This window comes from Streptomyces sp. NPDC002144 (genome assembly GCF_053593695.1).
On record NZ_JBSFDB010000006.1, the window covers coordinates 240,194 to 296,624 of the forward strand.

At 72.3% G+C, this 56,431-nt stretch carries 47 protein-coding genes and 2 pseudogenes (1 of these 49 only partly in view); 16 read left to right on the forward strand and 33 right to left on the reverse strand.

The features are described 5' to 3' along the window. Window positions 1-87, reverse strand: partial view of a class I SAM-dependent methyltransferase gene (locus tag ACWCQ1_RS11795; protein ID WP_451026364.1) — the beginning only. Its footprint begins 741 nt before the window's first position; only the first 87 of its 828 coding nucleotides appear in the window; it begins with the start codon at window positions 85-87; the stop codon falls past the left edge of the window. A gap of 40 nt (window positions 88-127) precedes the next feature. Continuing rightward, a pseudogene (locus ACWCQ1_RS11800) lies at window positions 128-268 on the reverse strand (LuxR C-terminal-related transcriptional regulator); the annotation flags it as partial. On the opposite strand from ACWCQ1_RS11800, the pseudogene ACWCQ1_RS11805 reads away from it, so the two are divergent. Continuing rightward, a pseudogene (locus ACWCQ1_RS11805) lies at window positions 267-891 on the forward strand (carboxymuconolactone decarboxylase family protein); the annotation flags it as partial. The pseudogenes ACWCQ1_RS11800 and ACWCQ1_RS11805 sit on opposite strands and share 2 nt — an antisense overlap. Window positions 892-1,007: 116 nt before the next feature. After that, complete coding sequence (locus ACWCQ1_RS11810; RefSeq protein ID WP_451026365.1) at window positions 1,008-1,664, forward strand: hypothetical protein; 657 nt, start codon at window positions 1,008-1,010, stop codon at window positions 1,662-1,664. A 28-nt stretch (window positions 1,665-1,692) separates the two neighbouring features. On the opposite strand, the gene ACWCQ1_RS11815 is transcribed toward ACWCQ1_RS11810, so the two are convergent. The 9 genes from ACWCQ1_RS11815 to ACWCQ1_RS11855 form a co-directional block, all read right to left on the reverse strand. Next, a complete protein-coding gene (locus ACWCQ1_RS11815) occupies window positions 1,693-3,219 on the reverse strand; it encodes an NCS1 family nucleobase:cation symporter-1 (RefSeq protein WP_133041795.1) in 1,527 nt (508 codons plus the stop codon). Between the two features lie 120 nt (window positions 3,220-3,339). Beyond that, window positions 3,340-4,359 (reverse strand): TIGR03842 family LLM class F420-dependent oxidoreductase, encoded by a 1,020-nt coding sequence (locus ACWCQ1_RS11820; RefSeq protein ID WP_133041794.1) that lies wholly within the window; start codon window positions 4,357-4,359, stop codon window positions 3,340-3,342. A gap of 11 nt (window positions 4,360-4,370) precedes the next feature. Beyond that, window positions 4,371-5,774 (reverse strand): dihydropyrimidinase, encoded by a 1,404-nt coding sequence (gene hydA, locus ACWCQ1_RS11825; protein WP_451026366.1) that lies wholly within the window; start codon window positions 5,772-5,774, stop codon window positions 4,371-4,373. A gap of 31 nt (window positions 5,775-5,805) precedes the next feature. Further along, a complete protein-coding gene (locus ACWCQ1_RS11830; RefSeq protein WP_133041792.1) occupies window positions 5,806-6,648 on the reverse strand; it encodes a nitrilase-related carbon-nitrogen hydrolase in 843 nt (280 codons plus the stop codon). A gap of 155 nt (window positions 6,649-6,803) precedes the next feature. Beyond that, window positions 6,804-8,363: a PucR family transcriptional regulator gene (locus ACWCQ1_RS11835; RefSeq protein WP_451026367.1), complete on the reverse strand. Its 1,560-nt coding sequence runs from the start codon at window positions 8,361-8,363 to the stop codon at window positions 6,804-6,806. A gap of 27 nt (window positions 8,364-8,390) precedes the next feature. After that, on the reverse strand, window positions 8,391-9,674 hold the full coding sequence (locus ACWCQ1_RS11840) for an aspartate aminotransferase family protein (protein ID WP_358596495.1): 1,284 nt from the start codon (window positions 9,672-9,674) through the stop codon (window positions 8,391-8,393). Next, the gene (locus ACWCQ1_RS11845; protein ID WP_133041789.1) at window positions 9,671-10,513 is read right to left on the reverse strand and encodes a nitrilase-related carbon-nitrogen hydrolase; all 843 of its coding nucleotides are present in this window, start codon (window positions 10,511-10,513) and stop codon (window positions 9,671-9,673) included. The genes ACWCQ1_RS11840 and ACWCQ1_RS11845 overlap by 4 nt, the downstream gene beginning before the upstream one ends. A gap of 201 nt (window positions 10,514-10,714) precedes the next feature. Then, window positions 10,715-12,607 (reverse strand): hypothetical protein, encoded by a 1,893-nt coding sequence (locus ACWCQ1_RS11850; RefSeq protein ID WP_451026368.1) that lies wholly within the window; start codon window positions 12,605-12,607, stop codon window positions 10,715-10,717. Between the two features lie 126 nt (window positions 12,608-12,733). Further along, entirely contained in the window at window positions 12,734-12,985 is a 252-nt protein-coding gene (locus ACWCQ1_RS11855; protein ID WP_133041787.1) for a helix-turn-helix domain-containing protein, read from the reverse strand. 57 nt (window positions 12,986-13,042) lie between these two features. Between ACWCQ1_RS11855 and map the strand changes: the two genes are divergently transcribed. Together map and ACWCQ1_RS11865 are read left to right on the forward strand one after the other, a co-directional pair. Then, on the forward strand, window positions 13,043-13,813 hold the full coding sequence (map, locus tag ACWCQ1_RS11860; RefSeq protein ID WP_133041786.1) for a type I methionyl aminopeptidase: 771 nt from the start codon (window positions 13,043-13,045) through the stop codon (window positions 13,811-13,813). A 275-nt stretch (window positions 13,814-14,088) separates the two neighbouring features. Then, on the forward strand, window positions 14,089-16,611 hold the full coding sequence (locus tag ACWCQ1_RS11865; RefSeq protein WP_358596504.1) for an ATP-dependent Clp protease ATP-binding subunit: 2,523 nt from the start codon (window positions 14,089-14,091) through the stop codon (window positions 16,609-16,611). Between the two features lie 11 nt (window positions 16,612-16,622). Here ACWCQ1_RS11865 and ggt read toward each other — a convergent pair whose 3' ends face one another. Further along, window positions 16,623-18,428: a gamma-glutamyltransferase gene (ggt, locus tag ACWCQ1_RS11870; RefSeq protein WP_358596507.1), complete on the reverse strand. Its 1,806-nt coding sequence runs from the start codon at window positions 18,426-18,428 to the stop codon at window positions 16,623-16,625. A gap of 144 nt (window positions 18,429-18,572) precedes the next feature. Between ggt and ACWCQ1_RS11875 the strand changes: the two genes are divergently transcribed. Together ACWCQ1_RS11875 and ACWCQ1_RS11880 are read left to right on the forward strand one after the other, a co-directional pair. Next, window positions 18,573-19,331 carry a hypothetical protein gene (locus ACWCQ1_RS11875; protein WP_207929657.1) on the forward strand — a complete coding sequence of 253 codons (759 nt, stop codon included), beginning with the start codon at window positions 18,573-18,575 and terminating at the stop codon, window positions 19,329-19,331. A gap of 114 nt (window positions 19,332-19,445) precedes the next feature. Continuing rightward, a complete protein-coding gene (locus tag ACWCQ1_RS11880; RefSeq protein WP_451026369.1) occupies window positions 19,446-21,011 on the forward strand; it encodes a CocE/NonD family hydrolase in 1,566 nt (521 codons plus the stop codon). 163 nt (window positions 21,012-21,174) lie between these two features. Here the strand turns inward: ACWCQ1_RS11880 and ACWCQ1_RS11885 are convergent, their stop codons facing one another. After that, window positions 21,175-21,582 carry a DUF6278 family protein gene (locus ACWCQ1_RS11885; protein WP_358596516.1) on the reverse strand — a complete coding sequence of 136 codons (408 nt, stop codon included), beginning with the start codon at window positions 21,580-21,582 and terminating at the stop codon, window positions 21,175-21,177. 163 nt (window positions 21,583-21,745) lie between these two features. Here ACWCQ1_RS11885 and ACWCQ1_RS11890 point away from each other — a divergent pair, with 163 nt between their 5' ends. Next, window positions 21,746-23,509 carry an SGNH/GDSL hydrolase family protein gene (locus ACWCQ1_RS11890; protein ID WP_451026370.1) on the forward strand — a complete coding sequence of 588 codons (1,764 nt, stop codon included), beginning with the start codon at window positions 21,746-21,748 and terminating at the stop codon, window positions 23,507-23,509. 10 nt (window positions 23,510-23,519) lie between these two features. On the opposite strand, the gene ACWCQ1_RS11895 is transcribed toward ACWCQ1_RS11890, so the two are convergent. The 8 genes from ACWCQ1_RS11895 to ACWCQ1_RS11930 all read right to left on the reverse strand — a co-directional run bounded on the left by ACWCQ1_RS11895 (window position 23,520) and on the right by ACWCQ1_RS11930 (window position 34,285). Beyond that, window positions 23,520-24,311, reverse strand: coding sequence for an exodeoxyribonuclease III (locus ACWCQ1_RS11895; RefSeq protein ID WP_358596522.1), 792 nt, complete (start codon window positions 24,309-24,311; stop codon window positions 23,520-23,522). Between the two features lie 52 nt (window positions 24,312-24,363). Continuing rightward, the gene (locus tag ACWCQ1_RS11900; protein WP_451026371.1) at window positions 24,364-24,999 is read right to left on the reverse strand and encodes an MBL fold metallo-hydrolase; all 636 of its coding nucleotides are present in this window, start codon (window positions 24,997-24,999) and stop codon (window positions 24,364-24,366) included. Window positions 25,000-25,068: 69 nt separating this feature from the next. After that, a complete protein-coding gene (pcaDC, locus tag ACWCQ1_RS11905) occupies window positions 25,069-26,376 on the reverse strand; it encodes a bifunctional 3-oxoadipate enol-lactonase/4-carboxymuconolactone decarboxylase PcaDC (protein ID WP_358596528.1) in 1,308 nt (435 codons plus the stop codon). Between the two features lie 126 nt (window positions 26,377-26,502). Further along, the gene (locus ACWCQ1_RS11910; protein ID WP_451026372.1) at window positions 26,503-28,767 is read right to left on the reverse strand and encodes an SWIM zinc finger family protein; all 2,265 of its coding nucleotides are present in this window, start codon (window positions 28,765-28,767) and stop codon (window positions 26,503-26,505) included. After that, on the reverse strand, window positions 28,764-31,592 hold the full coding sequence (locus tag ACWCQ1_RS11915) for an SNF2-related protein (protein WP_451026373.1): 2,829 nt from the start codon (window positions 31,590-31,592) through the stop codon (window positions 28,764-28,766). Before ACWCQ1_RS11915 ends, ACWCQ1_RS11910 begins: the two co-directional genes overlap by 4 nt. A 100-nt stretch (window positions 31,593-31,692) precedes the next feature. Next, window positions 31,693-32,274: a sugar kinase gene (locus tag ACWCQ1_RS11920; RefSeq protein ID WP_133041776.1), complete on the reverse strand. Its 582-nt coding sequence runs from the start codon at window positions 32,272-32,274 to the stop codon at window positions 31,693-31,695. Beyond that, window positions 32,271-33,416 carry an ROK family glucokinase gene (locus ACWCQ1_RS11925; RefSeq protein WP_358596761.1) on the reverse strand — a complete coding sequence of 382 codons (1,146 nt, stop codon included), beginning with the start codon at window positions 33,414-33,416 and terminating at the stop codon, window positions 32,271-32,273. The genes ACWCQ1_RS11920 and ACWCQ1_RS11925 overlap by 4 nt, the downstream gene beginning before the upstream one ends. 131 nt (window positions 33,417-33,547) lie before the next feature. Further along, a complete protein-coding gene (locus tag ACWCQ1_RS11930; RefSeq protein WP_358596764.1) occupies window positions 33,548-34,285 on the reverse strand; it encodes a GntR family transcriptional regulator in 738 nt (245 codons plus the stop codon). 130 nt (window positions 34,286-34,415) lie between these two features. Between ACWCQ1_RS11930 and ACWCQ1_RS11935 the strand changes: the two genes are divergently transcribed. Then, complete coding sequence (locus ACWCQ1_RS11935) at window positions 34,416-35,438, forward strand: Gfo/Idh/MocA family protein (protein WP_133041775.1); 1,023 nt, start codon at window positions 34,416-34,418, stop codon at window positions 35,436-35,438. 489 nt (window positions 35,439-35,927) lie between these two features. On the opposite strand, the gene ACWCQ1_RS11940 is transcribed toward ACWCQ1_RS11935, so the two are convergent. The 3 genes from ACWCQ1_RS11940 to ACWCQ1_RS11950 all read right to left on the reverse strand — a co-directional run bounded on the left by ACWCQ1_RS11940 (window position 35,928) and on the right by ACWCQ1_RS11950 (window position 39,155). Next, window positions 35,928-37,112 (reverse strand): cytochrome P450 family protein, encoded by a 1,185-nt coding sequence (locus tag ACWCQ1_RS11940; RefSeq protein ID WP_358596539.1) that lies wholly within the window; start codon window positions 37,110-37,112, stop codon window positions 35,928-35,930. 65 nt (window positions 37,113-37,177) lie between these two features. Beyond that, window positions 37,178-37,858: a response regulator transcription factor gene (locus ACWCQ1_RS11945; protein WP_133041774.1), complete on the reverse strand. Its 681-nt coding sequence runs from the start codon at window positions 37,856-37,858 to the stop codon at window positions 37,178-37,180. 43 nt (window positions 37,859-37,901) lie between these two features. After that, window positions 37,902-39,155 carry a sensor histidine kinase gene (locus ACWCQ1_RS11950; protein WP_451026374.1) on the reverse strand — a complete coding sequence of 418 codons (1,254 nt, stop codon included), beginning with the start codon at window positions 39,153-39,155 and terminating at the stop codon, window positions 37,902-37,904. 168 nt (window positions 39,156-39,323) lie between these two features. Here ACWCQ1_RS11950 and ACWCQ1_RS11955 point away from each other — a divergent pair, with 168 nt between their 5' ends. Continuing rightward, window positions 39,324-39,524, forward strand: a complete 201-nt coding sequence (locus ACWCQ1_RS11955; protein WP_133041772.1) for a hypothetical protein — start codon at window positions 39,324-39,326, stop codon at window positions 39,522-39,524. A 1-nt stretch (window position 39,525) separates the two neighbouring features. Here the strand turns inward: ACWCQ1_RS11955 and ACWCQ1_RS11960 are convergent, their stop codons facing one another. The 3 genes from ACWCQ1_RS11960 to ACWCQ1_RS11970 form a co-directional block, all read right to left on the reverse strand. Beyond that, entirely contained in the window at window positions 39,526-39,912 is a 387-nt protein-coding gene (locus ACWCQ1_RS11960; protein ID WP_358596545.1) for a ribonuclease domain-containing protein, read from the reverse strand. Window positions 39,913-40,045: 133 nt separating this feature from the next. Next, complete coding sequence (locus ACWCQ1_RS11965) at window positions 40,046-40,672, reverse strand: dihydrofolate reductase family protein (protein WP_133041770.1); 627 nt, start codon at window positions 40,670-40,672, stop codon at window positions 40,046-40,048. Window positions 40,673-40,767: 95 nt separating this feature from the next. After that, on the reverse strand, window positions 40,768-41,580 hold the full coding sequence (locus ACWCQ1_RS11970; RefSeq protein WP_133041769.1) for an AIM24 family protein: 813 nt from the start codon (window positions 41,578-41,580) through the stop codon (window positions 40,768-40,770). A gap of 119 nt (window positions 41,581-41,699) precedes the next feature. On the opposite strand from ACWCQ1_RS11970, the gene ACWCQ1_RS11975 reads away from it, so the two are divergent. Then, window positions 41,700-42,455 (forward strand): SDR family oxidoreductase, encoded by a 756-nt coding sequence (locus tag ACWCQ1_RS11975; RefSeq protein WP_451026375.1) that lies wholly within the window; start codon window positions 41,700-41,702, stop codon window positions 42,453-42,455. A 516-nt stretch (window positions 42,456-42,971) separates the two neighbouring features. Here the strand turns inward: ACWCQ1_RS11975 and alc are convergent. Both alc and allB read right to left on the reverse strand, forming a co-directional pair. Continuing rightward, window positions 42,972-44,087 carry an allantoicase gene (alc, locus tag ACWCQ1_RS11980; RefSeq protein ID WP_358596552.1) on the reverse strand — a complete coding sequence of 372 codons (1,116 nt, stop codon included), beginning with the start codon at window positions 44,085-44,087 and terminating at the stop codon, window positions 42,972-42,974. 47 nt (window positions 44,088-44,134) lie between these two features. Continuing rightward, window positions 44,135-45,475, reverse strand: coding sequence for an allantoinase AllB (gene allB, locus ACWCQ1_RS11985; RefSeq protein WP_358596555.1), 1,341 nt, complete (start codon window positions 45,473-45,475; stop codon window positions 44,135-44,137). A gap of 250 nt (window positions 45,476-45,725) precedes the next feature. Between allB and ACWCQ1_RS11990 the strand changes: the two genes are divergently transcribed. Then, window positions 45,726-46,520, forward strand: coding sequence for an IclR family transcriptional regulator (locus tag ACWCQ1_RS11990; RefSeq protein ID WP_133041765.1), 795 nt, complete (start codon window positions 45,726-45,728; stop codon window positions 46,518-46,520). A 46-nt stretch (window positions 46,521-46,566) separates the two neighbouring features. Here the strand turns inward: ACWCQ1_RS11990 and ACWCQ1_RS11995 are convergent, their stop codons facing one another. Beyond that, window positions 46,567-46,851, reverse strand: a complete 285-nt coding sequence (locus tag ACWCQ1_RS11995; protein ID WP_308286507.1) for a DUF5955 family protein — start codon at window positions 46,849-46,851, stop codon at window positions 46,567-46,569. A 217-nt stretch (window positions 46,852-47,068) separates the two neighbouring features. Here ACWCQ1_RS11995 and ACWCQ1_RS12000 point away from each other — a divergent pair, with 217 nt between their 5' ends. Both ACWCQ1_RS12000 and aceB read left to right on the forward strand, forming a co-directional pair. After that, window positions 47,069-47,668 carry a nucleotidyltransferase family protein gene (locus tag ACWCQ1_RS12000; RefSeq protein ID WP_451026376.1) on the forward strand — a complete coding sequence of 200 codons (600 nt, stop codon included), beginning with the start codon at window positions 47,069-47,071 and terminating at the stop codon, window positions 47,666-47,668. A 184-nt stretch (window positions 47,669-47,852) separates the two neighbouring features. Beyond that, the gene (gene aceB / locus ACWCQ1_RS12005; protein WP_451026377.1) at window positions 47,853-49,478 is read left to right on the forward strand and encodes a malate synthase A; all 1,626 of its coding nucleotides are present in this window, start codon (window positions 47,853-47,855) and stop codon (window positions 49,476-49,478) included. A 4-nt stretch (window positions 49,479-49,482) separates the two neighbouring features. Here the strand turns inward: aceB and ACWCQ1_RS12010 are convergent, their stop codons facing one another. Both ACWCQ1_RS12010 and ACWCQ1_RS12015 read right to left on the reverse strand, forming a co-directional pair. Further along, window positions 49,483-50,388: a HipA family kinase gene (locus ACWCQ1_RS12010; protein ID WP_358596566.1), complete on the reverse strand. Its 906-nt coding sequence runs from the start codon at window positions 50,386-50,388 to the stop codon at window positions 49,483-49,485. Window positions 50,389-50,431: 43 nt separating this feature from the next. After that, window positions 50,432-51,922, reverse strand: coding sequence for an IucA/IucC family protein (locus ACWCQ1_RS12015; RefSeq protein ID WP_358596569.1), 1,491 nt, complete (start codon window positions 51,920-51,922; stop codon window positions 50,432-50,434). Window positions 51,923-52,015: 93 nt separating this feature from the next. Between ACWCQ1_RS12015 and ACWCQ1_RS12020 the strand changes: the two genes are divergently transcribed. From ACWCQ1_RS12020 to ACWCQ1_RS12030, 3 genes are all read left to right on the forward strand, one after another. Then, a complete protein-coding gene (locus ACWCQ1_RS12020; RefSeq protein ID WP_451026378.1) occupies window positions 52,016-53,515 on the forward strand; it encodes an IucA/IucC family protein in 1,500 nt (499 codons plus the stop codon). A 109-nt stretch (window positions 53,516-53,624) separates the two neighbouring features. Next, on the forward strand, window positions 53,625-54,899 hold the full coding sequence (locus ACWCQ1_RS12025; RefSeq protein WP_358596575.1) for a VWA domain-containing protein: 1,275 nt from the start codon (window positions 53,625-53,627) through the stop codon (window positions 54,897-54,899). Then, window positions 54,899-55,711: a hypothetical protein gene (locus ACWCQ1_RS12030; RefSeq protein ID WP_358596578.1), complete on the forward strand. Its 813-nt coding sequence runs from the start codon at window positions 54,899-54,901 to the stop codon at window positions 55,709-55,711. Before ACWCQ1_RS12025 ends, ACWCQ1_RS12030 begins: the two co-directional genes overlap by 1 nt. Window positions 55,712-55,756: 45 nt before the next feature. Here the strand turns inward: ACWCQ1_RS12030 and ACWCQ1_RS12035 are convergent, their stop codons facing one another. Continuing rightward, a complete protein-coding gene (locus tag ACWCQ1_RS12035; RefSeq protein ID WP_358596581.1) occupies window positions 55,757-56,383 on the reverse strand; it encodes a winged helix-turn-helix transcriptional regulator in 627 nt (208 codons plus the stop codon). Between the last annotated feature and the right edge of the window lie 48 nt (window positions 56,384-56,431).

Below are 56,431 nucleotides of genomic sequence, written 5' to 3' on the forward strand. Positions count from 1 at the left end.
GAGGCGGCCGTCCTCCTTGCCGCGGGTGTAGTAGGCGAGGATGTCCTCGTGCAGGGCCGGGGCGTGGGGGCGTGTCGTCTCGGTCATCGCCCCAGCCTGCTGATCGGCTCGCGGCTGCCGCAACGGGTTATCCGCCGCGCGCCACCACCAGCCCCGACTCGTGGGCGAGCACGACGAGTTGGGCCCGGTCCCGGGCGCCGAGCCTGGTCATCGCCCGGCTGATGTGGGTCTTGGCCGTGAGCGGGCTGATGACCATGTGGGCTGCCAGCCGTGTCCCCGGTGCCGCCCTGCGGCCGTATCCCTTCCCGGAGGAGCACGCCCCCGCCTGCCTCGGCACGGCGCTCGCCTTCCACTTCATCAACCAGGTCGTCTCCGCGCTGCTGGTCGAGCAGCTGCTGCCCGGGCGGTGTCCAGTGCTTCCGGGCCGTCCGCGGCGTCGCGGGACGCGCGCCCGCCCGCACCGTGCACCGCACCCCCGAGGCCGGCACGTCCCTGCCCCTGCTCGACGAGCCCGGTCCCGGCCCGCACTGGGCGGCGGGCACACCGGTCGGCCCCGCCTACGCCGCCCTGCGCACGGCCGCCCGGTCGAGCGCGGGCCTGCTCGACGCCGACGACCGGGCCCTCCTCCACACCACCCTGTGGGAGTGGAACGGCGCCCACCCCTCGGCGGTCCTGCGCGGCTTCCCGAGCCGGCACGAGCGTCCGGGGGCCCGGCTCGCGCCGCCGGCCGCGCTCGCGCCGTACCGGATCACCGACGAGGACGTGGCGGCCTGGCGCCGTCCGGAGCACACCGACCACTGCCTGGTGCACCTCGTCGCGTACGGCGCCTTCACGGCCGTGGAGCGCATCGAGAGCGCACTCGCCGAAACCGGCAGCACGCGCCGAGGGTGATCGCACAGGTACGGTACGAGTTCGCACTTCCGTCTCACAGGGACTCATGTGAGACTGGCGCCCCGTCCGCAGTGCGGACCCCACCGCCACCGCCTCCCCCACAGAGAAGTGTGTCCGTGCGTGAACTTCCCCTGCCGCTCGCTCTGACCGCGCGCCTGTCCCCCGTCGTCGTGCTCGCCGCGGCGGGCTGGGCGCTGACGTCGAGCCCCGCGACACCGGCCGACCAGCACGACGCGGGACGGAAGACCAGTACGCAGTCGCCCACCGCGCCGTCGTCGACGGCCGAGGCCGCGGCGTACGCGGCCGCACCGGCCCCGTGCGGCAGCATCTCCGTCACGACGATCAAGTCCCTGGTACCGGGCGCCAAGACGGCCGGCAAGGAGATCCAGTCGACGGACGCCAAGCTGCGCCGCACCTGCTCCTGGAACGCGCTCAAGGGGTACGACTACCGCTGGCTCGACGTCTCCTTCGAGGTCATGAACTCGGACGCGGGGGCGCAGAAGGAGTACCAGCAACGGCTGACGGAGAAGAGCGGCGGAGGCGCCGTCCCCGGACTCGGCGACTCGGCCTACTCCGTGGTGAACCTCACCACCCAGGACAAGCAGCAGACGCGCGAGGGTGTCGTCATCGCGCGCGTGTCCAATGTGCTGGTCGTCACCACCTACAACGGCAGTGACTTCGAGACCAAGAAGGCGCCCAGCACGGACGTGATCAACAAGGGTGCCATCAAGGCGGCGCGGGACGCGGTGACGGCGCTGAAGGGCAGCCGGTAGACCGGCTGCCCTTCGGACACTCACGCGCTCACCCTTCCAGACGGTCCCTTCCGCGCAGCAGCATCAGCGCCAGATACACCACCATCGAGGTGCCGAGGCCGACCGCCCAGCCGTAGTCCGCGAGGGACCGCAGCGCCGGGATGGGCCGTCCGTCGATCAGCGGTTTGAAGCTCGCGCCGCCGATCGCGAGGACGCCGCCCGCCGCGAAGGCCACCACGGCCCGCCAGTTCCAGCCGCCCTCATACCAGTAACGGCCGCCGGAGCGGTACAGGTCGACCAGGTCCAGCTTGCCGCGGCGCAGGATCCAGTAGTCGGCGATGAGGATGCCGGCCACCGTGCCGAGCAGGCCGCCGACCAGGCCGAGCCAGGTGAAGATGTATCCCTGCGGGTCGGAGTACAGCTTCCACGGGAAGATCAGCACGCCGAGGACGCAGGTCGCGAGGGCGCCGGTACGGAAGCTGATCTTCCTGGGCGCGATGTTGGAGAAGTCGAAGGCCGGCGAGACCAGGTTGGCCGCGATGTTCACGGACAGGGTCGCCACCAGCACGGTCACCAGCGCGTACAGCAGGCCGAGGACGTTGTCGGTCTTCGCGGCGAGCTGGACCGGGTCCCAGATCGTCTGCCCGTACACGGCCTGCGAACCGGAGGTGACCAGCACGGACAGCAGCGCGAACAGCGTCATGGTCGTGGGAAGACCGAGGGCCTGACCCCAGGTCTGCGCCTTCTGCGACTTGCCGTACCGGGTGAAGTCCGGGATGTTCAGCGACAGCGTGGACCAGAAGCCGATCATGCCCATCAGGGACGGCCAGAACAGCTTCCAGAAGCTTCCGCCCCAGCCCAGCTTGGACGGCTGGTCCAGCAGCGGGCCGAACCCGCCCGCCTTGTTGCTCATCCAGATCAGCATCACCAGCGCGCCGACGATCACGAACGGCGCCGCCCAGTTCTCGAAGCGGCGGATCGTCTCCATGCCCCGGTAGATGATGGCGACCTGGAGCACCCAGAAGAGGGCGAACGACAGCCACATCGTCCAGGCGTATCCGCCCACGTGGGAGGCGTTCGCCCAGCTGTCGCCGATCAGCTTCCCGGCGAGGAAGTAGATCGCCTCGCCGCCGATCCAGGTCTGGATGCCGAACCAGCCGCACGCCACCAACGCCCGTACGACGGCGGGGAGGTTGGCGCCCCGGACGCCGAACGAGGCACGTGCGAAGACGGGGAAGGGGATGCCGTACTTCGGGCCCGCGTGCCCGGTGAGCAGCATCGGGATCAGCACGATCACGTTGGCCAGGGCGATGGTGAACACCGCCTGCTTCCAGTCCATGCCGACGGCGATCAGACCGGAGGCGAGGGTCCAGGAGGCCGTGTTGTGGGCCATGCCGACCCACAGCGCGGAGAAGTTGTACGTGGTCCAGGTGCGCTTCTCGATCGGAACCGGAAGCAGGTCCTCGTTGGCGTACGGCCCGATGGGCGGCGGGGACCCCGGGGCGATCTCCACGCGTCCGTCGGCGAGGGTGACTTGAGCGGTCGGCGGTATGGCCGTGGGAGCGGTCTCGGTCATGGGCAGGCCAATCGATGAAGGGCGGATCCGGAAAGGCCGTGCGGGTCTCCGGGTCCCCTCCCCGGGGAGGTGGGGAGGGGAGAACTGGAGTGGGGGGATGGGGAGGGGGAGAGCGGTGGGTCAGGCGTTCAGGGCCGGGATGACTTCCGCGCCGTACGCGTCGATCACGGTCTCCTGGGCGTCGTGCATGTCGTACACGGCGAACTGGTCGACGCCGAGCTCGCGCAGCGCCCGCAGCTTCTCGATGTGCTTCTCGACCGGGCCGATGACGCAGAACCGGTCGACGATCTCGTCGGGGACGAACTGGGTGTCGGGGTTGTCCGCGCGGCCGTGGTGGGAGTAGTCGTACCCCTCGCGGGCCTTGATGTAGTCGGTGAGCTCGTCGGGCACGGCGGCGGAGTGCTCGCCGTACTTGGCGACCAGGTCGGCGACGTGGTTGCCGACCATGCCGCCGAACCAGCGGCACTGCTCCCGGGCGTGGGCGAGGGCCTCGGGCGAGTCGTCCGCGGTGACGTAGGCGGGCGCGGCGACGCAGATCTTGACCTCGGACGGGTCACGTCCGGCGGCCACGGCCGCGTCCTTGACGGCTTTGACCATGTACTCCGTCAGGTAGAGGTCCGCGAGCTGGAGGATGAACCCGTCGGCCTCCTCGCCGGTCATCTTCAGGGCCTTCGGCCCGTACGCGGCCATCCAGACGGGGAGTTCGGCGCCCGGCTTGATCCACGGGAACCTGATCACCGTGCCGCCGAGGTCGGCCTCCTCGCCCCGGCCGAGGGCGCGGATGACCTTCATCGCCTCGCTGATCCGGGCCAGCGTGTTGGGCTTGCGGCCGGCGACGCGCATCGCGGAGTCGCCGCGGCCGATGCCGCAGACGGTGCGGTTGCCGAACATGTCGTTGAGGGTGGCGAAGGTGGAGGCGGTGACCTCCCAGGTACGGGTACCGGGGTTGGTGACCATCGGACCCACGGTCAACTTCTGTGTGTTCGCCAGGATCTGACTGTAGATCACGAACGGCTCCTGCCACAGCACGGCGGAGTCGAAGGTCCAGCCGTACCGGAAGCCGTTGCGCTCGGCCCGCTTCATCAGGCTGACGACCTTCGAGGCCGGCGGGTCGGTCTGCAGGACGAGTCCGAAGTCCATGGGCGCCACTCCTAGTTGAGGTACTGACAGGTGGAGCGCGGGGTGTAGACGCCGTGTCCTGCGCGTCCGGTGTACTCCCGCTCGTTGATGACGACTTCGCCGCGCGAGAGCACCGTCTCGACCCGGCCGGTGACATGCTTGCCCTCGTAGGCCGAGTAGTCGACGTTCATGTGGTGCGTCTCGACGGACATCACCTGCTCGGCGCTGGGGTCGTAGATCACGACGTCGGCATCGGCGCCCGGGGCGATCGTGCCCTTCTTCGGGTAGAGGCCGAACATCCGGGCGGGGGCGGCGCAGGCGATCTCGATCCAGCGGCGGCGGCTGATGTGCCCGTCGACGACGGCCTGGTGGAGCAGGTCCATACGGTTCTCGACGCCCGGCAGACCGTTGGGGATCTTCGAGAAGTCCCCGCGGCCCAGCTCCTTCTGGCCCACGAAGCAGAAGGGGCAGTGGTCGGTGGAGACCACCTGGAGGTCGTTCGTCCTGAGGCCCTGCCAGAGCTTCGCCTGGTGCTCCTTGGGGCGAAGCGGCGTGCTGCACACGTACTTCGAGCCCTCGAAGTCGGGTTCGGCGAGGTTGTCGGTGGACAGGAACAGGTACTGCGGGCAGGTCTCGCCGAAGACCGGCAGCCCCTCGTCCCGCGCCCGCGCCAGTTCGGCCACCGCCTCCATCGCCGAGACGTGCACGACGTACAGCGGGGCGCCCGCGACCTGGGCGAGCTTGATGGCCCGGTGGGTGGCCTCGGCCTCCAGGAGGGCCTTGCGCACCTCACCGTGGTAGCGCGGGTCGGTCTCCCCGCGCTCCAGCGCCTGCTCGACCAGCACGTCGATCGCGATGCCGTTCTCGGCGTGCATCATGATCAGGCCGCCGTTCTCGGCGGAGCGCTGCATGGCGCGCAGGATCTGGCCGTCGTCGGAGTAGAAGACCCCCGGGTAGGCCATGAACTGCTTGAAGGAGGTCACGCCCTCCTCGACCAGCAGGTCCATCTCCTTGAGCGTCTCCTGGTTCACATCGGAGACGATCATGTGGAAGCCGTAGTCGATCGCGCAGTTGCCCTCGGCCTTGGCGTGCCAGGCGTCCAGGCCCTCGCGCAGGGAGTGGCCCACGCTCTGCACGGCGAAGTCCACGATGGTGGTCGTACCGCCCCAGGCGGCGGCCCGGGTGCCGGTCTCGAAGGTGTCGGAGGCGAAGGTGCCGCCGAAGGGGAGCTCCATGTGGGTGTGGGCGTCGACACCACCGGGGATCACGTACTTCCCGGTGGCGTCGATCACCCGCTCGGCACTGAACGCCTCGGCCGCGGGCGTGCCCGAGGCGGCGAGGGCGGCGATGCGGCCGTCCTCGATCAGCACGTCGGCGTGGATCTCGTCGGACGCGGTGATGACGAGGCCACCGCGGATGACGGTACGGCTGCTCATGGTCCCTCTCCTGCCTGGGTGAACGGTTCGGTCAGGGTGCGGTCAGCGGCGGGTAGGCGTCGGGACGGCGGTCGCGGTAGAACTGCCAGCGGTCGCGCACCTCGCGCAGCTTGGCCATGTCCAGGTCGCGGACGACGAGTTCGGTCTCCTTGTCGGAGGCCACCTCGCCGACGAACTGGGCCTCCGGGTCCACGAAGTACGAGGTCCCGTAGAAGTCGTTGTCGCCGAGTTCCTCCACGCCGACCCGGTTGATCGCGCCGACGAAGTACTCGTTGGCGACGGCCGCGGCCGGCTGCTCCAGCTGCCAGAGGTAGGCGGACAGTCCGCGCGAGGTGGCCGACGGGTTGAAGACGATCTCCGCGCCCTCGAGGCCCAGCGCCCGCCAGCCCTCCGGGAAGTGGCGGTCGTAGCAGATGTAGACGCCGATCCGGCCGACGGCGGTGTCGAAGACCGGCCAGCCGGCGTTGCCCGGACGGAAGTAGAACTTCTCCCAGAATCCGGGGACCTGGGGGATGTGGTGCTTGCGGTACTTGCCGAGGTACGAGCCGTCGGCGTCGATCACGGCCGCGGTGTTGTAGAGGACGCCGGGCTGCTCCTCCTCGTACATCGGCAGGATCAGGACGATCCCCAGCTCCTTCGCGAGCGCCTGGAAACGCTTGACGATCGGGCCCTCGGGGATCGCCTCCGCGTACTCGTAGAACGCCTTGTCCTGGACCTGGCAGAAGTACGGTCCGTAGAACAGCTCCTGGAAGCACAGGACTTGAGCGCCCTGAGCGGCCGCGTCCCGGGCCGCCTGTTCGTGCACCGCGATCATCGACTCCTTGTCGCCCGTCCACGCGGTCTGGAAGAGGGCGGCACGGATCACTCTGCTCATCGGGACCTCCGGTCGCTCGGTGTGCGAGAAGACTAGGAAGTCCGAAAAGACGCTTTGAGTTGCACGGTGTCACGTCTGCGGGGGTGCGGCGTGCCACGGTGTCACTCTGTCGTGGGCCCATGTTTCACCGCCGTTTTCCCAGGTCGTCGCATGTTTCAGCCCTGTTGCGCGTCATGCGCGAGGAGCGCGATGTGTACGGAGGCCGCCTGTTCGAAATCGTCGAGGTCGACGCCGAGCCGGCTCTGTATCGCCTCAAGGCGGCGGTAGAGCGCGGGCCGGGAGACATGGTGGAGCTGGGCGGTGCGGGACTTGTTGCGGCCGGTGGCGAGATAGGTGCGCAGCACCGGCAGCAGATCGTCGTCGGCCGAGCGCAGCAGCCCGTCCAGCTCCCGCTCGGCGAAGGACTGCACATGCGGATCGTCCCTGAGCAGCCGGATCAGGCCCCGCAGATGGACGTCCTTCAGGCGTACGACGTCCGGGAGGTCGAGGACCGCCGAGGAGTCCGCCACGGCGTCGGCGACGTGCTGTGCCTCGCGCAGGCCCGCCGGCACGTCGTCCCAGGCGATACGGGGATCGGCGGCGGCCACCACCGTCCGCGCCGCCTCCGAGCGCACCCGGGCCGCGAAGTTCGCGGTGAGCACCGCGGCGTCCTGGTCCCGGGCGAGGCTGAGCAGCACGGCGGTGACCCCGTCGGCCAGTTCGGCGACGAGCCCCGGCAGCCCCACCATCCGCAGCACCCGGTCGAGCCCGGCCACATCCGCGTGCCGTACCACCAGCGGCACGAAGGTCCGCCGGTTGACGGGCAGCCCGGCGGCCCGCGCACGCGGCAACAGCTGCCTCGCCGGTACGACCCCGCTCACCAGGTCGGTCAGCAGGCTCTGCGCCGACTGCTCCTCCCAGGTGTGGGCCGAGGTGCCGCCGAGCATGCGGTGCAGGACGAGGGCCTCGGCGGCCCGGTCGGCGAGCAGCCGTCCGGTGGCCGTGTCGCCCCGGTACCCGCACAGCACGATCCGTCCCCAGCGCTCCCCGCGCCCGCCCAGCTCGGCACGGATCCAGCCGTCGCCCTCGCTGCCGCCGGCCTGCCGGGCGATGCGCTCCCAGTCGCGCAGCACGTCGTCCACGGCGGGCCGCTCCCCCGCCGTGGCGAGGACGCGGTGGGCGAGGTTGGTGACGACGACGGGACAGGCGCTGTGCTGGGCGACCTCGTCGAGGAGCCGTTGCAGCGGGGCGCCCGCGGTGATGAGGCCGGTCAGGGCCGTCCGTACGGACTCCGACAGGCTGACGGCGGCGAACTTCCGCCGTATCAGCCGGGCTTGCACCTCCTCGGTCAACTCCGCGAAGGGGAAGGGCCGGTGGAGGACCACCATCGGCAGCCCGCACCGCTCGGCGGCCCGGCGCATGACGTCCGGCGGCGCCGGGAAGGCGCGTCCGAGCCCGAGGACCACGGCCGCCGCCTCGGCGCTGTGCAGGGACCGGATGTACTCGGCCTGCTTCTCCTCGTCGCCGGCGAGCAGGACGCCGGTGGTGAGGACCATCTCGCCGCCGCTGAGCATGACGCCCACGTCGGGCGCCTCGGCGACGTGCACCCAGCGCACCGGCCGGTCGAGCTGGGCCGCTCCGGCCACCACCTCGGGCTCCCCGGCGAGAACCCGTTCGAGCATGAGGATCTGCCGCACGGACAGCGCCGGCTCCAGGGTCCCGAAGGTGGTGGTCATCGCGTTGTTCCCTTGCTCAGTGCAGTGCTACGTGAGGCTCCTCAGAGCGCGTTCGAGGATCGCGGCGCCCTCCTCGGCCTCGGCGACCGTGAGGGACAGGGGCGGGGCGATGCGCAGGGCGCTGGTGTTGTGGCCGCCGCCCTTGCCGATCAGCAGTCCGTCGGCGCGGGTCGCCTCCAGCACGGCGGCCGCCGCGTCCGGATCGGCCTGGTCCGTCCCGGGCCTGACCAGCTCGACGCCGAGCATCAGCCCGCGGCCCCGCACCTCGCGTACGTGCGGAACCTGCGCGGCGACCGTCCGCAGCCGCTCGATGAGCAGCCCGCCGACGCGCCGGGCGTTGCCCTGGAGGTCGTGTTCCAGCAGGTAGGTGAGGTTGGCGAGACCGGCCGCCATGGTGATCTGGGTGCCGCCGAACGTCGAGATGCTGTTGGCGTCCAGGCAGTTCATGATCTCGGCGCGGGCGACGACCCCGCCGATGGAGCTGCCGTTTCCGATGCCCTTGGCGAAGGTGAGGATGTCCGGCGGTCCGCTCTGTCCGTGCGCCTGCCAGCCCCAGAAGTGGTCGCCGGTGCGGCCCCAGCCGGTCTGCACCTCGTCGGCGATCCACAGGATGCCGCGCTCGGCGAGCACCTCACGGAAGGCCGCGTACAGGCCGTCCGGACCAGAGGTGAAGCCGCCGACCCCCTGGATCGGTTCGGCGATCAGCGCGGCGGGCGGGCGGGTGTGGCCGAGCAGGTCCTTCAGGTCGTCGACGCAGGCGGCGATGAAGTCGGCGTCGCCGAGGGCGGCGTACGGGCCGCGGGTGCGGACGCCGCCGTGGACGTACAGGGTCTGCAGCGGGGACAGCGAGGTCGGCGACCAGCCGCGGTTGCCGGTGATGCCGACCGCGCTGAAGGAGCGGCCGTGGTAGCTGTTGCGCATCGCCAGGACCGTGTTGCTGCGCCGGTAGGTCGTGGCGAGCAGCAGGGCGGTGTCGTTGGCCTCGGTGCCGGAGGTGGTGAAGAAGACACGGGCGTCCGGGATGCCGCTCAACTGGGCGATGCGTTCGGCGAGTTCGACCATCGGGCGGTTGAGGTACAGCGTGGACGAGTGGAGGATCCGCCCGGCCTGCTCGCTGACCGCCTTCGTCACCTCGGGCAGCGCGTGCGCGGTCATCGTGGTGAGGATGCCGCCGAAGAAGTCGAGGTACCGGTTGCCGTCCGAGTCCCAGACATGGCGGCCCTCGCCGTGGGTGATCTCGAGCGGGTTCTCGTAGTAGAGGGCGAGCCAGTCGGGCAGGACGGAACGGTGGCGGGCGTACAGGTCGCTCACGGCTGCACCAGCCCCTCGTACGCGTCGGGCCGGCGGTCCCGGTAGAACGCCCACTGCTGCCTGACGTCCTCGATCAGGTCGAAGTCCAGGTCACGGACCACGAGTTCCTCCTTGCTGTCACTTGCCACGTCACCCACGAACTGTCCACGCGGGTCGACGAAGTAACTCGTCCCGTAGAAGTCGTTGTCGCCGTACTCCTCCTGGCCGACGCGGTTGATCGCGGCGACGAAGTACTCGTTGGCGACGGCCGCGGCGGGCTGCTCCAGGCGCCAGAGGTGGGAGGACAGCCCGCGGTGGGTGGCCGACGGGTTGTAGACCAACTGGGCGCCGTTGAGGCCGAGTTGCCGCCAGCCCTCCGGGAAGTGGCGGTCGTAGCAGATGTATACGCCGACCTTTCCGACCGCGGTGTCGAAGACGGGCCAGCCGATGTTGCCCGGCTTGAAGTAGTACTTCTCCCAGAAGCCCTTGACCTGGGGGATGTGGTGCTTGCGGTACTTGCCGAGGACCGTGCCGTCGGCGTCGATCACGGCCGCGGTGTTGTAGTAGAAACCGGACTGCTCGACCTCGAAGACCGGGACGACGATCACCATGCCGGTCTCGCGGGCGAGCTCCCGCATCCGGCTCACGGTCGGCCCGTCGGGCACCGGCTCGGCCCAGCGGTAGTGCTCGGGTTCCTGCACCTGACAGAAGTAGGGGGCGTTGAAGACCTCCTGGAAACCGATGATCTTCGCACCCTGGCGGGCCGCCTCGCGGGCGTGCTCCTCGTGTTTCGCCACCATGGACTCGGTGTCGCCGGTCCAGGTGGCCTGGACCAGAGCGGCGCGTACGACGTTGGCCATGAGCTGCTCCTTCGGCGGGTCGCAGAGCCTCTACGCCCGTAGAACAGGCCGTAGAGGGACGAACGTAAGCCTCCGGGACGGCCTTGCCAAGACCATCGTCGTCAACCCGCGGGGTCGATCACGTTTCACACTCCGGTGGGTGAGTGCCGGGGCTGGTGGGAGGGGTCGTGGGCGGGGATGGTGGGGTGGCGTCGGGGTGGGTCAGGTGGCGAGGCCGGCGACCCGGAGGGCGTGCACCAGATCCCAGTGTCGCTCGTCCGAGACGCCCCGCGCCGCTTCCAGCAGCAGCGGCACGAGGATGCCCGGGTCGGGCTCGGCACTGCGCGCGGCCTCCTCGGGGGTGCGGACGCGGACGTAGGCGTCGAGCAGCGCACGGACCTCACGGCGGCGCCCGTCGGCGGCCAGCTCCAGCACGGCCCGTCCGATCTCGCCGGCCGGCCGGGCCACGCCCTGCCGGAGGATCTGCTCGCCGTCGCCGTCACGGCCGGCCGCCGTGAGGGCGTCGGCGGCGCCGACCAGCCGCTCGGCGGGCAGGGAGGCGGCCTCCCACAGCAGCGTCGCCCAGTCGGCGCCCAGCCCCGCGCGCTGCAGCTCGGCGGCGAGCAGCGGGAACCGGGCGGCGGGCCAGTGGGCGACCTCGACGAGCAGCGCGTGCGCCTCACCGCTGCGCCCCTCGGCCCGCAACCGCACCAGCCGCTCCACGGTGTCACCGACGTCACGGGCCGCCGCCGCGTCGAGGGCCTCGACAGCCCCCTCCGCCGCTCCCTCGCCCGTCTCCTCCACGCCCCCGGCGAACCGCGCCCCCCGAGGCGTACGACCACCGGCACCGTCCGCGGCGGCCGGCACCTCCACACCCCCGGGCGGCACGACGACCCCCGCGCTCTCCTCCCCCATCCCGGCAAACCGGGCACTGCCCCGACGCCGCTTGCGTTGCTTACGGGAGGGGGGTTCCTGCGCGGGGGCGGAATCCGACGGGGCGGACGGCTGGGCGCCGGAGGCCTGCTGGGTCGACCGGGCGGGAGGCTCGGCGGCGACACCCGGCCGGGTCGACTGGCCGGGGTGCCCGAAGTCGGGGGTCGGGTGGGTGGACGAGGCCGTGTGCCCGAAGCCGGGGGCCGCCTGTTGTACGGCGGGGGCCTGTCGGGCGGAGGTGGACGGGTCGAACGCGGAAGCGGATGGCTGCGCGGCCGGGCGGTCGAAGACCGAGGTCGGGTGCTGGGTGGCGGCAGTGGGTCGTTGCGCTGGGGACGGGGCGGGCTGCGCGGGGTGTGTCGTGCCCGTGGGGCGGGGGGCGTACCCGGCGTCGGTGTGCGCGTCCCGGTGCTCCCGCGCGCTCGGGGTTCCGGGACCGTAGCCGCTCTGCGGGCCGCCCGCGGCCGTGGGATCGTGCGCGGTGCGCTGCTGCGGGAAACCGGTGTCCTGTGCGCCCCACCCGCCTCCGCGCCCCTCGTCCGCGGAGGTGCCGGCGCGCCCCTCTTCACCGGGGCGTCCGGCGTGGGCGCCCTGACGTGTGCGGTCACCGTCCACGCGGTACATCTCGCCCGCGAGCCGTCCCCGGCGCATCGCGGTGGCCCGGCCGCCCGCCAGCTGTCGGTCCAACTCGGACATCCGGGACCGGAGTTCCGCACAGCGGGCGGTGGCGCGCTCATGGTCGTCGCGGGCCCAGGCGAGGTCGAGGCGGAGGGCGTCGGCCTCCTCGCGGGTGGTCGCGGAGGCCAGCAGACGGCCCAGCTGCGCCTGGCGTTCGGCGGCGTAGCGCTGTTCGCGGAGCATGACGTCCAGCCGGTCGCCGAGCGCGTCACGTGCGCCGGGACGGGCGTCGTACGCGGTGAGCGCGGCGGCGTGCAGTGCGCGGGCCCGCCCCAGTTCGGGCGCCACCACGGCCGGACCCCGTTCGGTGACGAGATCCTGCAGCAGCGCTTCCACCACGTCCCACGGTGGCACTTCACGTCCGTCGAGACAGGCCCGCATGCCGTCCGGGTCGCGCTGCCAGAACACCGCGCACCAGCCCCCGGACTGGTTGAGGCGTGCCAGCAGGCCGTTGAGGTAGTTCGCGAACTCCCGTACCTGCCCCGGGAGTTGATCAACAGCCATCGCCCAACTCCCGCCTGACCGGAGCACTCCGGTTCCGTAGGCAACACCAATCGTGTTACGGGGTTGCTACGGGGAGTTTTCAACGGGCGCGCGGACGCCTCATTGCGGGATCTTGACCGAGAAGCGTCAGACCGGCACCAGCGCGCACCGCTCGACCAGTTCGTCCATCGACAGCCCGAGCGCCCGCGCGAGCGCGGCGACGGTGAAGAAGGCCGGGGTCGGCGCCCGCCCGGTCTCGATCTTGCGGAGCGTCTCCGCTGAGATCCCGGCCTCGGCCGCGACCTCCGTCATGCTCCGCCCGCCACGGGCCTCGCGGAGCATCCGGCCGAGCCGCTCGCCGCGTTCGCGCTCTTCGGGGGTGAGAGGGGTGCGCACCATGCCGTCATTCTAATCCGGCATTTCAACCCGGTCGAATAAGCCGGTATATTAATTGGCATGGTGGAACTCAAGACGGACACAGCGATCGAGGCCATGTACGAGGCGGGACAGGTGGTCGGGCGCGCCCTGACGGCCGCACGGGAAGCCGCCGACGTGGGCGTTTCCCTGCTGGAGCTGGACGAGGTGGCCCGCGGGGTGCTCAGGGAGGCGGGCGCCTCCTCCCCCTTCCTCGGCTACCGCCCCTCCTTCGCCCCCGTCCCCTTCCCGGCCGTCATCTGCGCCTCGGTGAACGACGCGATCGTGCACGGCATCCCGACCGGCTACCGGCTGCGCGACGGCGACCTCGTCTCCCTCGACTGCGGTGCCGAACTGGGCGGCTGGGTCGGCGACTCGGCGATCAGCTTCACGGTGGGCACCCCTCGCCCCGAGGACCTGCGGCTGATCGAGACGGCCGAGCGCGCGCTCGCGGCCGCCGTCGAGGTCGCGGTCGTCGGCAACCGCATCGGCGACATCGCCCACGCGATCGGCACGGTGTGCAGGACGGCCGGCTACGGCATCCCGGACGGCTTCGGCGGTCACGGCATCGGCCGTCGTATGCACGAGGACCCGGGCGTGCCGAACGAGGGCCGTCCCGGCCGCGGCTTCCCGCTGCGCCACGGCATGGCCATCGCCATCGAGCCGATGCTGATCGGCGGCGGCAAGGACGACTGGCACACGGCGCCGGACGGCTGGACCCTGCGCACGAACGACGGCTCCCGCGCGGCCCACGTCGAGCACACGGTGGCGATCATGGACGCGGGCCCGCGCATCCTGACCGAGCGCCGGTAGCCTCCCCACCTGATCATCGGAGACGCCGGGTGCACCGGGCGGCCCACTCCTGAGCGGCGTGTCGTCGGTACAGAGCGAGCGGAACCGCAAAGGGCGAGCGGTACTTCGCCGGCGAGGACGGGACCGACGAAGGTGCCACCGCCCCCCATCCGTGCGAAGGTGTTCTACGGACGCGCGCCCGAGGTGTAACCGGCTGCGGCACTGGTTACCCGGCCCCGGCACGTCGATCAGCGAGGGTGTCCCAGACCCGCGCAGGGACGCCGGATGGGAACGCCATGACCAGCGGCTTCAGCGGACCAGAGGGCTACGACCCGTTCAGCGAGTTCTTCGCCCGTTTCTTCGGCGGACCCCGGCAGGGCCCCCGGCAGATAGACATCGGCCGGCTGCTCAGTCAGCCCGCCCGGGAACTGGTCCGCGGCGCAGCCCAGTACGCCGCCGAGCACGGCAGCCGGGACCTCGACACCCAGCACCTGCTGCGCGCGGCCCTGTCGACCGAGCCGACCCGCAGCCTGCTCAGCCGGGCCGGCGCGGACCCCGACTCGCTGGCGTCGGAGATCGACGAACGCTCCGGCCCCGCCCAGCACTCATCCGACGAGGCGCCCGCGCCGACCTCCCTCTCGCTCACGCCGGCCGTCAAGCGCGCCCTGCTCGACGCGCACGAGCTGGCCCGCGCGAGCGGAACCGGCTACATCGGCCCCGAGCACGTGCTCAGCGCCCTGGCCGCGAACCCGGACTCGGCCGCCGGGCACATCCTCAACTCCGCCCGGTTCGCCCCGGCCAACCTGCCGCCGGAGGCCCCCGAAGCGGCACAGACCCGTGGCGAACGGCCGCGCTCCACCGGAACGCCCACCCTCGACAAGTACGGCCGCGACCTGACCGACCTGGCCCAGCAGGGCCGCATCGACCCGGTGATCGGCCGGGACGACGAGATCGAGCAGACCATAGAGGTGCTGTCCCGGCGCGGCAAGAACAACCCGGTGCTGATAGGGGACGCCGGTGTCGGCAAGACCGCCATCGTGGAGGGGCTCGCCCAGCGGATCGCCGACGGGGACGTGCCCGACGTGCTGACCGGGCGCCGGGTCGTGGCCCTGGACCTGACCGGCGTGGTCGCGGGCACCCGCTACCGCGGCGACTTCGAGGAACGCCTCAACAACATCGTCGGCGAGATCCGCGCCCACTCCGACCAACTGATCGTCTTCATCGACGAGTTGCACACCGTCGTCGGCGCCGGAGGCGGTGGCGAGGGCGGGGCGATGGACGCCGGGAACATCCTCAAACCGGCCCTCGCCCGTGGGGAGCTCCACATCGTCGGCGCGACCACGCTGGAGGAGTACCGCCGGATCGAGAAGGACGCGGCGCTGGCCCGCCGCTTCCAGCCGATCCTGGTCCCCGAGCCGTCCGTCCCCGACACCATCGAGATCCTGCGCGGACTGCGCGACCGCTACGAGGCCCACCACCAAGTCAGTTACAGCGACGAGGCGCTGGTCGCCGCCGTGGAGATGTCCGACCGCTATCTCACCGACCGCCGGCTGCCCGACAAGGCCATCGACCTCATCGACCAGGCGGGCGCCCGGGTACGGCTGCGCGCCCGCACCAAGGGCACGGACGTACGGACCCTGGAGCGCGAGGTCGAGCAGCTGACCCGGGACAAGGACCAGGCCGTCGCCGACGAGCAGTACGAGCAGGCGACCCAACTGCGCGACCGCATCGGTGAGTTGAAGCGGCAGATCACAGCGGCGACCGGGAACGAGGAGGCCGATGAGGGACAGTTGGAGGTGAGTGCGGAGGCCATCGCCGAGGTGGTGTCCCGGCAGACCGGCATCCCGGTCAGCAGCCTCACCCAGGAGGAGAAGGAACGCCTGCTCGGCCTGGAGGAGCATCTGCACCAGCGGGTCGTCGGCCAGGACGAGGCCGTGAGCGTGGTCGCCGAGGCCGTCCTGCGCTCCCGCGCCGGACTCTCCAGCCCCGACCGGCCGATCGGCAGCTTCCTCTTCCTCGGCCCGACCGGCGTCGGCAAGACCGAACTGGCCCGCGCCCTCGCCGAGGCCCTGTTCGGCAGCGAGGAGCGCATGGTCCGGCTGGACATGAGCGAGTACCAGGAGCGCCACACCGTCAGCCGTCTGGTCGGCGCCCCGCCCGGATACGTCGGCCACGAGGAGGCGGGCCAGCTCACCGAGGTCGTGCGCAGGCACCCGTACTCGCTGCTGCTCCTGGACGAGGTGGAGAAGGCCCATCCGGACGTCTTCAACATCCTGCTGCAGGTGCTGGACGACGGGCGGCTGACCGACTCCCAGGGCCGCACGGTCGACTTCACCAACACGGTGATCGTCATGACCAGCAACCTCGGCTCGGACGCGATCAGCCGGCGCGGCGCCGGCATCGGCTTCGGCTCGACGGGCACCGAAGCGGACGAGGAGGCCCGTCGGGAGCAGATCCTGCGCCCCCTGCGCGACCACTTCCGCCCGGAGTTCCTCAACCGCATCGACGAGATCGTCGTATTCCGCCAGCTGACGGGTGATCAACTCAGGCAGATCACCGATCTGTTGCTGGAGAAGACCCGTCGCCTGATGCACGCCCAGGGCATCACGACCGAGTTCACGGCCGCGGCGGTCGACTGGCTGGCGGAGCGCGGCTTCGAGCCGGAGTACGGCGCGCGTCCGCTGCGCCGCACCATCCAGCGCGAGGTCGACAACCACCTGTCCCGGCTGCTCCTCAACGGGACGATCGCGGAGGGCAGCCGGGTCACGGTGGACGTCAAGGACGGACGCCTGGAGTTCCTCACGGACAAGGGGCAGTGAGGGGCGGGCGGTTACGGCGCCGAGGGGTCGACCACCCGGGCCGACCCGCCTCCCCGGCGCACGGTCTCGGCGGCGGCCAGCCACTTGCCGCCGGGCAGCCGCTGCACCCCGGTGGCGGCCCCGATCTCCGGGTTCAGCGAGAAGGCGTGGCCGATGGCCTCCAGCCTGCTCCGCACGTCGCTGTTGTAGAGGGCGGGTTCGAGGTCGGTCTTGGCGGCGTTGCGCTGGCTGGCGCGCGGCGCGGCGATCGCGTCGACGAGCGGCAGGTGCCGGTCCAGGAACTCGGTCAGTACCTGCAGCACGGTCGTGATGATGGTCGCCCCGCCGGGCGAACCCACCGCCACCACGGGGACGTCGTGCCGGTCGAGCACGATCGTCGGCGAGATGGAGGAGCGCGGCCGCTTGCCCGGTCCCGGCAGGTTCGGGTCGTGCACGGCGGGGTTGGCCGGCGCGAAGGAGAAGTCGGTCAGCTCGTTGTTGAGCAGGAACCCGCGCCCGGGCACCGTGATCGCGCTGCCGCCCGTCTGCTCGATGGTGAGGGTGTAGGACACGACGTTGCCCCACTTGTCGGCCACCGTCAGATGCGTGGTGTTCTCGCCCTCGTACGTCGTCGGAGCCGCCGTACCGCCGGCGCCGCACGCCGCCGGATGCCGCGGGTCCCCCGGCGCCACCGGGCTGGTCAGCACCGCGTCGTCCTTGATGAGGCAGGCCCGCGAGTCGGCGAACCGCTGTGACAGCAGTCCCCGCGTCGGTACGTCCTCGAACGCCGGGTCGCCGACCCAGCGCCCCCGGTCGGCGAACGCGATCCGGCTGGCCTCGATGAAGTGGTGCAGGTACTGGACCTCGCTCGCCTTCGAAAGGTCCGTGTTCTCAAGGATGTTGAGCGCCTCACCGACCGTCGTGCCGCCGGAGGAGGAGGGGGCGATCGAGAAGACCTTCAGCCCGCGGTAGCCCGTCTCGGTCGGCGCCTGGAGCTTGGCGCGGTAGCCGGCGAGGTCCTTGTCGGAGAGCTTGCCCGGTCGCGCGTTCCAGCCCGAGGCCGGGTCCACCGGCGGACGGTTCACTGTGTCGACGATGTCCTGCCCGAGATCGCCGTGGTAGATCGCACCGACCCCCTTGCGTCCCAGCTCCTGGTAAGTGCCGGCGAGTTCGGGGTTCTTGAAGGTGGATCCGACCACGGGCAGCCGGCCGCCCGGCAGGAAGAGCTTCGCCGTGTCCGGGAAGTAGCGGAACCGCGTCTCGTTCGACGCGGTCTGCGTACGGAACGTGTCATCGACGGTGAAGCCGTCGCGGGCGATTCTCTCGGCCGGCTTCAGCACCGTGCCGAGCTTTCTGCTGCCCCACTTGTCCAGGGCCGTCTGCCAGGTCGCGGGCGTGCCCGGCGTACCGACGCTCAGGCCGCTGCTGACGGCGTCGGCGAAGGCGAGCGGCTTGCCGTTCTCCACGAACAGCTGGGAGTTTGCGGTCAGCGGCGCCGTCTCCCGGCCGTCGATGGTGTGCACCGTACGGGACTTGGCGTTGTAGTAGACGAAGTAGCCGCCGCCTCCGATGCCGGAGGAGTAGGGCTCGGTGACGCCCAGCGCGGCGGCCGTCGCGACGGCCGCGTCGACCGCGTTGCCGCCCTTCCTCAGTACCTCGATTCCGGCGGCGGTGGCGTCGGCGTCGACGCTGGCGACCGCGCCGCCGTAGCCGACCTGGACCGGAACCTTCGCCAGTGCTCCGCTCGTTGGAGTGGTCGGCGGGGCCGCCGCTCCCACCGACACCACGGCGGCCGAGACCGCCAGGACCGACAGTTTCCGCGCGACAGGGCGACGCATCACTACCTCCAGTCCAAGACCGTCCGCGCAGCGTAACCACATCACACGGGGCCTCGACAGACCCCTTCCGGCTCCTGTCACGCGAACGCCACACATCGAACACCGGTACGTACCCGCCACGTCGGACCGCTACCATGCGCGCCCATGAACGACGACGTGCGCAACATCGTCCTGGGTGTGGTCGCCGCCGGCATCTCCGCCGCGCTCGGCTGGCTGGCCCGTACGTATCTGTGGCGGCGCAAACTCCGCCGCAAGCAGGCGTTCTTCGGGCTGCCGGACAATTCGGAGTCGCTGCTGGTGGTCAACCGAGGAGCCGGCGGGCCCGAGTTGACCGTGATGCGCTACGACGTGTTCGCGCTGCTGGAACTCTCCGCCCTGATCAAGGACTGCCACGCCCACGCACAGGTACTGCCGCACGACGCGGCACGTCAGGGTTTCGGCGAGCGCACCGAGTTCTGCGTGGGCGGCCCGGCCTCGAACCGCCGCATGATGGCGCATCTGGCCTCCCTGCTTCCGGGCGTGCGGGTGAACGTGGACCCCGAGCCGGGTCCCGACCGCGGCGCCTTCCAGGTCGGCACCGAGCGTTACCGGGTGGAGCCGGGCCGGGAGGAGTACGCGCTGCTGGCCCGGCTCACCGTCGACCAGAGCCCCCGGGCGCGCCCGGTCTTCCTCTTCTGCGGCCAGACCGCGATCACCAACCAGGCGGCCACCCGCTATCTCGCCCGCAACCACGAGCGGTTGGCCCGCAAGCACGGCGACGACTCCTTCGTGCTGCTGCTGAAGGTGGTCAACTCGCAGGCGTACGGCCCGGACGTGGTCGAACTGGTCGCGGACGTGACCCGGGAGGCCAAGACCCCGCTCCCCGCTCCGGCGGCTCCACGCAACTCCCACCGCGCGTCCTGAATTGATTCACACCACAACAATCGTTACTGGCACGTAACTTACCGGCGGGTTACCTCAAGTAAGGTGCCGCGGTTACCGTCTGGTCACTTTGCACTGTCCGAGTGAGGAGTGACCGTGGGACATCGCCGCAACGCCCTGCGTACGACCGCCGTGGGAGCCGTCTCCGCGACGCTGATCGCCGGCGGGGTCCTCGGGGTCGCCCCCACCGCGCAGGCCGCGAGCGCCGTCCGCTTCGTCGACATCACCGGCGACGGCGGCACCGTGCTCAAGGCGAACGTCGTCCTGCCCCCGGGCGCGGACGGCACCCGCCGCTACCCGCTGCTCGTCCTGCCCACCAGCTGGGGCTTCCCGCAGGTCGAGTACCTCGCCCAGGCTCAGAAGCTCGCCGACTCCGGTTACGTGGTGGTCGGTTACAACGTCCGCGGCTTCTGGCAGTCCGGCGGCGAGATAGAGGTGGCCGGACCGCCCGACACCGCCGACGCCTCGAAGGTCATCGACTGGGCGCTCGCCAACACCCCCGCGGACGCAGGGCACATCGGCATGGCGGGTGTCTCCTACGGCGCCGGCATCAGTCTGCTCGCGGCCGCGCACGACAAGCGGATCAAGGCGGTCGCCTCGCTCAGCGGCTGGGCCGACCTGATCGGCTCGATCTACTCCGGCCGCACCCAGCACGTGCAGGCAGCGGCGCTGCTGGACGGGGTGAGCGTGGTCACCGGCCGGCAGGACCCCGCAGTGCGCCAGCTCTTCGACGACTTCTACGCCTCCAACCTGTCGAAGGAGCAGGAGCTCGTCGACTGGGGGAAGAAACGTTCCCCCGTCACTTATGTGGACCAGCTGAACAAGAACGGCACGGCGGTCATGCTCGCCAACTCCTGGGGCGACACGGTCTTTCCGCCCAACGAGTACGCGGACTTCTACGAGAGGCTGACCGGTCCGAAGAGACTGGAGTTCCGCCCCGGCGATCACGCGACCCCCGAACTGACCGGTCTGTTCGGCGTGCCCAACGACGTGTGGAGCGACACCGGGCGCTGGTTCGACCACTACCTCAAGGGGGCGGACAACGGCATCGACCGGGAGCAGCCGGTCCAGCTCAAGTCCCGTTCCACGGGCGGCTACGAGGGGTATCCGGACTGGAAGTCGGTCGCCGCGACCGAACGGAAGATCGCCCTGGCCGGCCCGACCACGATCCACACCAACGTCGACTCCGGGGCGGACGGCGGGATCGTCTTCCTCTCCAGCATCCTCGACCAGGTCGCGCAGCTCCCGCCGGTCGCGTCCATCCCGCTGCTCCCCCGCCGCTGGGCCGCCGTGTGGCAGTCGGAGCGGTACGGCACGGCCCAACACGTGCGCGGCACGGCCAGGTTGCACACCACCCTCACCCCGACGAACGAGAGCGGCACCCTCGTCGCCTACCTCTACGACGTGGGGCCGCTCGGCCTGGGCAAGCTGGTCAGCAACGCGCCCTACACCTTCCACGGACGGACCCCCGGAAGGCCGTTCGGCGTCGACCTGGAGCTGTTCTCCACGGCCTACGACGTCCCGGCGGGGCACCGTCTCGCGCTGGTCGTCGACACGGTGGATCCTCTGTACATCGAACACAACCCGTCCGGCGCGCAGCTGACCTTCTCCTCGCCGGCGAACGACCCGTCGTACGTGTCGATCCCGCTGCGCGAGCAGTGATCTCCGGCTGCCGCCGGGCGGATACGGTGTGATCTCCCCCTTGCTCACTCACTCCCGGCTGTGTCGTGGTTGCCGCAAACTAACCGGACGGGAGTGGAGGCGATAACCCGACACGCACTTATCGGGCATTAGCCGTATTTACGTCGATTCACGGGCCAAAGGATCACGTCTCCGCGACTTCGGCATACACCTGCGACAGCTCGGGGGCCCCGCTCGCGGCCCACTCGTGCCCCGACTCCACGACGTCGAACTCGCGGCCGGACTCCAGCCGGATCACCGGCTGGCCGTCCGACCGGATCTCCCAGGCGGCGCCGGGCACGCCCCGCACGATGACGGTGCCCAGATAGAGGCCGGCGTCGTTGCCCAGCCAGGGCTCGTTCTCCTCCTCGTCCCGCCAGCGCGGCAGCAGCTGGTCGAGGGCCTCCAACGAGTCGACGGTGTCGTCGAGCCGGACACCCTCCTCGGCAGCCAGGGAGCGCAGCAGCTCGCACTCGGCGAGGAGTTCGGCGATGCCCTCGGGATCGAGGTCGCCGTATTTCTCGTGCCGGTCGCCCAGAAAAGGGATCTTCATACACCCAGCGTGTCATTCGCACCCTCGTACGCACCACAGGCGCGCGGGTGCTCACTTCGGGGTGATTTCGCGGCGGTCCGCGCATGGCTCGTTGACGGTCGTCCGCAGTCTCTCTAGCTTCACCTGCGTCTTTCGTCCCCTTGGTGAGCGGGAGGAACCGCAGTTGCGTCGACCCGCACCAGGATGCGCGATCGTCATCGCCCTGTTCGCGGCCCTGGTGCCGGCCCCGACGGCCGCGGGCGCCTCCGGCCGGGCGGATCCGCGGCCGCTGGAACGGCTCTTCGACAACTCCGCGGTCAGCGACGACGCCCGCCCGGACGCGGCGGACTTCGACGGTCTCGGTGCCTCCCTGTCGGCCCGGGACCTCACCGCCGCGGGCTGGACGCCCGGCCGCACGCTCACCGTGCAGGGCGCCCGGCTGACCTGGCCGCTCCGTCAGCCGGGCGAGCCGGACAACGTCCTGGCCGACGGACAGCAGGTGCGCCTGCGCGGACGCGGTGACGCCCTCGCCTTCCTGGTGGCGGGCACGGGCGGTACCACCGTGGGCGGCGTCGGCGAGGTGACGTACGCGGACGGCACCCGCTCCTCGTACCGGCTGGCGGTGCCCGACTGGCGCACCGGTCCGCTCGCCACCAAGGCCGTCGCGCTGCCGCACCGGAACACACCCGCGGGCCCGGTCGCCGGGCGGACCCGGCTGTACGTCGTGACGGTGCCGCTGGTCAGGGGACGTCCGGTCGTCTCGGTACGGCTGCCCCGGGCGGCCGGGGTGCATGTGTTCGCGCTGGCGGTGCGGGCGTCGGGGGCCGGCTGGACCGGGACCTGGGCGGCGGCCACGTCCGGCTATCAGGCCGTGGGGCCGTGGAGCGACCGGACGGTGCGGCTGGTGGTGCACACCTCGGTGGGCGGGCCGCGGGTACGGCTGCGCTTCGACAACACCTTCGCGCAGGCGCCGGTGCGGATCGGCGGCGCGACGGTCGCCGTGCAGGCCGAGGGGGCCGCGGCACGGGAGGTGCCGGTGCCGGTGGCCTTCGGCGGGGCGGCGGGCGTCGAGATCCCGGCGGGGGCACAGGCGTTCAGCGACCCGCTCGGCTTCACCGTGCCCGCGGACACGAATCTGCTGGTGAGCTTCCATCTGCCGGACACGGTGACGGCGGCGCCCGTGCACCGGCTCGCCGTGCAGCAGTCGTACGTCAGCGTGCCGGGCGATCACACGGCCGACGCCTCGGCGGCGGCCTACACGACCGTGCTCTCCGGTTGGCCGCTGCTGACCGGAGTGGACGTGCGGGGCGGGCCGGGATCGGTGGTGGTGATCGGGGACTCGATCACCGACGGCGACCGGTCCACGCCGAACGCGAACCGGCGGTGGCCCGATGTGCTGGCCCGCCGGCTGCTTTCGCAGTTCGTGGTCCCGCACTATGGGGTGCTCAACCAGGGGATCTCCGCCAACCGTGTGGTCGCCGACGGGTATCCCGGTGACGGCGTGTCCACGGACGCCTCCGGGGTGAGCGCCCTCGACCGGCTGGACCGGGACGCCTTCGCGCAGGCCTCGGTCCGTACGGTGATCGTCTTCGAGGGCGTCAACGACGTGCGCCGGCTGGCGACGGCCGGGCAGGTCGTCGCGGGGCTGCGGGAGATCGCCGACCGGGCGCACGCGCGGGGGCTGCGGGTGCTGGCGGCCACCATCCTGCCCTGCGCCGGCGAGATCCGGTGCCCGGCCGCCGTCGACGCCGAGCGGGTCGCGGTGAACACCTGGATCCGGGGCAGCGGCGCCTTCGACGCCGTGCTGGACTTCGACGCGGCCCTGCGGGACCCGGAGCGGCCCGCGCGGATGCTGCCGGCGTACGACAGCGGGGACCATCTGCACCCGGGAGACGCGGGGCTCGCGGCACTGGCCGACTCGGTGGACCTGCGGACGCTGAGGCCGTGAGCCCGCGGGCTCAGGGCGCCAGCGGTACGTCCAGGTCGACCACCACCGGGGCGTGGTCCGAGGCTCCCTTGCCCTTGCGCTCCTCCCGGTCCACGTACGCGTCGGTGACGGCCTTCGCGAAGGGCTCGTTGGCGTACACCAGGTCGATGCGCATGCCGCGGTTCTTGGGGAAGCAGAGCTGACGGTAGTCCCAGTACGTGAACGGGTGGTCGTACTTCAGGGGGCGCGGGACCACGTCCGACAGGCCCGCCTCGCGCAGGGCGGCGAGGGCCGCGCGCTCGGCCGGGGTGACATGGGTGAGGCCCTCGAAGGCGGCCACGTCGTAGACGTCGTCGTCCGTCGGCGCGACGTTGTAGTCACCGAGGACCGCGAAGGGACGGCCGCCGGCCGCGTCTGCGGCGACGGCCGCCCTCAGCACCTCGAACCACTGGAGCTTGTAGGCGTAGTGCGGGTGGTCCACCTCACGGCCGTTCGGCACGTACACCGACCAGACGCGGACCGGGCCGCAGGTCGCGGAGACGGCACGGGGCTCCACACCGCCGTCGTAACCGGGGTCGCCGGGCAGGCCCTTGACGACGTCCTCCAGGCCGACGCGGGAGAGCACCGCCACGCCGTTCCACCGGCCGGTCGCGTGCACCGCCGCCTCGTACCCCAGCTCGCGCAGCTGCTCGAAGGGGAACTGCTCCTCGGCCAGCTTGGCCTCCTGGAGGCAGAGCACGTCCGTGTTGCTGCTCTCCAGCCAGGCCAAGAGCCGCGGCAGGCGGGCGGTGATCGAGTTCACGTTCCAGGTCGCGATGCGCATGCCCCACAACCTACCGGGCGGGTACGACAACGCGGCCTCCCGCCCGTCCGGCTCAGACCTCCGCCGAGTCGCCCGGTGCCAGCCGCAGGTGCTCCGAGCCGCCGAGGCCGCCGATCTGACGGTCGTAGACCGGGCGGGCGAGGTCGGTCAGCAGGGCGTCGTGGATGTCGTAGGCGCGCCGCGGCTTCACCTCGCGGACGTAGTCGATGACCTCGGAGATCTTGTTCCAGGGGGCCATGACGGGCAGCATCAGCGTCTCGACCGGCCGGCCGGGGACGGTGAGGGCGTCGCCGGGGTGGAAGACCGTGCCGCCGTCGATCAGGTAGCCGACGTTGGTGATGCGCGGGATGTCCGGGTGGATCACGGCGTGCAGCTCGCCGTGGACCTGCACGTCGAAGCCGGCGGCGGTGAAGGCGTCACCGTGGCCGACGGTGTGCACCCGGCCCGGGAAGGCGGCCGAGATCTGCTCGGCGACCGACTTCAGGGTCCAGATCTCGGCGGCCGGATTGGCCTCCAGGGCCGCCCGCAGCCGGCCCTCGTCGAAGTGGTCGGCGTGCTCGTGCGTGACGAGGATCGCGTCCGCGCCGGCGGCGGCGTCCTGCTCGCTGAATCCGCCCGGGTCGAGGACGAGCGTCCGCCCGTCCTTCTCGAGACGCACGCACGCGTGGGACATCTTCGTGAGCTTCATGGCTCCATCCTGCCCTGTCGCGCGCCACCGGGACGGCCCGCCCCTGGACGTGCGCCGCCCGGCCGGCGGTCACTCCGTCGGGGTCGTCTCCTCCTTGATCACCTGCTGGGCCACCTTGAAGGCGCTGCCGGCCGCCGGCACACCGCAGTAGACGGCCGCCTGCAGCAGCACCTCCTTGATCTCGCCCGGCGTGAGGCCGTTGCGCAGGGCCGCGCGGGTGTGGGAGGCGAGCTGATCCAGGTGACCGCCGGCGACCAGCGCGGTGAGGGTGACACAGCTGCGGGTCCGCCGGTCCAGGCCGGGACGGTCCCAGATCTCGCCCCAGGCGTAGCGGGTGACCAACTCCTGGAAATCGCCCGAGAACTCGTCCGCCTGCGCCAGCGTCCGGTCCACGTGCGCGTCGCCGAGCACTTCGCGGCGGACCTTGAGCCCCGCCTCGTACGGGTCCGTTCGGCCGTTCGGCTGCGGCGGTACGGCCGCCGGCGCGATCTCGGCGATGGGAACGGACCGCGCGGGCTGCACCGGCGCGGTGAGGACCGGCGTGACGGGCGCCGCCGGGATGGCGATCTGACCGGTGGAGGACTCGACGTAGCCGGGCTGCCAGGCGGTGGAGAAGTGCCGGACCAGCAGGTCGGTGACGGCGGCGGGCTGCTCGACCGGCACCAGGTGGGAGGCGGCGGGCACCACGGCCAGCCGGGCGTCGGGGATCCCCGCGACCAGGGTACGGGCCTCGGCGGGCCCGGTGACCTGGTCCTCCGAGCCCACGAGGACGAGCGTCGGCACGCCCACGCTGCCCAGCTCGGACCGGACGTCGAAGGCGGCCAGCGCCTCGCAGGCGGCTATGTAGCAGCCGGGGTCCGTGGTGCGCACCATCTGCACGGCCCAGTCGGTGATCGCGGGCTGCGTGGCCGCGAACCCGCCGGTGAACCAGCGGTCCGGGGAGGAACGGGCGATGGGGTCGAGCCCGTTCGTCCGTACGATCACCCCGCGCTGGCGGAACTCGTCCGCCGTGCCGAAGCGGGGCGAGGCGGCGATCAGCGCGAGCGAGGCGAGCCGCTCCGGGTGGCGCAGCGCCAGCTCCAGACCGACCGCGCCGCCGAACGCGCAGCCGGCGTAGCCGAAGCGCTGCACGCCGAGCCCGTCGAGCGTGGCCAGCAGCCGGGAGACCAGCTCGGCGACCGAGCCCGCCGGGTACGCGGGCGCGCCGCCGTGCCCCGGCAGGTCGAACCGGAAGACACGCCACTGCTTCGTCAGCTCCGGCACCTGACGGTCCCACATGTGCCAGGTGGTACCGAGCGAGGGTCCGAGGATGAGGACAGGGGCGTCGTCCGGGCCGTCGAAGCGGTACTGGAGGGCGGGGGACTTCGTCTCACTCACCGCTCCACGCTAACCGCCGTCTCCGGCCCCCCGGCCCCTCGGCCCCCAGACCTCACACCCTGCTCCAGGGGATCACCGGCGAACCCTCACACCGCCTTCACGGGACAGCGGCGCACGGCACCACGGTCATGGATCACCCGGTGTGCCGAGACCCGTGAGGGCGCCCACCGGGTCGAGGTCGGGGGTGCCGCGGGGCCACCAGTCGTCACGGCCCGGCTCCGACTCGTAGGCGTACCAGAGGCCGTCGCGGCCGAGACGGAGCTGGACGTGCCCGCGGGGGTGGGTGAGGTGGTTGCGCCAGGGGCGGAAGGCGGGGAGGTCCGCGGCGAGGAGAAGGGGGCGGGCCCGGTCGAAGCGCCCAGCGGGCGGGTCCCAGGGCTCCTCCAGGACGGCCAGCCCCTCCAGGCCGCCCTGGCGCCAGGCGGCGACCGCGCGGGCCAGGTCGGCCGCGGTGCGGCCGGTGGCCGAGGCCAGCGAGGCGTACAGCGCGCGGGTGGCGCCGGTGAGGCCGGAACCGGGGCGGGCGGCGGCGAGCCGGACCGCGTCCTGCCACAGCGTCAGCTCCGCCACCGGGTCCCGTCCGGAGGTCAGCAGGGCGTGGGCGCGGGCCGCGGCGTCGGTGGCCAGCTGGTCCAGCGCGAAGGGGTCCGGGCCGCCGGGCGCGGCGGGGTAGACCGGGGGCTGCTCGGGGTGGGGCGGTACGGGCAACGGCTGCGGCAGCGGCGGGAGCCGGCGTTGCGCGAGGGCTTCCGTGGCGCGTACGCCGGGAAGTGGTGCCGGTTCCTGGTCCTGGGCGGCGCGGGCCGCACGGGCGGCGTTCAGCCGGGAGAGGGCATCGAGCAGCTCGCGTTCGCCGCGGCCGCGCAGCAGAAGCAGGACGAAGGGGTCGGCGTCGAGCAGACGGGCCGTCTGGTAGCAGAGGGCGGCGGCGTGCTTGCAGGGGTGGCCGCGGTCGGGGCAGCTGCAGTGCGGGTCGAGGTCGCGCGGTCCGGGCAGCAACGGCACGCCGCAGTCGGCGAGGGACTGCGGCAGCTCCTTGTCGAGCAGCGCGGCGATGTGCCCGGGCCGCTCGACGGCGGCGTCCAGGAACCGGGCCCAGTCGGCGTCGTCCAGGGTCCGCAGCCTCACCTGCACGCGATACGGGCGTGGCCGGCTGCCCTGCACATATGCCAGCACGAGCCCCGGGGTGACGGTGATGGCGTCCACATGCCCCTGCTCGGCGTAACTCCGCCCACGCGCCAGCCGCTTGGCGTCCAGCGCGCCCTCCTCCAGCGCGGTCACCCAGGCATTTCCCCACCAGGTCGCCGCGAACCGGGGCCCGGCCGAGGGGTCGGACGCGCCGGAGGCCGCCGGTACCGGGGGCGGAGCCGGCAATGCCGGGAAGGTGCGGCGCAGTTCTCCATCGCGGGCGGGGGCGGCCATGGAGGGCGCGTGCTGGGGTGGTGCGGGGGTGTCGGAGGGCCGGGGGCGGGAGGAGTCGGTGGTGTGGGAGGGGTCGCTCGGGAGGGGTGACGCGGGCGGGGTCGGCCGAATCGCGCCTGAACCCTGAGCAGCACGGACGTCGTCGTGGCCCGGGCCGTCCGCCTCGTCCGGCGAAGGCATCCGGAAGGCCCCGGCCAGCAGCTCCTTCACGTTGCGCGCCGTTGCGCCACCGCCACCGTCGCCGCTACGACGGACCGTGCCGGCACCGCGTCCGTCCCCGGCCCGCTCCGCACGACGTGGCCCCCAGGCCGGTCGGCCACCCGAGCGCCCCGCCTCCGCCTCGACCCGCCGCGCCTCACTCCGAGCGGCTCGCAGAGCCTCCCGCGCCACGGTGGCGGGGCGCACAGCCGCGGGATCCGTTGCCGAAGGGTTCTTCTCCGCCCCCTCGCTGGTCGACGGGCTCTCGTCGTCGCCCTGGGGCCGCGCGCTCGGGGGCTGGGTCTCCCCGTTCGAGAAGTCCGCGTCGCTCTGCACCGAGTCGGCCGGTCGGGAGTTCTCGGACGTGCCGGCGCGCCCCGCGTCATCGGTGTCCTCGCCCCTCCCCCGCCTGGCGGCGACCGCCTCACGCAGTGCCGCACGTGCGCCGTCGGCGGGCCGGGATTCATCACGCCGGAGAGACGCGGGCGCCTCCTCGGTTCCCGCGGATTCCTCGGTCGCCGCGCTGTCGGTCGCCGCGCTTTTCTCCGTCGCCGCGCTCTTGTCAGTCGCCGTCGCATCACCGGCCGCCGGGTCCCCGGCCCCTGCGCCCCCGGCCGAAGGCTGCTCCGCCGAGGGCTGCTTCACGGCGGGCTGCCCGACCGCCGACTGCTCCACCGCCGGCGGCTCTGCCTCTCCCCCCGCCGCCCGCCGCTGCCGCTGCAGGGCTTCCCGCAGGGCTCGGCGGGCCTCGTCCGCCGGGCCCGGGGTCATGTGGGCCTCCGGAGGGACACGAGGTCGGACAGTTCGCGGTCGGACAGTTCCGTGAGGGCCGACTCGCCGGAGCCGAGGATGGCGTCGGCGAGGGCACGCTTGGCTTCGAGCATCTCGGCGATACGGTCCTCGACCGTGCCCTCGGTGATGAGGCGGTGGACCTGGACGGGCTGGGTCTGGCCGATGCGGTAGGCACGGTCGGTGGCCTGTTCCTCCACGGCCGGGTTCCACCAGCGGTCGAAGTGGACGACATGGCCCGCGCGGGTGAGGTTCAGTCCGGTGCCGGCCGCCTTGAGGGACAGCACCAGGACCGCGGTCGCGCCGGACTGGAAGCGGTCCACCATGTGCTCGCGGTCGGGGACGGGCGTGCCGCCGTGAAGAAGCTCCACCGGAACGGCGCGGGCGGAGAGGTGGGCGGCGATCAGGCGGGCCATCCCCACGTACTGGGTGAAGACCAGCGCCGATCCGTCCTCCGCCAGCACCGTGTCCAACAGCTCGTCCAGCAGCGCGAGTTTGCCGGAGCGGGCGAGCAGACGGGCGTCGGCCCCCGGCTCCTCCTTCAGGTACAGCGCCGGATGGTCGCAGATCTGCTTCAGCGCGCCCAGCAGCTTCAGCACCAGGCCCCGCCGTGCGATGCCCTCCGCGGTCTCGATGGCCAGCATCGACTCCCGCACCACCGCCTCGTACAGCGCCGCCTGTTCCCGGGTCAGCGGCACCGGATGGTCCGTCTCGGTCTTCGGCGGCAGTTCGGGGACGATCCCGGGGTCGGACTTCTTGCGGCGCAGGAGGAAGGGGCGCACCAGGCGGGCCAGCCGCCGCACCGCCTCCTCGTCCTCGCCGTTCTCCACCGCGCGCGCGTGGCGGGCACGGAAGGACTTCAGGGGGCCCAGGAGCCCGGGGGTGGTCCAGTCGAGCAGGGCCCACAGTTCGGAGAGGTTGTTCTCCACGGGTGTGCCGGTCAGGGCCACGCGTGCCGGGGAGGGGATGGTGCGCAGTGCCTTCGCGGTGGCCGAGTAGGGGTTCTTGACGTGTTGGGCCTCGTCGGCGACGACCATCCCCCAGCGCTGCTCGGCCAGCCGCGGCGCGGTCGTGCGCATCGTGCCGTACGTCGTCAGCACGAAGCCGCCCTCGAGGTCGTCGAGCGTGCGGTCCGGGCCGTGGAAGCGGCGGACGGGGACGCCGGGCGCGAACCGGGTGATCTCCCGCTGCCAGTTGCCCAGCAGGGAGGCCGGGCAGATCACCAGGGTCGGCTCGGTGCGGGCCCGCTTGAGATGCAGGGCGATGACGGTGATCGTCTTGCCGAGCCCCATGTCGTCCGCGAGGCAGCCGCCGAGGCCGAGGGAGGTCATGAGGTCCAGCCAGGCCAGGCCCCGGAGTTGGTAGTCGCGGAGGGTGGCCCGCAGATCCGGGGGTGGTTCGGCGGGGCGCACTCCCGCCGTCAGCCGCTCACGGAGGGCGGCGAGCGCGCCGACCGGTACCGCCTCGACCGTCTCGCCCTCCACCTCCGCGCTGCCGGTCAGGGCCACGGAGAGCGCGTCGACGGGGTCCAGCAGGCCCAGTTCGCGTTTGCGGGCCTTGCGGACGAGGGCGGGGTCCACCAGGACCCAGCGGTCCCGCAGCCGTACGACCGGGCGGTGGGCCTCGGCGAGGGCGTCCATCTCCGCCTCGCTGAGGGGATCGCCGCCGAGCGCCAACTGCCAGCGGAACTGCAGCAGTTCCTCGCTCTCGAAGAAGCCGGTGCCGTCGGTCGCCGAGCCCGGCGCGGACCGTACGACCGCTGCCGCGGACAGGTCCTGGGCGAGGTCGCGGGGCCAGTGCACGGCGACCCCGGCGGCCGCGAGCCGGGTGGCGGCCACGCCGAGCAGATCGCCCAGCTCGTCGTCGTACAGCGCCAGGACGTCGGGCACGTCCTGCTCGGCGAGGCGGTCGAGCGGCGGCCAGATCCGGGCCGCGCGGCGCACGGCGAGGGCCGCGTCCACTCGGGCGCGGGGGCCGAACACCGCGTCCGCCTCGCCCGCCCACAGGGCCGCCGCGTCGACGACCATGGTGGGGTCGGCGAGGCTGTGCACCTGGACGATCGCGGCGCCCGCCCTGCGCACGCCCTCGTCGTCGTCGAACAGTTCGTACGCCGACAGGTCGAGGCGGAGCGAGATGCGCACGCCCGCGTCCATGCCGGCGGCGACCTCCGCCGCCCACTCCTGGGCGGCGGGCAGGCGCTGGGGCCGGCGGTCCGCGAAGGGCCTGCCGGAGACATGGGGTGCGGCGGGGGTACGGGGCAGGGTGTCGGCGACCGCGTCCAGGAAGGAACGCATCAGCGCCTCCGGCTGGGGCAGCCGCAGCGGGCCGGGGCCGGGCAGCGGGACCGCGTGTCCCTCGGAGGGCAGCGCGGCGGCGACCGCGCGGAGGTGCGCGATGTCGTCCGGGTCCAGCGGGCCGGCCCGCCAGGCGTCGTGGCCGCTCGCCGTCAGTCCGGGCAGCAGTCGGCCGCGCGCGGTCAGCCGCAGGGCGTGCAGGGCGGCCGCGCCCCAGCAGGCGGTGGCGGGGTGGGCGGCCGGGTCGCGCCGGGCGCGGACGAGGAGAGGCAGGGCCTCGCCGACCGGCAGGGTCAGGGCGGGGATGGTCCGGCGTCGTACGCCCGCGCCGTGCCGTCGTACGACCGTGAGCTCGGTGTCCTCGGCGGGCAGGGGGCCGCCGTCGGGGTCCCAGAAGGCAACGCGCCCGTCCCGGGGCAGGGGCGCGGGCAGGAAGACCGCCGCGAGCCGGACGGGGACCGACGCCTCCGCGTCCCCCCGCTCCCGCTCGGCCACCGCAGCCGTCGCACGCATACGACCTGTCACCTCCCGCCCGTGTGTCGGATCAGACGTCTTCGACTCTACGGGCGGCCTCTGACAATCGGCCCCGACGACCCCGCCGGGGCCGCCCCCGCTACGGAACGGTGCGGGAGACGACGTAGAAGAACGGGTTGCGCGGGTTGGCCAGGTTCACCACGACGTCCTGCGTCGGCTTCGGGCTCTTCTGTTTGTGGGTGAGGCCGTACCAGGGGCCGGGGCGGGTGAAGATCCAGCCGGTGATCTTCTGGTCGCGGGCGCTGATCGTGATGTCGTCCTTCTTCAGATCGGCGCGGGTGACGCCCATGTCGTGGAGGAAGACGTCGAGGTTGCGCACGGGCGTCTGGAACTGGACGTAGAGCCGGCTGGTCTTCCAGTTGTTGGTCTCGTAGGAGGCGACCATGCCCGAGGGGTGCGGCATCGGCACCTGATAGAGGCGACGCTGCACCTTCGACGGCCAGTCCCTAGTGAGGCCGGTCGCCGCGTACTTGGCCTCCTTGTCCTTGCCGCTGTCGCGGCTCTGGGCCGCGGAGATCACCAGATAGCCGGCCGGGACGCCGATGAGCAGCCCGATGATGAGCAGGGTGAGCGCCCGTCGGCGGATCTTGTGACCGCGCGCCTCGGCCTGCTGGGACGGCTCGCCCGCGGTCGCGCCCTGCTGCGACAGGGATGCCGTCATGCGGTGTCCCGGGTGGAGCGGCCCTGGGTGTAGCGCGCGTAGCGCTCGTACCGCTCGACCCGGCGCCGGTTGGCGCGGCGGAAGCGGCGGGCGACCAGCCGGGCGAGGTCGGCGGCGCCCACCATGCCCGCCTCGGGGCCGAGCTGGGCGCGCACGATCCGGGCCTCGGGGCGGTAGCCGCGGCCGGTGAGCTGCCGCTTGAAGGCGTCGCGCGCGGGGGCGATGAGCAGGTCGTCGGCCGCGCTGACGCCACCGCCGATCACGAAGCAGGACGGGTCCAGGGCCGCGGCGAGGTTGGCGATGCCGACGCCGAGCCACTGGCCGATGTCCTGCAGCAGCTCGACGCACATCGCGTCGCCCTCACGGGCCAGCTCGGTGATCATCGGGCCGGTGATGTCGCCGATCTGCCCCTTGACGTGCTCGATGATCCCGTACGCCACCGGGGAGTCCGCGGCGGCCAGCTCCTTGGCCTCCCGCACCAGGGCGTTGCCGGAGCTGTACTGCTCCCAGCAGCCGCGGTTGCCGCACGGGCAGCGGTGGCCGCCGGGCACGACCTGCATATGGCCGAACTCGCCGGCGACGCCGTACTTGCCGCGCTTGACCTGGCCGTCCTCCAATATGGCGCCGCCGATGCCGGTACCCAGGGTGATCATGACCAGGTGGTCCTCGCCCCGGCCGGCGCCGAAGCGCCACTCGGCCCAGGCGGCGGAGTTGGCGTCGTTGTCCACCAGGACGGGCACGGCGAGCCGGCCCGCGAGGCGGTCGCGCAGGGGCTCGTTGCGCCAGGACAGGTGCGGGGCGAACAGGACGCGGTTGCGGTCGGCGTCCACCCAGCCGGCCGCGCCGATGCCGACGGCGTGCACGTCGTGACGGTCGGAGAGGTCCAGGACCAGTTCGACGATGGTGTCCTCGACGACCTTGGGGCTCTTGGACTTGTCCGGCGTCTCCGTGCGGAGCTTCTCCAGGATGTTGCCGTCGGCGTCCACGACGCCGGCCATCACCTTGGTGCCGCCGATGTCGATGCCCACGGTGGGGACCCGGGGGGCGGTCAGGTGCGACCGGCGTTCCCGGGTGCCGACGGTGCGCAGTGCGGGGGCGCGGCGGGAACCTATGGGGGCGGTGAAGTTGCCGTAGGTGCTCATCAAGGCCCGATTGTGCCGCACGCTCACGGTGGGCGCCGAACGGGGAGCCGCACATCGGTACGGCCCCGCGCGCCACTGAGTGATCCGGTTGCCCTTACATTGCGACATACCCGGACCCTCTTCCGAGCCCCTCAGGACCGTACGAGCAGCTGGAACTCGAAGGAGTAGCGGGACGGGCGGTACGTGTGCGTGCCGTACTCGACCGCTCTGCCCGTGTCGTCGAACGTGACGCGCTGCATGGTGAGCAGCGGTGCCCCCTCCTGCTCGCCGAGGCGGTCGGCCTCGGCGGACGTCGCTCCGCGGGCCCCGATGGTCTGGCGGGCGCTGTGCAGGGTGATGCCCACGGCGCGCATCATGCGGTACAGGCCGGTGGACTCCAGCTGGGACGTGTCCAGGTCTAGCAGCCCCAGCGGGATGAAGTTGCACAGGTGTGCCATCGGTTCGCCGTGCGCGAGACGGAGGCGTTCGACGCGGTGCACGTCGCTGTCCTCGGCGACGCCGAGTGCGGCGGCGACCTCGGCGGTGGCCGGGACGACCGTGTTGACCAGGACCTTCGTGGCGGGGCGCTGGCCGGCCGCCTCCAGGTCGTCGTACAGGCTGGAGAGCTCCAGGGGGCGTTTGACCTGGCTGTGCACGACCTGGGTGCCAACGCCGCGGCGGCGCACCAGGAGGCCCTTGTCGACGAGCGACTGGATGGCCTGGCGGACGGTGGGCCGGGACAGGCCGAGCCGTGCGGCCAGCTCGATCTCGTTGCCCAGCAGGCTGCCGGGGGTGAGCGAGCCGTGCTCGATCGCCGCCTCCAGCTGCTGCGACAGCTGGAAGTACAGGGGCACGGGAGAGCTGCGGTCCACACTGAGCTCGAGCGACACGGTCGGGTCCGTTTCTGGTTTCGGCACGGGCCGAGCGTAGCTCCAGGCGTTGTTGACGGGAAGTTGTGTAGTTCGATTGTCCGGACATATGCATTGACAGCACCCGGCTCGGAGCCCCACTTTTGTTCTCATGCGCATCGGTGTCATCGGGACGGGCCGCATCGGCACGATTCATGCGAACACGCTCAGCCGCCACCGGGAGGTGGGCTCGCTGATCCTCACGGACGTGGATCCGGCGCGGGCCCAGGAGCTCGCGAACCGGCTCGGGGAGACGGCGGCGCCGGGAGTGGACGAGATCTTCCGGTGGGGCGTCGACGCCGTGGTGATCACCACGGCCACGGCGGCCCACGCCGAACTGATCGGTCGGGCAGCACGCTCGGGGCTCCCGGTGTTCTGCGAGAAGCCCATCGCCCTGGATCTGCCCGGCACCTTAAGCGCGATCGCCGAGGTCGAATCCGCCGGAACCATTCTGCAGATGGGGTTCCAGCGCCGCTTCGACAAGGGCTACACGGGCGCCCGGGACGCGGTGCGCTCGGGCCGGCTCGGGCGGCTGCACACCGTAAGGGCGCTGACGTCCGACCAGGCCCCGCCGCCGCCCTCGTGGCTGCCGCTGTCCGGCGGGCTGTACCGGGACACGCTGATCCACGACTTCGACGTCCTGCGCTGGGTGACCGGGCACGAGGTCGTCGACGTGTACGCGGCCGGGTCCGACGCCGGGCCCGCAATGTTCCGGGAGGCGGGCGACGTCGACACCGGCGCGGCGCTGCTGACCCTGGACGACGGCACGCTCGCCACCGCCACGGCGACGCGGATGAACGGCGCCGGGTACGACGTGCGGATGGAGCTGGCCGGGGAGCTGGACCAGATCGTGGTCGGGCTGGACGACCGTACGCCGATCGCGTCCACCGAGCCGACCGGGCCGCCGGCCGCGGACAAGCCGTGGTCGGGGTTCCTGGAGCGCTTCGGACCCGCCTACGAGGCCGAACTGTCCGCCTTCGTCGAGGTGGTCCTGGGCCACCGCGCCAACCCCTGCGACGGCCGCGAGGCGCTGCAGGCGCTACGGATCGCCGAGGCCTGCGAGGTCTCCCGCCGAGAGCGCAGGCCGGTGGCCCTGGCGGAAATCCCGGGCCGGGTGGAGTCGGCCTTCCGATGAACGCCTTCGGGCGGGTGAGCGCCTTCCGGTGAGCGCCCTCTGTGGAGCCCCCTTCGGTAAGCACCCTCGGTGAGCGCGTTCCGGTGAGTGGCCTCCGCTGAGCACCCTCGGGTGAGCACCCTCGGGTGAACGCCCTCGAGTAAACGCCTTTCGGTAAGCACCCTCCGGTTAGCGCCCTCGAGTAAACGCCTTCCGGCGAGCACCCTCGGTCAGCGGCTTCCGGTGAGCGCCATCGGGTCAGCGCCATCGGGTGAGCACCTTCCGAGTCAGCGCCCGGTCAGCGACTTCCGGTGAGCCCCTCCGGCGAGCGACTTCGGGTCCCCGCCCCCTGGTGAACGCCTTCCGGTAAGCACCTTCCAGTGAGCCCCCGGATCAGCGCCCTCGGGTGAACGCCTTCCGGTGAGCGCCATCCAGCGAGCACCTCGCATCAGCGCCCTCCGGTGGGCACCCTCCGGTGAGCGGCTTGACGTGAGTGGGGGCGGCGGGCAGTCACCAGTGGATCGGCAGGCTGCGGACACCCCGCATCAGCATTCCCGGCAGCCAGGCGCCGGGTGGGCCGTCCGGGGCCAGGGCCGGGGCGCGTTCCAGCAGGGTGCGTATCGCCGTGCGGGCCTCCAGGCGGGCCAGGGGGGCGCCCAGGCAGTAGTGGACGCCGTGGCCGAAGGCGAGGTGGCCGCGGGTGTCGCGGCGCGGGTCGAAGCGGTCGGGGTCGGGATAGCGGCCGGCGTCCCGGTCGGCGGCGGTGAGGCCGACCATGACCGCGTCGCCCCGCACGATCTTCGTGCCGGCGATCTCCAGGGTCTCGGCGGCGAACCGGAAGGTCGCGTTCTCCACCGGTCCCTCCCAGCGCAGCGTCTCTTCCACGACACCGTCCACCAGGTCCATGTCGGCGCGCAGGGCGGCGAGTTGGTCCGGGTGGGTGAGCAGGGCGTGGACGGCGTTGGTGATGAGGTTGACCGTCGTCTCGTGCCCGGCGATGAGCAACACGAAGGCCATGCCGCGCAGTTCGCCCGCCGAGAGCCGGTCGCCGTCCTCGGCGGTGGTGCGGATCAGGTCGCTGAGCAGGTCACCGCTCGGGCCGGCGCAGCGCTTGTCCTCGATCAGCTCGGTGAGGTACTCGGCGAGCCGGACGAACGCGGCGTGCTCACTGGCGGAGTCGGTCGGCGCGACCGCCTCGGTGGAGATCTTCCGGAACTCCGAGCGGTCCATCTCGGGCACGCCCAGCAGCTCGCAGATCACGGTGATGGGCAGCGGGTAGGACAGCGACTCGACCAGGTCGGCGCGCCCGCGCGGGAGCATCGCGTCGAGCAGGTCGTCGGTGATCTCCTGGATCCTGGGCCGCAGTAGCTCCACGCGGCGCATGGTGAAGGCGCGGGAGACCAGGGAGCGCAGCCGCGTGTGCTGGGGCGGGTCGGTGCCCAGCAGGTACTTGCCGATCAGCTCCTCGTCCAGGAACAGCATGCCGATCTTGCTGCCGTCCTTCGACAGCCGCGGGTCGGCGAGTGCGGCGCGTGCCTCCTCGTACCCGACGACGAGCCAGGTCTCGTGGTGGGCGTCCACGCCCGGCAGCCGCACGCGGTGCACGGGGCCGCGCTCGCGCAGGCGCGCGTAGACGGGGTGCGGGTCGGCGCGGAAGGCGTCACCGAACTCCCCCAGGTCGATCAACTCCGCCATGCTCTTCCCCGCCCTCCCCCGTCCGGTTTTCTCCCGGCACCCGGGACAACGCACGGCGACCGCCGTCAGTGCCCGTCGCCGCCGGTTTCCTCCAGGAGCCCCGCGTCGTAGGCCAACAGGGCGATCTGCACACGGTTGTTGAGGTCGAGCTTGGCCAGGATGCGGGAGACATGGGTCTTCACGGTGGCGACGCTCATGAACAGCTCCGCGGCGATCTCGGCGTTGGCGAGGCCGCGGCCGACCGCGACGGCGACCTCGCGTTCGCGGTCGTTGAGGAGCGCGATGCGCGCGCGGGCGCGCGTGCGGCGCGTGTCGGCGGCGTTGCCCACGGCGTGCTCGACCAGCTGGCGGGTGACGGTCGGCGACAGCACCGGATCGCCGGTCGCGACCCGGCGCACCGCGTCGACGATCTCGGCGGGCGGGGTGTCCTTGAGGACGAACCCGGCGGCACCCGCGCGCAGGGCGCGCAACACCTGTTCGTCGGCGTGGAAGGTGGTGAGGACCACGATCTGCGGGGCGTCCTTGCGGGCGCGCAGCCGTTCCGTGGCCGTGAGTCCGTCGACCGACGGCATCCGGATGTCCATGAGGACCACATCCGGGCGGGTGCGGTCGACGAGCGCCTCGACCTCGCTTCCGTCGGCGGCCTCGCCGACGATCTCGATGTCGTCGGCACCGCCCATCATCAGGGACAGTCCGGCCCGCACCAGGGGGTCGTCGTCGACGAGCAGCAGTCTGATCGCAGTCATGGGGCTTACGTAACCAGATCCACCACCGGCTCAGTGCGTGAAGTCATGCCCAGGGCAGCCATGCCCGCACCTGGAACCCGCCGTCGTCCCGCACCCCGTGCTCCAGCCGGCCCCCGGCCAGCGTGGCCCGCTCCGTCAGTCCGATCAGGCCCTGCCCCGAACCGGGGACGGACGGGACGTCCCCCTCGAGGGCGGGGTTGCCCACGGTCACGACCAGGCCGTCTCCGGGCGCGCCCTCGACCTCGACGGTGACCTCCGTGCCGGGGGCGTGCTTGCGGGCGTTGGTGAGGCCCTCCTGGGCGATGCGGTAGGCGGTGCGGCCGACGGAGGCGGGCACGGCGGCCGGGTCGGCGACCCGGCCGGCCAAGGTGACCTTCATGCCGGCCTCACGGGACTCGGCGACCAGCGCGTCGAGCGCGGCGAGCGTCGGCTGGGGACGTCCCGCCTCGTCCGACTCGCCGGCGCGCAGCACGCCGATGATCTCCCGCAGGTCCTGCAGGGCCTCGTGGGCGCTCTCCCGGATGACGCCGGCCGCCCGCGCGATCTCCTCCCGGGGCGCGTCGGGGCGGAACTCCAGGGCGCCCGCATGGACGCTCAGCAGCGTCAGCCGGTGCGCGAGGACGTCGTGCATCTCCCGGGCGATGGCCTCCCGGGCCAGCCGCTGTGCCTGCTCGGCCCGCAGCCGGGCCTCCGTCTCGGCACGCCGGGCCCGGTCCCGCAGGCTCACCATGAGCTGCCGTTTGGACCGTACGAACATGCCCCAGCCGATCACCGTGAGGGTGAGCAGCTCGGTGAAGGCGACCGCTCCGGGGTACGGCAGGTCGGGGTCGGGGCGCATCCAGAAGAACAGCGGGACCAGTGCCAGCTGGATGCCGCCTATCCAGCCGACGTACCGCAGGGGCCGGTGCACGGCGAGCGTGAACAGGGCGATCATGGCCGCGCCGCCCGCCGTGTTCGACAGCAGGCCGACGGGGATCATGGCGACGGCCAGCCCGAGCGGCCAGCGGCGGCGCACCCAGACCGCGCCGCAGGCGAGGGCGCCGAGCAGCTGGTCGAGGACGGCCAGGGAGTGCGGGGTGTGCTGGTCGTGGGAGAGGGTGTCCGCGGCCGCCAGACCGATGGCCACGGCGAGCAGGAAGCAGGTGAAGTCGACGACCCAGTCGCGGGCGGTGCGCCGGGGCCGCCCGGAGCGCCCCCTCCGCCCGGCGTCGGGGTCGAGTTCATGGAGGACGGCGGACGGAAACAGCCATCCGCGCCCCACGATCCGCGCCGGTTCGTCATCGCTCACGGTCGACAAATCTACGCAGCCGGGGCGCCGCGCACCCCTCCGTGCGGGCGATCGCCGACCAAAGTCGCACCGCCGCAGACTTTCGGCGCGTGCGGGCCCGCGAGGGGGTACTTCGGTCGGACAGGGCTCGCCCCGCGGCCGATGTGCGTGGGGGGACCGCGGGGCGAGGGTCGTGCCATGAGACGGCTACTGGAGGTTCTCGGTTTTCTGGCGCTGGTGCAGGGCGTGCTGGGCCTGGTGGACGAGTTCACCCACTGGCATGCGGGCCTCGTGCGGCGGCTCGGCTTCCTCGACGGCTACGGGGTCTATGCGAGCGTCGCCCTGCTGGTCCTGGCGTTCGCGCTGTTCGCCGCGGCGGAGAGCCGCAAGTCCGGCTGACTCAGCAGTCGAAGTCGATCAGGTCGAACGTGGCGTAGTGGTCGGAGGTGTAGTAGTCCTCCTGGTACTCCTCACCGGTCACGATGCGGCGGGCCCCGCGCGTGGCGGAGCCGGGCGTCTTGACCGTGTACTCGTGGTAGTACCCGGACGGCTGGCTGGGCAGGACGTGTTCCTGGTTGCGGAAGACGACGCCGTCCTGCGAGTACGGGAAGGGGCCGCCCGAGGCGATCAGGTCGAGCGTGTCGTACGCCTGGGAGGGCAGGTCGCCGTAGCAGATGCTGCCGACGGCGGCGGCCGCCGGCGTGGCGGTGACGGCGCCGCCGACGAGGAGGGCGGAGACGAGAGCGGCTGCGGCACCGATGCGAGTGGCGCGTGGGGGGATTCTCATGGCCAACATGATGACGCGCGTAGACAGTGGCATGTCAATGACAACTCTGCGGATTTTGCCGTGGCGTCGGATGAGTTTTCCGCGCGTTAACGTGGGGCCGTGCGTCGCCACACGGTCCCCACACGGCATGCGGTCAGGCGTTCTCCGGAAGCTCGTAGGAGCCGTACTCGGGGCGGCCGGCCGCGTCGTACGTCTGGATGGAGACCCCGGCGGGGGTGACACGTCCGCCGGTGTGGCGGAACCGCGTCGGCACGGAGCCCTCCGGGAAGAGGCGCAGGCCGGAGCCGAGGACCACCGGGAACGTCGCCAGGTGCACGGTGTCGAGCAGGTCGAGCGAGAGCAGGGAGCGCACGAGGGCGCCGCTGCCGTGCACCTGGATCTCGCCGTCGGTACGCTCCTTGAGCGCGGTGACCTCCTTGGCGAGGTCGCCGCCGAGCACGGTGGTGCCGGACCAGGAGGGATCGGTGAGGGTGGCCGAGGGGACGTACTTCGGCAGGGCGTTCAGCTGGGCTGCGACGCGGTTGGCCGGGTCGGTCACCTTCGGCCAGTACCCGGCGAAGATGTCGTACGTACGGCGGCCGAGGAGGAACGCCGAGGGGCGTTCGAAGACCTCGCCGATGAACTCTCCGAAGCCTTCGTCGCCGTAGACGAAACTCCAGCCGCCGTGCTCGAAGCCGCCCCGGGTGTCCTCCTGCGGGCCGCCCGGGCCCTGGTAGACGCCGTCGAGGGTGACGAAGATGGTGGAGACGAGCTTGCCCATGTCGGGTGCCTGCTTCCTTCCGCGGGGTCTGTTGTCATCACCTCAGACCCCGTGGCGCCCCGCAACTCATCGCTGACGCGCGGGTGTACGGCGGCTCAGCCGGCGTTCGTGGAGAAGAGGCCGCCCGTCGGGCCCTGCTTGTCGCCGCCCTGGGCCTTCCTCAGGGCGTTGGCCAGGCTCTCGATGGTCAGGGACTGGAGGATGACGCGGCCGTTGCCCTCCAGGGTGGCCAGGGAGAGGCCCTCGCCGCCGAAGACGGCGTTCATGATGCCCTGGCGGTTGAGGCCGCCGACGCGCTGGACGCCGTACTGGATGCCCTCCTCGAAGGCGACGACGCAGCCGGTGTCGACCTCGATGCGGCCGCCGAAGTCGGCCGGGTTGAGGTCGATGAAGTTGCCGGCGCCGGCGATGATCACCGTGCCGCGGCCGGTGAACTTCTCCAGGATGAAGCCCTCGCCGCCGCTCATGCCGGTGCGGCCGCCCTGGAAGGCGATGCCGAAGTCGACGGTGGACTCCGCGGCCACGAAGGCGTCCTTCTCGGCGAACCACGCGCGTGTGCCGTCGAGTTCCAGGGCGCGCATCTCGCCGGGGAGCACGCCCGCGAAGCCGACCGTGCCCTCGCCACCCTGCGCGCTGAAGTACTGGAAGGCCATCGACTCGCCCGCGAGCATGCGCTGGCCGACCTGCATGGCGGTGCCCATGGCCTGGCGCAGCATGCCGCCCATGCCGCCGCCTCCGCCCTGCTGCTGGCCGCCGCCGTTCGACGGGCCCGACAGGCGGGTCTCCATGGTCACGTTCACCGTCTTGAACAGGAACTTTCCGGCCTCGCAGTAGACGGTCTGGCCGGGCTGCAGGTTGACGACCGCCATCTGCATGGCGTTGCCGACGATCTCTTGCTGAAGTGTCACGTGGAGAGAACGCCAGAAGTGCCGCGAAGAGTTCCGGCCCCTCCGGCCTGTCCGGGCGGCCCGAGGTCGGTGTCCGACGCCCGCCAGCGCGGGCGCGCCACGGCCGCTGGGATGGACCCATGACAACGCTGACAACGACTTGTGGGCCGCTGCACGGCAAGGTGGCGCTGGTCACCGGGGGCAGCCGGGGCATCGGAGCGGCGACGGCGGTGCGGCTCGCGCGGGAGGGCGCGGACGTGGCCCTCACCTATGTGAACGGCAAGGAGGCGGCCGAGGACGTCGTACGGCGCGTCGAGGCGCTGGGGCGGCGGGCCACGGCCCTGCGCGCGGACGCCGGGGACGCGGGCGAGGCGGCCGGGGCGGTGGAGCGTGCGGCCGGGGCGCTGGGCGGGCTGGACGTGCTCGTGAACAACGCGGGCGTGGGCGTGCTCAGGCCCTTGGAGGACCTCTCGCTCACGGACGTCGACCGGGTGCTGGCCGTGAACGTGCGCGGGGTGTTCCTGACCTCGCAGGCTGCGGCCGCACGGATGCCGTCGGGCGGGCGGATCATCACGATCGGGACGTGCATGGCGCAGCGGGTTCCGGGGCCCGGCGGGACGCTCTACGCGACCAGCAAGTCGGCCCTCGTCGGCCCGACGAAGGCGCTCGCGCGGGAGCTGGGCGGGCGCGGGATCACGGCGAACATCGTGCATCCCGGCCCGACCGACACCGACATGAACCCGGTCGACGGACCGTACGCGGCGGGTCAGGCGGCGATGACGGCCGTGGGACGGTTCGGTACGGCGGAGGAGGTGGCGTCGATGGTCGCGTACCTGGCGGCGGCGGAGTACGTCACCGGGGCGGAGTTCGCCGTGGACGGAGGACACGCGGCGTGACCCACGCGCGAGGCGCACCACTGATCCGGCGCACCTCACGCGCGTGCGGGCCGGCCGCCGGGACGTGCGGCCGGGCACGCGGAGTGAACGACGTGCGGGGCGCACCGGTGATCGGTGCGCCTCACGCGCGTACGGGCCGGTCGCCCGGGCGTGCGCCCGGGCACGCGGCATGACCCACGGATCGGGCGCACCGGTGATCGGTGCGCCCTACGCGCGTACGGGGCCAGTCGCCCGGGCGTGCGCCCGGGTACGCGGCATGACCCACGGATCGGGCGCACCGGTGATCGGTGCGCCCTACGCATACCTGCCGTGGTCGCCCAGGCGTGCGGCGCGCGGGTCACCCGGGCATGGCAGCGCACGGTCACCGGGCATGCGGCGCACGAGTCACCCTGGCCCACGGCGCACCAGTCGCTCCGGCGCACGAGTGGCCCCGGCGGGCGGCGCATGGGTCACGCTGGCGCGCGGCGCGCGATTCACCCCGGCGCGCGAGTCTCCCGGCGCGCCGCCGCGCTCGTGCTAGCCGCCCAGTTCCTGGTGCCGTGCCGACAGGTCCGACGCGCCCTGGGGCGTCAGGGAACCGAACAGACGCAGCCGGGAGATGCCTCCGTCGGGATAGATGTCCACGCGTGCGTGCGTGCCGGTCGCCGGGGACGGGAGGACGAAGCGGTGGTTGGTGTCGGGCTGGAGGCGGGTGCGCGGGAGGATCTCCGTCCAGTCGCCGCTCTCGCCGTCCTTGACGGACACCGACGCCCAGCCGGCGCTGTTGCCCTTCAGATACGCCGTGTCGATCTCCAGGGCGCGGATGGCCGCCTGAGCCGCCAGGCGGTAGCGGATCCAGTCGTTGCCCCGGTCACGGCGCCGGCGGGTCTCCCAGCCGTCGTCCATCTTGCGGGAGCGGCCGGGCTGGATGGTGTTGGTGGCCGGCGAGTAGAAGAGGTTCGAGGCGTCCTCGACCCGGCCGCCGTTCTCCAGGGCGACGACGTCGAAGGTGCCGAGGGTCGCCAGCCACGTCGGGTCGGGCACGACCTCGCCGTACACCCGCAGCCGGGCGATGCCTCCGTCGGGGTGCTGGTTGACCCGCAGGTGCGTGAAGCGCTGCTCGACCAGGACGGCGAAGCCGTTCGCCGCGTGGCCGCCCACCGGGGTGCGCGGGACGAGGGTCGTCCACTTCACGTCGTCGCCGAGGAGTTCCTCCGGGGAGGGGGAACCGGGCACGGAGGTGCCCTCGACCGACACCGCCTGCGGGTAGTTGCCGCGGAAGTGGGCCGTGTCGACGACGATGCCCCGGATCACGCCGGGCGCGCCGAGGCGGACCAGGGCCCAGTCGTGGTCCTCGGCCGTCGGCCAGGGATGCCCGGCGCTCGCGCCGCGGCGGCGCCGGGTCTCCCAGCCGTCCATGATCTTGCCCTTGTGCCCGAAGTGCTCGGGGTCGAACTCGGCCGGCCCCGGCACCAGGAGGTTCTCCCGCTGGGCGAAGAACTCGTCGTTGGCGGCGATGACACCGGCGCCGAGCTGCCGGTCGGCGAGGTTGGCGTACTGGGTGAAGGGGAAGTCGGCGGCGCGGTAGTCCGCGTACGGGTCGCCGCCGCCGTAGGGGTTCGCGTCGCCGGTGAAGCTGGGGATCGCCGTCACGGGGTGTGTGCCTTTCGGGAGTCGGCCGCTGCGGGTGCGGAGGGAGGTCAGGGGGTGCGGGTGAGCAGGCGGCCCTTCGGCGCGGTGAACTCGCCGTCCGCCACGATGCGTTCGCCGCGCAGCCAGGTCGACCTCACGACGCCGTACAGGGTCCTGCCCGCATACGCCGTCACACGGTTGCGGTGCTGCAGGGCCGCCGGGTCGACGGTGAAGGTCTCGTCGGGGGCGAGGACGGCGAAGTCGGCGTCGCGACCGGGGGCGATGGCGCCCTTGTGCGCGTCCAGGCCGACCAGTTCCGAGGTCCGCGTGGACATCCAGCGGACCACGTCCTCCAACGAATGGCCACGCGCCCGGGCCGCCGTCCAGACCGCGGACAGGCTCAGCTGCAGGCCCGAGATGCCGCCCCAGGCGGTCGCGAAGTCGTCCGTCTTGAGGTCGGCCGTGGACGGGGAGTGGTCGGTGACCACGCAGTCGATCGTGCCGTCGGCCAGCGCCTGCCACAGCAGGTCCTGATTGGCGGACTCGCGGATGGGCGGGCAGCACTTGAACTCGCTGGCGCCGTCCGGGACTTCCTCCGCGGTGAGGGTCAGATAGTGCGGGCACGTCTCGACGGTGACGCGGACGCCCTCCGCCTTCGCCTCGGCGATCAGCGGCAGCGCGTCGCTCGACGACAGGTGCAGTACGTGCACGCGCGCGTCGAGGCGTTTCACCTGGGCGATGAGCTGCGCGATCGCCGTGTCCTCGGCGTCGCGGGGCCGGGAGGCCAGGAAGTCGGCGTAGCGGGGGCCGCCCTGCTGCGGGGCGGCCTCCAGGTGGTGCGGGTCCTCGGCGTGCACGATCAGCAGGCCGCCGAAGGAGGAGATCTCGGCCAGGGACCGGGCCAGCCGGTCCTGGTCGAGGTGCGGGAACTCGTCAACGCCGGAGGGGGACAGGAAAGCCTTGAAGCCGAAGACGCCGGCCTCGTGGAGCGGGCGGAGGTCCTTGACGTTGTCCGGCAGGGCACCGCCCCAGAAGCCGACGTCGATGTGCGCCTTGTCGGCGGCGACCGCCTGCTTGGTCCGGAGGTGGTCGACCGTCGTGGTCGGCGGGAGGGAGTTGAGCGGCATGTCGACGAGGGTGGTGATGCCGCCGGCCGCCGCCGCGCGGGTGGCGGTCCAGAAGCCCTCCCACTCGGTGCGGCCGGGGTCGTTGACGTGCACGTGCGTGTCGACCAGGCCGGGCAGCAGGACGTCGTCGCCGAGGTCCTCCAGGCGGGCACCCTCCGGCACGGGAGCGTCGTACGCCTGTACGGCCGTGATCCTGCCCCCGGCGACCGCGACCGAGGCGGCCCGCGTTCCCTCCGGGGTGATGACGCGCGTCGAGCGCAGCACCAGTTCAGCGTCGGACACCCGGACCCCTCTCTGCCGCCGTTAACTTCCGCGTAACGGAATTCAACTTTCTGTTGAAGGAGTCTTCACTCCCGCCCCCGCGCCGTCAAGGGCACACTGACGGGTGGGGCTTCCCTGGCGGCCACACTGGACGTTTCCACAAAGCGGAATTAGACTTCCATCAAGCAGAACGTAGCTACGCACCAGCGGGGAGTCAACCGACCGGCGGGTAGGCTGCTGCCCCTCCCGCCAGTCCCGAAAGGAACGCGCCGTGCCGACGTCCAGCGCCAGCACCACCGACTCCGCCAGGTCCAACGGCGGGGGTGTCCAGTCCCTCGAGCGCGCCTTCGATCTGCTCGAGCGGATGGCCGACGCGGGCGGCGAGGTCGGCCTGAGCGAGCTCTCCGCGAGCAGCGGGCTGCCGCTGCCCACCATCCACCGTCTGATGCGCACGCTCGTGGCCTGCGGTTACGTCCGTCAGCAGCCGAATCGGCGGTACGCGCTGGGTCCCCGTCTGATCCGCCTCGGCGAGTCCGCGTCCCGTCTGCTCGGCACCTGGGCGCGGCCCTATCTGGCCCGGCTGGTCGAGGAGACCGGCGAGACGGCGAACATGGCGCTGCTGGACGGCGACGAGATCGTGTACGTCGCCCAGGTTCCGTCCAAGCACTCGATGCGCATGTTCACGGAGGTCGGCCGCCGGGTGCTGCCGCACTCGACGGGGGTGGGCAAGGCCCTGCTGGCCAACACCCCGGACGACGAGGTGCGCGCCCTGCTGGCCCGTACCGGCATGCCGGCCGCGACGGACAGGACGATCACCACGCCGGAGGGATTCCTGGCGGCACTGGAGGACGTCCGCCGGCAGGGGTACGCGATCGACGACAACGAGCAGGAGGTCGGGGTGCGCTGCCTCGCGGTCTCCGTGCCCGACTCCCCCACCGCCGCCGCCATTTCGATCTCCGGGCCCGCGGGGCGGGTCACGGAGTCGGCGACCGAGCGGATCGTGCCGGTGCTCCAGCAGGTGGCCGGCGAACTGTCACAGGCACTGGCCAGCCAGAACCCGGCGTGACGCCCCGTCGGCGCCGACCGGGCGGCCACACCGACAGGTGAGTGGGTCAGGACCTGGGTTCCCCGAACAGTTCCACCGCGTTGCGGACCTCCGTCAGGCCCCGGGACAGGGCGCTCACCGAGCCGATCGCGCCTGCTATCAGCAGCAACGAGCTGCGCAGGCGGGGGACTTCGGGGGTGCCGTAGGTGACCATGGCGGCGAGGGCGGCGAGTTCGTCCTCGGCGATGGCACGGTCGGGGAACTCCGCCGGATGCGCGGCCAGTTCACGGCGCAACCGGGAGACCGCGGTCCGCAGTCCCGCCACTCTCGGGTCCTCGTCACTGCCGGTCACTGACCTCTGCCCCAAGCTCCGCAACACAGCTCTCCCCCCTCGCACGCCCTTGTGCGCCGTCGTGTGGTGATCCCGCCGCGCATCCCCTGTGGCGGTGGTCGGGCGCCGGGGGACGCGGGTCAGTAAACGCCACCCGATGCCCGGCGCGCCACCGTGCGGACCGAAATTCAGCCCCCGGAAACCAGGCACTCGCCCCGATGTCAGGTATGCAGGAGGCATGAGGGACGGACAGGGGAACGTGGCCGGTCTGCTGCTCGCCGCGGGAGGCGGCCGGCGGCTCGGCGGGCGGCCCAAGGCGCTGCTGGTGCACCGCGGGCGGCCGCTGGTGGAGCATGCGGTGGGCGTGCTGCGAGCGGCCGGGTGCGAGCGGGTCCATGTGGTGCTCGGGGCCGCGGCGGACGAGGTGCGCGAGCGGGCGCGGCTGGAGGGGTGCGTGCTCGTCGAGAACCCCGGCTGGGCCGACGGCATGGGGTCGTCGCTGCGGGCCGGGCTGGACTCGCTCGCCGGTACCGGGGCGCGGGGCGCGCTCGTCTCGCTCGTCGACCAGCCCGGCATCGGGCCCGAGGCCGTGCGGCGGGTGCGCGCGGGCTTCGCGGGCGAGGACTCGCTCGTCTCCGCCGCCTACGACGGCGTACGCGGCCACCCGGTCCTCTTCGGCGCCGCGCACTGGGCCGGGATCGCGGCGACTGCGACCGGCGACCGGGGGGCACGCGCCTATCTGAAGAAGCACCGGGAGGCGATCACGCTCGTCGAGTGCGGGGACGTGGCGCGGCCGTACGACATCGACACCGAGGCCGACCTCGCACACCTTCGGTGAACGGGATGGCACTCGGCGCCACCTTGCCTCGACCCGGAGAATCTCGACATCAACAAACCATTGAACTTCCACGATGAGGAAACTAGTATCCACTGTTCAGAAGCGCCCTTCCCTCGCGAGGGCGTCGCTCGCCGTACCCGGTTCGACTGGCACCCGGTGCCACCGCTGAAGGAAGTGACAGCTCATGTCCGCACCAGCGCCGTCCCCGCTGGCCATCGTCGACGCCGAGCCCCTGCCCCGGCAGGAGGAGGTCCTCACCGAGGCGGCCCTCGCCTTCGTGGCCGAGCTGCACCGGCGGTTCACGCCGCGCCGTGACGAACTCCTCGCCCGCCGCGCCGAGCGCCGCGCCGAGATCGCCCGCACCTCCACCCTCGATTTCCTCCCGGAGACCGCCGCGATCCGCGCCGACGACTCCTGGAAGGTGGCCCCCTGCCCGCCCGCGCTGCAGGACCGCCGGGTCGAGATCACCGGCCCCACCGACCGCAAGATGACCATCAACGCCCTCAACTCGGGCGCGAGGGTCTGGCTCGCGGACTTCGAGGACGCCTCGGCGCCGACCTGGGAGAACGTGGTCACCGGGCAGATCAACCTGATCGACGCGTACACCCGGAACATCGACTTCACCGACCCGGCGAGCGGCAAGTCGTACGCCCTGCGCCCGAACGAGGAGCTGGCGACGGTCGTCATGCGCCCGCGCGGCTGGCACCTCGGCGAGCGGCACCTGGTCGACGTCGACGGCTCCCCGGTTCCCGGCGCGCTCGTCGACTTCGGCCTCTACTTCTTCCACAACGCCCAACGCCTGCTCGACCTCGGCAAGGGCCCGTACTTCTACCTGCCGAAGACCGAGTCGCACCTCGAGGCGCGGCTGTGGAACGACGTGTTCGTCTTCGCGCAGAACTACGTCGGCGTCCCGCAGGGCACCATCCGCGCGACCGTGCTCATCGAGACGATCACCGCGGCCTACGAGATGGAGGAGATCCTCTACGAACTGCGCGACCACGCCTCGGGGTTGAACGCCGGCCGCTGGGACTACCTGTTCTCCATCGTCAAGAACTTCCGTGACGGCGGCGCCAAGTTCGTCCTCCCGGACCGCAACGCGGTCACGATGACGGCCCCGTTCATGCGGGCGTACACCGAACTCCTCGTCCGCACCTGCCACAAGCGCGGAGCGCACGCGATCGGCGGCATGGCGGCGTTCATCCCCTCCCGCCGGGACGCCGAGGTCAACAAGGTCGCCTTCGAGAAGGTCCGCGCCGACAAGGACCGCGAGGCCGGCGACGGGTTCGACGGCTCCTGGGTCGCCCACCCCGACCTGGTCCCGATCGCCATGGAGTCCTTCGACAAGGTCCTCGGCGACCGGCCGAACCAGAAGGACCGGCTGCGCGAGGACGTCCACGTCGAGGCGGCCGATCTCATCGCGATCGACTCGCTGGACGCGAAGCCGACCTACGCCGGTCTCGTCAACGCCGTCCAGGTGGGCATCCGTTACATCGAGGCGTGGCTGCGGGGCCTGGGCGCGGTCGCCATCTTCAACCTCATGGAGGACGCGGCCACCGCCGAGATCTCCCGCTCGCAGATCTGGCAGTGGATCAACGCGGGCGTCGAGTTCGAGAACGGCGAGAAGGCCACCCCGGAGCTGGCCCGCAAGGTCGCCGCCGAGGAACTCGACGCCATCCGTGCGGAGATCGGCGAGGAGGCCTTCGCGGCCGGCCACTGGCAGCAGGCCCACGACCTGCTGCTCCAGGTCTCCCTCGACGCCGACTACGCCGACTTCCTGACCCTTCCGGCGTACGAGCAGCTGCGCGGCTGATACCTCACCCGAGGTGCACCGACCAGTCCTGTTCGGCGGCGGGCTTGCCGTGCAGGTCGGGGACCTGCCTCAGCCACGCGGGGCGTCCACGCTGGTTCCTCGCCGTGCGCAGGGCCTCCTCGGCGGCGAGTTCCTCCCGGCTCGGGAAGTCGGTGGGCAGCCACTGCCCCGAGGCGCGCACGCGCGCGTGGAGGTACGTCACGTACGCCTCGCGCGCCTCGTCGGGCGTGGCGTGGTCGGTGAGCCAGTCGTCGGGGACCTCTCCGACGACGCGGCGCAGCAGGTCCTCGCTCACCTTCGGCGCGAGTTCGGCGTCGGCGGCGCGGACGTCTGGGCCGTAGTGGCCGAGGGCGTGGTGGCGGAAGTCGTACGCCTTCGCGGGGTCGGTGGCGTCCCAGCGGTGGTGGAAGACGAGGGCGGCGCCGTGGTCGATCAGCCACAGGTGCGCGGGTACGGTGCCTAGCGTCGGCCAGACCATCAGGTTGGAGCTGTGGACGGTCCGGTCGACGTTGACGGTGAGGGCGTCGAGCCAGACGATCCGGCCCGCCTCCAGGGGGTCCACGGGGAAGTGCTTCGCGACCTCGGGCGTGAAGTCCCGGGCGCCCGGCAGATAGTCCATGCCGAGGTTGACGCCGGCGCTGGCCCGGTGCAGGTCCCGCACCTCCTGGTGCGGTTCGTCGGAGGCGATCGCGGGGTCGAAGCGCACCAGCACGAGTTCGGGAAAGCGCAGGCCGAGCGCCCGCGCCAGTTCACCCACGATCACCTCGGCGACCAGCGCCTTGCGGCCCTGCGCGGAGCCGGTGAACTTCACGACGTAGGTGCCCAGGTCGTCGGCCTCGAAGACTCCGGGCACGGAGCCGCCGGACCGCAGGGGCGTGAGATAACGGGTCGCGGTGACCTCAGACAGCATCCTCGCAGGTTACCCGGCGGTGCCCGGCGCGGGACGAGTCACGTCAGGTGGCCAGCGGATTCGGCAGCGGCAGATAGCGGGCGTCCGCGCCGTCGGCGCCCGTCCAGCGCAGCAGGAGGTTGGTCTTGCCGGGGAGGGTCGGGGAGGCCAGGAGGGCGGCGGCCTCGGGCAGGTCGTGGCGGGCGAGTTCGCGGCGGGCGGCGGGCCAGGGGTCGAGGCCGGGGTGGTGTTCGGCCAGGGCGGCGGCGACCTCGGTGAGGTGGTTGACGACCAGGCAGTACACCAGCCGCTCCCAGCCGGCCGCGCGGGGGACGTCGGGCAGCAGCTTCACGCCCTCCGCGTCCCGGAACAGCGCCCGCACGGGCATGCCGTCGGCGTCGACCGCGACCAGCGTGTTCTGCAGATGCGCCTCGAGGACGACGCCGTGCCCGGCGAAGGCGTCCAGCGCGGGCGGTACGACGGCCCGCAGATACGCCTCCCACCAGGCCGCCGGATCCGCGGCACCGCGCAGCGGGTCGCCGTCGAAGCCCTCCACCAGGCCCGCGGCGAGCAGCGGGGTCGTACCGGACGGCAGGGCCGTGCCGAACCCGTCCCGGACCAGCACCGCGAGTTCCTCGAAGGCGAAGCCGGCCGTGCGGTAGCCCCGGTCGCTCAGCCAGGCCCCCGCAGTCCCGGCGAGGGCGCGGCCGGCCGCCTCGTCCGTACGGCGTAGTTTTCGCAGGTCGTGGCGCCAGAGCCGACGGATGTCGTTGGTGATGCGCACGTCCAGGCTGAACTTCAGGAACAGGTCCTCGCCGGGGGCGTACAGCGTCCGGATCGCGGCCGTCGGCCAGGTGTCCAACGCGGTCGTGCCCAGCCGGATCAGCCGCCCGTCCGCGAAGGCGTCCGCGAGGGTGACCAGCTCCAGCTGCCAGGGGTGCGCGGGCAGCAGCCGGTAGCCGGGCGGTGCCTCGCCCAGCGCGTCCAGGGCGGCGGTGTCGCCCTCCTCGACGACCGTGTCCTCGCGGACGCCGAGCAGCGCGAGCGGGAACTGCGCGTGCGCCTCGGGGGCGTACGGCAGCCAGGCCGCCACCGGGCCGCCGCCGCGCGCCTTGGGCGCCGGGTGGTAGGGGTGGCCGGTGATCAGCGACTGCTCGGAGCGCCGGTAGGGGTCCTCGGGCACCGCGGCCCGGGCGCGGGCGGCGAGCAGCGCGGCCACCGCGTCCCGGCTGTCGATCATCTCGGCGGGGAGTTCGTGGTTGGACAGGCCGGTGTGGTGGCGCAGCTCCTCGGAGACCAGCTTGACCAGCTCGGTGTGGCCGATGCGGTGCCACTCCCCGCCCGCGTGGACCTCGGGCTCCGCGGGCCGCCGCTCGCCCCGGACGCGCAGCCGGCGGCCTGTGCCGGGCAGCCGGTACGTGCGGTGGGCGGCCGTCCGCCCCAGTGGCTCGGCGACCTCGCGCAGCAGACAGTTGAGGAGCGGTGCGGCGGCGTACGCGTCGGCGCGGTCGGCGTCGTCACCGGCGGGCGGGGGCATGAGGTCCACGCGATCCATTCGTTCCCTGCGGTCCGTTCGGTCGAAGATGATCAGTATGGATGCCGTCGCCCCCCTGTGCGTGACGCCGTACTCGCCCCGAGGAGCCCGCCCGTGCACCGTCCCCACCCCGCGGAGTCCGAGGTCGCCGACGAGCTGGCCGCCGTGCGCCCCGGTCTGCTGCCACGGTACGACGCCGAGCTGTCCGGCGCCCGGGCGGCCGTGCTGACCCGGCTGTGGCGGGCCCTCGTCCATGAGCCGCTGCCGTGGATCACGGGCCGGGAGCGGGGCGCGGACGGGCTCACCCTGCGCCTGGCCGACGGTCGCCGGCTGCACGGCCCGGCCGCGGACCCGTACGCGACCGCCGCGTACGTGAGCGCCGTACGGCTCGACGGTGTGACGTACGACCATCCGGCGCGGCTGATGACCGCTCTCGCGGTGCCGCACGGTGCCGACTTCGCGGCCGAACTCGGCCACAGTGTGGCCTCGTTGGCGCTGTCGCGGGCCGGACAGGGTCCGCGCGCCGACGAGTGGCCCGTCGCCGACTGGGAGTGGGAGCAGCGGGTGGTCGACGGGCATCCGTACCATCCGGGCTGCCGTTCCCGGCCCGGTTTCTCGGTGGCCGAGCAGCTCGCGTACGGGCCCGAGCACCGGCCCGTCGTGGAGCTGGGGACGGTTCCGGTGGCGGCGGGCGAGTGTCTGGTCACCGGCCAGTGGCCGGACGAACTGCGGGATACGGGGCGGCTGTTGCTGCCGGTGCATCCATGGCAGGCGGCGCATGTGCTGAAGCGGAGCTGCGAGGGGTGGCGCGCCGCGCACCCGCTGATGTCGTTGCGCACGCTCGCCCTGCCGGGCGGGCCGCACGTCAAGACCGCGCTGAGCGCTCGGCTGACGTCCTCGGTGCGGGACATCTCGGTCTACTCGGTGGGGCTTTCGGCCACGCTGTCATCGTTCGCCCGGGCGCTGGCCACGCGCTCCGACGGTCTGCTGCACGTCACCCGCACGCTGGGCGCGGCCACGGCCGACTCGCCGGACCTCGCCGCCGTGCTGCGGGAGTCGCCGCAGACGTACGCGGCGACGGACAGCGGCGAACGGGTGGTGCCGGTGGGGGCACTGGCCACCACCACGCTGCCCGAATCCCCCTCCTGGCTCGCCGACTTCACGCGTCTCACCCTCAGCGTCGGCCTGCGCCTGCTGGAGCTGGGTGTGGCGCTCGAGGCGCACGGCCAGAACCTTCTGGTGGTCCTGTCCCGCACGGGTGCCCCGCTGCGGCTGGTCTACCGCGACCTCGCCGACATCCGGGTCAGCCCGGCCCGGCTGATCCAGAACGGCATCCCGGTCCCGGAGTTGACCGGCCGGATCGTCACGGACGACGTGCCGGCGCTGCGCCGCAAGCTGTTCGGCTCGCTGGTGGCGGGCGCCCTCGCCGGTACGGCGGGTTCGGCGCCGGCGCTGAGGGCCGCGCTGGAGACGGCCGTACGGGACCTGCCGCGCACGCCCGATCTGGCCGCGCTGGTCGCGGAGCCATTGCCGACGAAGGCGCTGACGCTGATGCGGATGTCGCCGGGGGTGGCGGGTGATCAGTGGACCGGGCTGCCCAATCCGCTGCGCTGAGCGGTGGCATGTGACATAGCACTGCGCTTCTCAGCGCTTTCTCGGTGCTATGTCACATACCACCCCGCTCGTTTTGGATCACGGCCCGCCTGATCAATAGGATCCGCCGATGATCAGAACACAACGGCTGGCGGCAGGAGTGTGCGCTCTGCTCGCCACCCTGGCGGCCGGGCTCGTCCTCCCGGCCGCGGCCCATGCCGGCGAACCAACGGGCGAGGCCACGCCCAAGGTCGACCTCGTGCTCGACGTCAGCGGCTCCATGCGGACCCGGGACATCGACGGCGGGACCCGGATGGCGGCGGCGAAGCAGGCGTTCAACGAGGTGCTCGACGCCACGCCCGAGGAGGTCCAGCTCGGCATCCGCACGCTCGGCGCCAACTACCCGGGCAACGACCGGCAGACGGGCTGCAAGGACACCGCGCAGCTCTACCCCGTCAGCACCCTCGACCGCACCGAGGCCAAGACGGCCGTGGCGACCCTTTCGCCGACCGGCTGGACGCCGATCGGTCCGGCGCTGCTGAAGGCGGCCGGCGACCTCGGCAGCGGTGCCGGCTCCAAGCGGATCGTACTGATCACCGACGGCGAGGACACCTGCGCCCCGCTCGACCCGTGCGAGGTGGCGCGCGAGATCGCCGCCAAGGGCATCGGCACGACCATCGACACGCTCGGCCTGGTTCCCAGCACCAAGCTGAACAAGCAGCTCAGTTGCATCGCTGAGGCGACCGGCGGCACGTACACCTCGGTCGAGCACACCGACGAACTCACCGACAAGGTCAACCAGTTGGTGGACCGCGCGGCCGACCCGGTGGTGACGCCGGTGGCCACCGAGGGCGCCACGCGGTGCACGGACGCGCCGGCCCTGAAGTCCGGTCTCTACACGGACCGCGAGGAGTTCGGGCAGGAGCGCTGGTACCGGGTGGACGTCCAGGCGGGCCAGGAGCTGCGCGCCTCGGTGAGCGTGGCGGCCGACCGCGCCGTCAATCCCGCCTACGGGGCGCTGCTGCGGGCGGTCACCGTGCACGGCCGCGAGATCGTGCGCGGGGAGGCCGCGGGCGACGGGCGCACGGACGTCATCTCCACCGGGCTGCGCTATCCCAAGCCGGAACGGGACGACGACGACAGCGACAAGCCGGCCGCCGAGACGGTGTGCCTGCAGGTCACGAACTCCTTCTCGGCCGCCTCGGGCGTGAAGACCACTCCCGGTCTGCCGCTGGAGCTGACCGTCGACGTCGTCGACGGCCCCTCGCACGCGAGCGACGTGGCCTCCTTCGGGCTGGGCCGCGGCTGGTGGCTGCTCGGGGTGCTGGTGCTGGTCGGGTTCCTGGCCGGTCTGATCTGGGGCTGGCTGTCGCGCTGGCGGGTCGCGGTCTGGAGGACCAACTGATGCGGATCACACGAGTGTTGAGCGCCACCCTGCTGGCCCTGGGTCTCGCCGCGGGCCCCGCGGCGGCCGACTCCTCGCCGTCGCCCTCGTCGTCCTCCTCCTCGGACGGCGGCGCGCCGACCACGGCGGGCACGTCGTTCCGTACGGCGGCCGAGATCGACCAGGGACAGCGGGCCACCGCGAGCGCTTCCACCGGCGACTACCTGTACTGGTCCTTCCCCGCGGACGCCGGCCAGCGGCCCACCGTCAAGGCGACGGTGAAACTGCCCGAGGCGCACGCGGCCCAGACCTGGCAGATCGACGTGTACGACGGACTGCGCCGCCGCCAGGCCTGCCAGTACGGCGCGCAGACGCGCACGGCGGCGCGGGGCGCCGCGACGGTCGACCTGGCCTGCGTGCTGCGTACGGTCCGCGCCTGGTCGGAGCCGTGGGCGAACGACCCGCTGCCCGGCACGTACTACGTCCGGCTGACGGTGGTGAACCTGACCACGGGCGACCTCGGCCAGCCGATCGAGGCCTCCCTCCAGGTCGACTCGAAGGACATCGGCGGCTCGGCGGCGGTCGACGGCTCGCTGGCGAAGCCGCTGGTGCCGGGGATCGCCGTGTCGTCCAAGTCCGAGGCGGACGACGGCGGTTCGTCGAAGCCGGCGGTGCTGTCCGGCATCGAGCCCGAGGACGGCTGGTCGTCCGGCTGGTGGTCCGACCGGTGGGTGTGGACCGGGGTGGGCGCGATCCTGGCCGCCCTCGCGGGGATCGGCGGGTACACGCTGACGCGGGGCTCGGGCCGGCCCTCACGGGCGCCGGGAGCCTGACGGTACGTCAAGGGGCCCACCGTGCTGGCACGGTGGGCCCCTTCCTCATGCCTCTCTCAGTTCCTTCGCAAGGGTGCCGTCGCCGGTCACGGTGACCCGCCCGTCCCGTACCGCGTCGGTGAGGGTCACCTCCCCGCGCGCCAGGGCCGCGCAGGTCTCCGCGTCGAGCACGAGCCGCGCGTCCGGCTCGCCGGGAGCGGGTCCGTCGCCGTACACCGGGCCGTCCTCGGCGCCGACGTGCAGATGGAAGTCGCCTTCCTCCAGCCGTACTTCGACCAGCCCCTCGCCCTCCAGGGCACGCAGCAGGGGGAGCGCGAACCAGTGGGCGCGCAGGGCGTCGGTGGGCCGCCGGTCGCCGAGCTCCTCCTGCCCCCACAGGCTCAGTGCCTGCAGCACGGGCAGCAACTCCCGTCCCCGTGCGGTGAGTTCGTAGACGTACGCCGCTCCGGGCGGGGGCAGCCGGCGCCTGCTCGTCAGTCCGTCCCGCTCCATGTCCTTCAGCCGGGAGGCGAGGACGTCCGTGCTCACGCCCGGCAGGTCCGCGTGCAGGTCCGTGTAGCGGCGGGGTCCGGCCAGCAGCTCCCGGACGATCAGCAGGGTCCAGCGGTCGCCCACCAGGTCCAGGGCACGGGCTGCGGAACAGTACTGGTCGTAGCTTCGGCGAGGTGACATGCGACGCAGTCTAGACACGTTGTTGGACTTTCCAAGCTCGAACTTGGT

What these genes read in the sequence shown, in the direction of transcription:
- ACWCQ1_RS11815 (WP_133041795.1), bottom strand. Translation starts at nt 3,219, where the DNA reads ATGACCGAGACCGCTCCCACGGCCATACCGCCGACCGCTCAAGTCACC.
- ACWCQ1_RS11820 (WP_133041794.1), bottom strand. Translation starts at nt 4,359, where the DNA reads ATGGACTTCGGACTCGTCCTGCAGACCGACCCGCCGGCCTCGAAGGTC.
- hydA (WP_451026366.1), bottom strand. Translation starts at nt 5,774, where the DNA reads ATGAGCAGCCGTACCGTCATCCGCGGTGGCCTCGTCATCACCGCGTCC.
- ACWCQ1_RS11830 (WP_133041792.1), bottom strand. Translation starts at nt 6,648, where the DNA reads ATGAGCAGAGTGATCCGTGCCGCCCTCTTCCAGACCGCGTGGACGGGC.
- ACWCQ1_RS11835 (WP_451026367.1), bottom strand. Translation starts at nt 8,363, where the DNA reads ATGACCACCACCTTCGGGACCCTGGAGCCGGCGCTGTCCGTGCGGCAG.
- ACWCQ1_RS11845 (WP_133041789.1), bottom strand. Translation starts at nt 10,513, where the DNA reads ATGGCCAACGTCGTACGCGCCGCTCTGGTCCAGGCCACCTGGACCGGC.
- ACWCQ1_RS11850 (WP_451026368.1), bottom strand. Translation starts at nt 12,607, where the DNA reads ATGGCTGTTGATCAACTCCCGGGGCAGGTACGGGAGTTCGCGAACTAC.
- ACWCQ1_RS11855 (WP_133041787.1), bottom strand. Translation starts at nt 12,985, where the DNA reads ATGGTGCGCACCCCTCTCACCCCCGAAGAGCGCGAACGCGGCGAGCGG.
- map (WP_133041786.1), top strand. Translation starts at nt 13,043, where the DNA reads ATGGTGGAACTCAAGACGGACACAGCGATCGAGGCCATGTACGAGGCG.
- ACWCQ1_RS11865 (WP_358596504.1), top strand. Translation starts at nt 14,089, where the DNA reads ATGACCAGCGGCTTCAGCGGACCAGAGGGCTACGACCCGTTCAGCGAG.
- ggt (WP_358596507.1), bottom strand. Translation starts at nt 18,428, where the DNA reads ATGCGTCGCCCTGTCGCGCGGAAACTGTCGGTCCTGGCGGTCTCGGCC.
- ACWCQ1_RS11875 (WP_207929657.1), top strand. Translation starts at nt 18,573, where the DNA reads ATGAACGACGACGTGCGCAACATCGTCCTGGGTGTGGTCGCCGCCGGC.
- ACWCQ1_RS11885 (WP_358596516.1), bottom strand. Translation starts at nt 21,582, where the DNA reads ATGAAGATCCCTTTTCTGGGCGACCGGCACGAGAAATACGGCGACCTC.
- ACWCQ1_RS11895 (WP_358596522.1), bottom strand. Translation starts at nt 24,311, where the DNA reads ATGCGCATCGCGACCTGGAACGTGAACTCGATCACCGCCCGCCTGCCG.
- ACWCQ1_RS11900 (WP_451026371.1), bottom strand. Translation starts at nt 24,999, where the DNA reads ATGAAGCTCACGAAGATGTCCCACGCGTGCGTGCGTCTCGAGAAGGAC.
- ACWCQ1_RS11910 (WP_451026372.1), bottom strand. Translation starts at nt 28,767, where the DNA reads ATGACCCCGGGCCCGGCGGACGAGGCCCGCCGAGCCCTGCGGGAAGCC.
- ACWCQ1_RS11915 (WP_451026373.1), bottom strand. Translation starts at nt 31,592, where the DNA reads ATGCGTGCGACGGCTGCGGTGGCCGAGCGGGAGCGGGGGGACGCGGAG.
- ACWCQ1_RS11920 (WP_133041776.1), bottom strand. Translation starts at nt 32,274, where the DNA reads ATGACGGCATCCCTGTCGCAGCAGGGCGCGACCGCGGGCGAGCCGTCC.
- ACWCQ1_RS11925 (WP_358596761.1), bottom strand. Translation starts at nt 33,416, where the DNA reads ATGAGCACCTACGGCAACTTCACCGCCCCCATAGGTTCCCGCCGCGCC.
- ACWCQ1_RS11935 (WP_133041775.1), top strand. Translation starts at nt 34,416, where the DNA reads ATGCGCATCGGTGTCATCGGGACGGGCCGCATCGGCACGATTCATGCG.
- ACWCQ1_RS11940 (WP_358596539.1), bottom strand. Translation starts at nt 37,112, where the DNA reads ATGGCGGAGTTGATCGACCTGGGGGAGTTCGGTGACGCCTTCCGCGCC.
- ACWCQ1_RS11945 (WP_133041774.1), bottom strand. Translation starts at nt 37,858, where the DNA reads ATGACTGCGATCAGACTGCTGCTCGTCGACGACGACCCCCTGGTGCGG.
- ACWCQ1_RS11955 (WP_133041772.1), top strand. Translation starts at nt 39,324, where the DNA reads ATGAGACGGCTACTGGAGGTTCTCGGTTTTCTGGCGCTGGTGCAGGGC.
- ACWCQ1_RS11960 (WP_358596545.1), bottom strand. Translation starts at nt 39,912, where the DNA reads ATGAGAATCCCCCCACGCGCCACTCGCATCGGTGCCGCAGCCGCTCTC.
- ACWCQ1_RS11965 (WP_133041770.1), bottom strand. Translation starts at nt 40,672, where the DNA reads ATGGGCAAGCTCGTCTCCACCATCTTCGTCACCCTCGACGGCGTCTAC.
- ACWCQ1_RS11975 (WP_451026375.1), top strand. Translation starts at nt 41,700, where the DNA reads ATGACAACGCTGACAACGACTTGTGGGCCGCTGCACGGCAAGGTGGCG.
- ACWCQ1_RS12000 (WP_451026376.1), top strand. Translation starts at nt 47,069, where the DNA reads ATGAGGGACGGACAGGGGAACGTGGCCGGTCTGCTGCTCGCCGCGGGA.
- aceB (WP_451026377.1), top strand. Translation starts at nt 47,853, where the DNA reads ATGTCCGCACCAGCGCCGTCCCCGCTGGCCATCGTCGACGCCGAGCCC.
- ACWCQ1_RS12010 (WP_358596566.1), bottom strand. Translation starts at nt 50,388, where the DNA reads ATGCTGTCTGAGGTCACCGCGACCCGTTATCTCACGCCCCTGCGGTCC.
- ACWCQ1_RS12015 (WP_358596569.1), bottom strand. Translation starts at nt 51,922, where the DNA reads ATGGATCGCGTGGACCTCATGCCCCCGCCCGCCGGTGACGACGCCGAC.
- ACWCQ1_RS12025 (WP_358596575.1), top strand. Translation starts at nt 53,625, where the DNA reads ATGATCAGAACACAACGGCTGGCGGCAGGAGTGTGCGCTCTGCTCGCC.
- ACWCQ1_RS12030 (WP_358596578.1), top strand. Translation starts at nt 54,899, where the DNA reads ATGCGGATCACACGAGTGTTGAGCGCCACCCTGCTGGCCCTGGGTCTC.
- ACWCQ1_RS12035 (WP_358596581.1), bottom strand. Translation starts at nt 56,383, where the DNA reads ATGTCACCTCGCCGAAGCTACGACCAGTACTGTTCCGCAGCCCGTGCC.